The following is a 57,671-nucleotide window of genomic DNA, read 5'->3' as shown; positions in this document are numbered from 1 at the left end:
CATCGATTATTCGGTGCTCGAGCGGCTGAGAAGCGACGGGCCGCTCGGGGGACCGTGTCTCGTCAATGCCGGTCGTGGCCGGCTGCAGCGAGAGGCGGATATTTTGCGCGCGCTCGACGACGGGACGCTGAAGGAGGCGAGCCTCGACGTGTTCGAGCGCGAGCCGCTGGCGCGGGCGAGCCCGCTCTGGGCGCACCCTCGCGTCTTCGTGACGCCGCACGCGGCGGCCACCTCCGACCCGGCACATCTGGTGCAGCCGATGCTCGCCCAGATGGCCGCCTTCGAGCGGGGAGAGAATCTTAAAAACCTGGTGGATCGCAAAGCGGGGTACTGAGCGGCGCCGGCCCGGTATAGTATTTCGGCAGCGCCCCGCAGCCGCTATTGAAACACCGCCGGCGCGCGATTCGCCGTGCATCGTCGAACAGAAAGATTTGAAATGCTCATCGCCTTCGATATCGGCGGGACGACAATCAAGGGGGCGGTGGTGCATTCCCTCGAGGCCATCGAGCCGGTGCGGCGGATGCCGACGCCGACACGGGATTTCGAGGCCTTCGTCGCCAGCCTGAAGAGCGTGATTGCGGCAGCCGGGGGAAGGCCCGATTGCATCGCCATCTCCATCGCCGGCGTCATCGACCCGGAAACCCACGCCGCCATCTGCGCCAATATCCCCTGCATCCATGGGCGCCGGCTTGAAGCCGATCTGCAGCGGGAACTGGGCCTGCCCGTGATCATCGCCAACGATGCCGACTGCTTCACGATGGCCGAGGCGGCGGTCGGCGCCGGGCAGGGGCACAACATCGTCTTCGGCGCCATTCTCGGCACCGGCGTGGGCGGCGGGCTGGTGGCCCGTGGGCAGCTCGTCAACACCGAAGGCGGGTTTGCCGGCGAGTGGGGGCATGGGCCGGTGGCCGCCGCCTTCGCCGGCAATCCGCCGGTCGCCATTCCGGCCTTCAAGTGCGGCTGCGGGCAGGAAGGCTGCATCGACACGGTGGGCGGCGCGCGCGGCATGGAGCGTCTGCACAAGCTCCTGCACGACCAGGATCTGGCCTCGGAGGATATCGTCGCGGCATGGGAAAAGGGCGACGCGCAGGCGGCGCGGACGGTCGACGTCTTCGTCGATCTCCTGAGCGGGCCGCTCGCCATGGTGATCAACGTCACCGGCGCCACCATCGTGCCGGTCGGCGGCGGGCTTGCCAATGCGCAGGCGCTCCTTTCCGAGATCGACATGGCGGTGCGCAAGCGCATCCTGCGCCGCTTCGACCGCCCGCTGGTGGTTCGCGGCGCCTGCCGTGTCGAGCCGGGCCTGATGGGAGCGGCGCTCCTGGGGTTCAAGAAGGTGGAGCGTGAGCGGCATTCTGCTTGAAGTCTGCGTCGACGATCCCGCCGGCCTGGCGGCGGCCATTGCCGGCGGGGCGGATCGCATCGAACTGTGCAGCGCACTGGACCTCGGCGGCCTGACGCCGCCGGCGGGTTTTATGGCGGGCATCGCCTCGCCCGTTCCCGTCTATGCGATGATCCGGCCACGGGCAGGGGATTTCGTCTATGCGCAAGTTGAGCTCGATGCCATGGCACGGGACATCGAGGCGGCCCGGCAGGCGGGGCTTGCCGGGGTCGTCCTCGGTGCCGGCAGGCGCGACGGAAGCCTCGATTACCGCGCATTGAAAAGGCTGGCTGAAATCTCAGGCGGGCTGGGAACCACGCTGCACCGGGCCTTCGATCTTGTTCCGGACCGGGCGGAGGCCGTCGAGATGGCGGTCGAACTCGGTTTCGAGCGCATCTTGACGTCCGGCGGGGCGCCGACCGCGGCGGAAGGCGTAGCGGCACTGGAAGAGACGATCGCCGCCGCGGCAGGCCGCATATCGATCATGCCGGGCGCGGGGATCAACGTCGAGACGATCGGCAGGCTGCTGCCGAGGCTGCCGGTGAGTGAGGTCCATGCCTCGTGTTCGACGGCCGAACCGGTTTCCGATGCCCGGCTCGTCTCGCTCGGCTTTTCACCGGCAAAGCGCCGTCGCACGGACGCAGCGCTTGTGCGGGCGCTGAAGGAGAAAATCTCCGCGGCTGGGTAACACCGCAGGGAAAGAGCGTGGCTCGCTCGCCGTCTTAGTGATTGTCGCGCGGGATGCCCTTTTCCTGCGCGATGCGGCGATAAGCCGTCGCCGGCTTGAGCACCATGCCTTCGGCCAATTGGTCCACCATGGCCCGCTGGATCTCCTGCCAGGGCGTCTGGTGGTCCGGGAAGGCGTAGCCGCCGGCCGCCGCCAGCGCGGTGCGCCGGGTGGCCAGCTCCTCATCGCTCAACAGCATGTCGGCGCTGCCCTTGTTGAGATCGATGCGAATCCGGTCGCCTGTCTTCAAGAGCGCCAGGCCGCCGCCGACCGCCGCCTCCGGAGAGGCGTTGAGGATCGAGGGGGAGGCCGAGGTTCCCGACTGGCGGCCGTCGCCGATGCAGGGGAGCGCGTGGACGCCCTTCTTGATGAGGTAGTCCGGCGGGCGCATGTTGACCACCTCCGCCGCGCCCGGATAGCCGACGGGCCCGGTGCCGCGCATGACGAGGATAGAATGCTCGTCGATGGCGAGCGCGGGGTCGTCGATGCGGTCGTGATAGTCCTCCGGACCGTCGAAGACGACTGCCTTGCCCTCGAAGGCGAGAGGATCGTCCGGGTTCGCCAGGTAGCGCGCGCGGAATTCCTCCGAGATCACGCTGGTCTTCATGATGGCGCTGTCGAAGAGATTGCCCTTCAGGTTGATGAAGCCGGCGTTGGGCTTGAGGGGGTCCGACACCGGACGAATGACCTTGCCGTCGAGATTTTCCGCATCGCGGCAGTTCTCTCCAAAGGTGCGGCCGTTCACCGTCTTGGCGTCCGGGTGCGGCAGCAGACCCGCCTTTATCAGCTCCGCCACCACGGCCGGCACGCCGCCGGCGCGGTGAAAATCCTCGCCCAGATACTCGCCCGCCGGCTGCATGTTGACGAGAAGCGGAACGTGATGGCCAACCTTCTGCCAGTCGTCGTTGTCGAGCGGCACGCCCAGATGCCGGGCGACGGCGTTCAAGTGAATCGGCGCATTGGTGGAGCCGCCGAGCGCCGAGTTGACGACGATGGCATTCTCGAAGGCCTCGCGCGTCATGATGTCGGAAGGTTTCAGGTCCTCGTGTACCATCTCGACGATGCGTCGCCCGGTCTCATAGGCCATCTGGCCACGTTCGCGATAGGGCGCGGGGATCGCCGCGGAGCCGGGAAGCTGCATGCCGAGCGCCTCGGCCAGCGAATTCATGGTGGAGGCCGTGCCCATGGTGTTGCAGAAGCCCACCGACGGCGCGGAAGACGCCGCCAGATCCATGAATTCGTCGTAGTCGATCTCGCCTGCGGCCAGCCGTTCGCGCGCCTCCCAGACGACGGTGCCCGAGCCGGTGCGCTTGCCCCGGTGCCAGCCGTTGAGCATGGGGCCGACGGAGAAGGCGATGGCCGGGATGTTCACCGTGGCCGCGGCCATGAGCAGTGCCGGCGTGGTCTTGTCGCAGCCGATGGTGAGTACGACGCCGTCGAGCGGATAGCCGTAAAGCGCCTCTACCAGCGACAGGTAGGCAAGGTTGCGGTCGAGCGAGGCTGTCGGCCGCTTGCCCGTCTCCTGGATAGGGTGGCAGGGAAACTCGAAAGGGATGCCGCCGGCGGCCTCGATGCCGGCTCGTACGCGCTTGGCAAGCTCGACATGATGCCGGTTGCAGGGCGAAAGGTCGGAGCCGGTCTGGGCGATGCCGATCATCGGCTTGCCCGACTGCAGCTCATCGCGCGTCAGGCCATAATTCAGATAGCGCTCGATGTAGAGCGCGGTCATGCCCGGATTGTCCGGATTGTCGAACCATTGTTGCGAACGAAGCCGGGTCTTGCGGCTGCCTTGGGTCATGATCGAAAGCCTCTACGGGTTGCCGGGCTCACGGATATTGCATCCCGGGCCGGGCGGCAAGAGTGCCGGATGGACAAGAGCCGCCGGCTGCGTTAGCCAAGGACGACACCCAACCGGAGGGACCAGCCATGGCCATGATCATCGAGGGCGAGGAGCGGATCGAAGCGCCGGTGGAGACCGTGTGGCGGGCGCTGAACGATCCGGACGTTCTGAAGGACTGCATCCCCGGATGCGAGGAACTGGAGAAGAACTCGGACACCGAATTCGCTGCTACCGTCTCGCTCAAGATCGGCCCGATCAAGGCTCGGTTCAACGGCGCGGTGGAGCTCACAAATCTCAACCCGCCCCATTCCTATACCATCTCCGGCGAGGGCAAGGGCGGCGTTGCCGGCTTCGCCAAGGGCGGCGCCGACGTTTCGCTCAAGGAGGACGGCCTGGACGCCACCATCCTCACCTATCAGGCCAAGGCCGATGTCGGCGGCAAGATGGCCCAACTCGGCAGCCGGCTGATCCAGTCGACCTCGAAGAAGCTGGCCGGCCAGTTCTTCTCCAACTTCAACGCCCGCGTCAGCGGCGCGGAGGAGGAAGCGCAGAGCGCTTGAGGGGCGGTGCCTAGCGCCCTCGTGGTTCGACCCTTCGACGAGCTCAGGGCTCACCATGAGGGCTACTGGAACGCCTGCGCCCTTCGACATCGGGCCGAGCGCTCAAGCTTCAGTTATCGGTGCACAGAAGCGGTGACATCCCAATAGCCCTCATGGTGAGCTTGTCGAACCACGAGGGCGCTCGGCGCCGTCCATGCTAGTAGATCGGTAGCCCGGCCGGGCACGTTATGAGCCAGGCTTTCCCCTACTCGAATACGATAGCCGGCGCCTCGCCGGCCGCCTCGCGCTCCCGCTTCATCTCTTCCAGCACCTTTTCCGCCACGGCGCGGTAGATCTTCGCCTGCGCCCCGTCGGGGTTCGAGACGACAACCGGCGTGCCGGCGTCCGACGTCTCGCGCACATCCATCGTCAGCGGTACCTCGCCCAGGAACGGCACGCCCAGCCGCTCGGCCTCGTTCCTCGCTCCGCCATGGCCGAAGATGTCGTAGCGCTTGCCGGTGTCGGGGGCGATGAAATAGCTCATGTTCTCGACGATGCCGAGCACCGGCACGTCGACGCGGCGGAACATGTTGAGCCCCTTGCGGGCGTCGATGAGAGCCAGGTCCTGCGGTGTCGAGACGATGACGGCGCCGGCCAGCGGCACCTGCTGGGCCATGGTGAGCTGAGCATCGCCCGTGCCGGGCGGCATATCGACCACCAGGACGTCGAGCGCCCCCCAGGCGACGTCGCGCAGCATCTGGCGCAGCGCCGACATGACCATCGGCCCGCGCCAGATCATCGGCGTCTCCTCTTCGACGAGGAAACCTATGGACATGACCTCGAGCCCGTAGGCCTGCATCGGCTTGAGCGTCTTGCCGTCCACCATCTCCGGCTTGCCCCTGAGCCCCAGAAGGCGGGGCATGGAGGGGCCGTAGATGTCGGCATCCAGAATGCCGGCCTTCAGCCCGAGAGCGCTGAGACCCAGTGCCAGGTTGACGGCGGTGGTGGATTTGCCGACGCCGCCCTTGCCGCTTGCCACGGCGATGATGGCCTCGATCCCCGGCACACCGGCCTTCGCCGGCTGCTGCCCTTGCGGAGCCGCGGGGCTTCTTTGCGGCTGCGGGCGCGGCGTAGGCTGTGGCCGAGGCGTCGGCTGCGGTGTCGCGCCCATGCCCCCGCCCTGCTTTTCCGCTGTCAGCGCCACCATCGCGCCTGCAACGCCGGGAATGGATTTCACCGCGTTCTCGGCCGCCTGCCGCATGGGCTCCAACTCCCGAGCACGCTCGGCGGGAACCGTGATGGAGAAGAAGACCTTGCCGTCGGCAATGAAAATCTCCGACACCAGACCGCGCGAAACGATATCGCCCTCAAGGTCCGGCCCCTTGATGGTGCTGAGCTTGTCGATAACGGCTTGACGGGTGACGGCGCTCATTGCGGCTCACTTTCTTCGCGTACGCCTGCCAGATAGTCATGTTTCGCGGAAATACCAAGCGCACCGGCAGCCGAAGGGTCAAACGGTCACAGGATTGCGGCTGTCGGCAAGGATGCGGCCGCCGATTGCCACGAAGCACACGCCCGCGAAGCGCTCCACCCAATGCCGCGCGTCCGAAAACCGCCTGAGGATGAGCCGCGACGACATGAAGAGGCTGACGAGCGAATACCAGGCAAGCGCGCTCAAGACGACGAGGACGACCATGGCGACAAGCACCCACGCCGGCGTCTGAGCGGTGATCGAGGTCGCGAAAACGCTGGCAAAAAGCACGATCGCCTTGGGGTTCGTCAAGGTGACGAGGAACCCGAAGATGAGCGGGCTGCGCCCGGCACGGCCCTGCGCCTGGTCCACCGCCAGCTCCTGTGGCTTTGCGAACACCAGCCGGACGCCGAGATAGATGAGGTAGCAGCCGCCGAGAACGCGGATCGCCCAGGCGAGCCATTGGAACTCCATCAGGATCGCCGAAAGCCCCAAAAGGCTCAGCGTCGCATAAAGGCCGAGGCAAACGGAAACGCCCACCGTCGTCTTCAATCCCGCGAGCGTGCCGCCGGTCATCGACGAGCGGACCACGGCCACGAAATCCGGCCCCGGCAGCACCAGCGCGGGGATGAAGATGGCGAAGACACTTATGAGGACAAGCACTGCAACTCCTTCCGGTGCATGCAGACCGCGCATGCAATCGAAAAAAGCACGGTGGCGGACGACATGCAACAACGCGCGCCTAGAACGACTTCTTCAATCCCAGCGAGACCGAGAGCACCGGATCGGGGTCGCTGCCGGCCATGAAGTCGGTATTGAGGCCGAACAGCACGTCGAAGTCGCGCTCGGTGCGGTTGCGGTAGACGAAGCCGAGACGCAGCGGCAGATCCGAATTTGCAAGGTCGACGCCGATTTTTTCGTAATGAATGGTGCCGTCCATATCGCGGCCGACCGGCAGACTGAAATCGGCTTTGCCCGCCACGGTCTTGGGCCGCACGCCCGCATAAAGGTCGAGCATGTCGTGCCCGGTGGCGACGCCGCGGCGGCGCGCCGAAAGGCCGCCGCTGGCATAGGCGAAGGCGCCGTAGTCGACCAGCGCCGAGGGATCGTTCCCCACGAAACCGCTGCCGAACTCGGCATAGGCGCCGACCGACCAGGCTGACGACAGCGCGGTACTGATGCTGAAGCCGGCCGCCACGTTGCCCGTGTCTTCCGCCGGCAGGAAAGGCCCGCTTGCCGTATAGCCGAAAAAGCGGTTGGCGCTATGGCCGAAGGAGAAGGAAAGCTCCGTGGCGAAGTTCTGGCGCGCCGTCAGGCGCGACAGGGAGAAGGCCGTGTTGCTGCCGTCCTGCGCCTGGTCCATATGTCCGGCGAGTTGCAGAAACCGCCCCTCTCCAAGGGGGAAGACATGCGAGAAAGCGGTATCGCCGCCGAGGTTGGCGAGCGTCTGGGAGAAGAATAGCTTCGGCACGGCCGCGTCCTCCAGGGCCGCAACGGCGGTGGAGTTGGCCTCCAGGAACGAGAAACTCGTCGCCACCCCCTCCACATTGCGGGCAAGTTGGCCCGCATTCGCCTGTCCCGACGAAAAGCCGCCATTGCCGCCCTCGGTGCCGAGTACGCTGCCCGGCAAGTAAAAATCCGTCCCCAATGCATCGACCGCCATGATACGGCGGCCGGCGAGCGCCTTGGCCACGCTGTTGCCGACGACAGGGCCGGCGGTGGCGATGCTGTCGTCGAGGCTGGTGCGCGGCCCGGAAAAGACATTGTCGCCGCTGGCGATGGACAGTCCGCCGAGGGGCGAAAGCGCCGCCTTGATGTCCGGCACGCCGTGGCCGTAGAGGCTGGAATAGGCGTGCGTGACGCCAGGCGCGAACCTCTGCTCGCCGGCCTTCGAGTTCTGGAAGCCGTCCCAGTCGGTCCGCGCCGTTGCCAAGAGGCGCACCGTCCGCTCTGCCGGCAACAGGTTGGGAAAAGCCTGGGCGAGGAGGGCGATCTGCCCCGAGACCTGCGGCGCGGCGAAGGACGTGCCGGTTGAAACGCGGTAGGACGTGTCGCTCGATGCGGTCGGCACGTAGGCGGTGCCGTCGCTGGTCAGGCAGAACCTGGCGGCGGAGCCGCAGGGTGCCGACAGAAGCTGGGCATCGAGGATTGTGCCGTCGCCCTCATCGACCGTGAAAAGCGCGTTGCTGACGGTAAGCCATGCTCCCTTGAGCTCTGGCACGAAAAGCGGAAGCGCGGCGAGGGTGGAGGCATCAGCTTGACTGCCGTCGTCGGTGCCAAGATTGCGGTCGTTGGAGTTGGCGAAGACGATGACGCCCGTTTCCTGGAAATCGCTGTAGGCGTCAAACAGGCTCTGGAAATCCGCCATCAGGCTGGCATTGCCCCCGGCGACATATTCTGCATAGCTATCCGCACCGGAAGCCTCGAAAGCTGCGATCTCCTCGTCGGCGGCGATCTCCTGGTCAAATCCCCACGAATTGTTCTGCACCACGGCGCCGAGCGATGCCGCGTCGTCAGTGGCCGCGGTCAGATGCTCCAGAAGCCTGCCGGTATCGTTTGCGGTTGCCCAGGAGGTCAGATGCAGGTCGGCCTCCGGCGCCACGCCCATCATCCCCTTGCCGTCTGCGTTGCCGGCGGCGATGCCGGCGACACCCGTGCCATGGTCTTCCGTCACAAACGATAGACCGCCGAAGAAAGTGTGGATCGTTTTGCCGGAAAATTCCTGGTGGCTGCGGCGGAACCCGTCGTCGACAACGGCAATCAGCGTGCCTTTGCCACGCACTCTGGTTCCATCGTCGAGTGTGGCCGTATGCGCGTAATGGACGTTCTGCAGGGCGTAGTTGGATGTGCCGACGCAGCCGGGGTTGGTACTGCCGCCGCAGGAAGGATCGATCCGGTTGAACTCGGCATTCGCGGCGTAGTTGCCAGCGGCCGTCTCGTCCATCTCCGGATAGTTGGAAGATCTGGCTGGCGGCTCATCGTCCGGTGGCGTGGAACCGCCGCCGTCACCGCTGCCGCTACCGCCGCCCCCGCAGCTCGCAACGAGCAAGCACGCCGCCCCGGCGACCAACCACAATGCGGATTCCCTCATGGCTCCTCGTATTGCCTCCCCTTGAAGAGGAGCCACCGGATAGCCCCTGCTGGAATTCGTATCGTGCCCGAGCAATTCGATACTGACGCAGAAAAAATGATGGAAGAGTTAGTAGCTTGCCAAGTTTTTTAGCGAATGCGCACATCTGCATCCTCAGAATTTTTCTCCAGCCCGAGCGAGGCCGATAGCGCCGGGTCGGGTTCCGTGCTGGCCGTGAAGATAGACGAGGCCGAGGCGCAGCGGCATGTCCGCCTGCGCCGGATCCACCGTCAGCTTGACGTACAGGATCACCGGCAAGCAGTCGGCAGATCGCGTTTCTCATGTTTAGCTCTTCTATGCCGCATTTCGTGTCGTCGCCGGGAGCACGGCCGGAAAGCCCCAACTTGGCGCAACTGGAAGTTATAGGGGAGTAAGGTGAGCCTGTCCGCCTTCCGCGCCGGCTGTTGACAGACCTTCACGAAACTGGACGAATATCACGGGGACGATAGCGGCAGCGCCTGGAGGGATGCGATGTGCACGTTACGCGGGCTCTTTTTGATCGTTTTTGCTCTTTTCGCGCTGACGGTCCCCACCGCCGCGCAAGATGCCAGGCGCATCGTCACCACCGAGAACAGCGACTATTTCGGTTTTGATCTGCGCACCGAGCAGAACGTCTCGCTGGACCAGTGCGAGAGCGCCTGTCTCGGCGACCCGCAATGCCGGGCCTTCACCTACAATACGCGTGCCCGCTGGTGCTTCCTGAAGTCGGATTTCAACGTCTTGAACACCTTTGAAGGTGCGGTCGCCGGCAAGGTGGTGACCGCCGGTGCCGAGCCCGATATCGGCGCTCCGCCCGAGCTGCGCTTCGTGCCGGGCCATGTCCTGCAGGAAGCCGAGCAATATAAAAACGCGTTGCTGCGCAGCGCTGGTCCGGGCGATGCCGGTTTCGTCGCGCTCACCACCGCCGCGGCTGAGGCGTTCGAGCGCGGCGACGCGAACCGCGCGATGCGCGACTACACCGCCGCCATCGCCGTCGAGCCTGAAAACGCTACCCTGTGGACCGGGCTTGCCCACGCAGCGACGAATGCCACACCCGCAGGCCAGCAGACCGCCTACCGGCTGCAGCGCGCCGCCACCGGTGCGGCCGTGACCGCCTATCGGCTGTCGCGCACGAGGCTGGCACGTGCCGACGCGCTGGCTGCGCTGGCCGCCGCGCTGGAACTGCGCAGCCTCTTCCGGCCGGCCATCAGCGCCTACGAGGCGAGCCTTGCGCTTCACGCCTCGGCAAGCGTGCAGGCGCGCTACGCCGATCTCAAGCGCCGCAAGGGCTTCCGCGTCGTCGATCACTCGGTCGATGCCGACAGCGCCACGCCGCGCGTCTGCGTCCAGTTCTCCGAGGAACTGGTCAAGAGCGGCGTCGACTACGCGCAATACGTGGCCGTCGACAACACGCCCGCCGCGGCCATCAACCAGAGCGACAAGGAGCTCTGCGTCACCGGTTTGAAGCACGGCGAGCAATACCGCGTCGTCATCCGCCAGGGCCTGCCGGCGGCCATCGGCGAGGTGATCGCCGAGCCGGTTCCGCTGGAAATCTATATTCGCGACCGCGCCCCCGCCTTGCGCTTCACCGGCGACAATTTCGTGCTGCCGGCAAGCGCCCGGCGCGGCATCCCCATGGTCTCGGTCAACGCGTCGAGTGCGAAGCTTTCGCTCTACCGGGTAGGCGACCGCGCCTTGGCACGGCTCATGACGGAATCGAAATTCCTCCAGCAGCTCAACGACTACGAGATCGACGAGGTCGCCGGCGACATGGGCGAGCCCATCTGGCAAGGCACGGTCGACATCGCCTCCGACTTGAACAAGGACGTCGTCACCAGCATCCCCATCGACGAGGCGGTGCCGGAGCGCAAGCCCGGCATCTACATGCTGACCGCCATTCCCGAGGGCGACACCAGCGAGAGCTGGGACAGCCGCGCCACCCAATGGTTCCTGATATCGGATATCGGCCTGTCCACCTTCGCCGGCGAGGACGGACTGTCCGTCTTTGCCCGCTCGCTTGCCACGGCCAAGCCGATGGCCGGCCTCAAGCTGACGCTCATCGCGCGCAACAACGAGGTGCTCGGCGAGGCGAGGACGGACGGCGACGGCCATGCCCGCTTCGCACCGGGCACTGTGCGCGGCGACGCCGGCCTTGCGCCGACCGTCCTCATCGCCGAGGGCGGCGAAGAGGATTTCGTCTTCCTCGACATGACGCGCGGCGGCTTCGATCTGTCGGACCGCGGCGTTGCCGGCCGGCCGGCGCCCGGCCCGCTCGACGTCTTCGCCTGGACCGAGCGCGGCATCTATCGCGCCGGCGAGACGGTGCATGCGGCAGCCCTTGCGCGCAACCCATCCGCCGAGGCGGTAGACGACCTGCCCCTGACCTTCATCTTCCAGCGCCCCGACGGCGTGGAGGACCGCCGCATCGTCTCCCAAGGGGCCGAGCTTGGCGGCCACGCCGTCGATCTGGCGCTGCCTGAAAACGCCATGCGCGGCACATGGTCCCTGCGCGTTCACGCCGACCCCAAGGAGGCGCCGATTGCTGAAAAGATGTTCCTGGTGGAAGATTTCGTCCCGGACCGCACCGAGTTCGAGCTTTCGAGCGCCGCGGACACCATTGCCATCGGCTCGTCCACCGAGATCACCCTCGAAGGCCGCTATCTCTATGGCGCGCCGGCCGCCGGTCTGGCGCTCGAAGGCCAGTTGACGGTCAGTCCGACGCGCGAATGGGCGCGCTTCCCCGGCTATGTCTTCGGTCTTGAGGACGAGGAGGGCGTGGAGGCTACGCGCGTGCCGCTTGCCGGGCTCCCGGACACAGACGCCGACGGCAAGGCCGTCTTCGACGTTTCCGTCGACAGCGCGCCTTCCACCACGCAGCTTCTGACGGCCAAGGTCAGCATGCGGATGCGCGAGGCCGGCGGCCGCGCCGTCGAGCGCTCGCTCGATATCGGCATCGAGCCGGAAACCGCCGTCATCGGCCTGAGGCCCGAATTCTCCGGCGGCCGTGTGCCGGAAGGCGGCACGGCAAGTTTCCGTGTCATCGCCGCCGATCCCTCGGGCGGACGCATCGCCATGCCGAGGCTTAAATGGTCGCTGCTGCGCGTCGAGCGGCATTATCAGTGGTATCGCAACGGCAGCTCCTGGAGCTACGAGCCGATCGACACCACGAGCCTCGTGCAGGAGGGCACCGTCGACGCCGCGCCCGACTCCGAGCCGCAGATCAGCGTTTCCGCCGACTGGGGCCGCTATCGGCTCGAGGTGGAAAGCGCTGAATCCGGCGGCCCCATCTCCAGCGTAGAGTTCGACGCCGGCTGGTACGTCGAGGCAGGTTCGACGGAAACGCCCGACGGCCTGGAAATCGCCCTCGACCGCGAGACCTACGCGCCCGGCGACACGGCACGGCTGAAGATTTCGCCGCGCTTTGCCGGCGAGGCCCTGGTCACGCTCGGCGCGGAAAGCCCGCAGCGCACCTTCACCGTCAGCGTTCCCGAGGAAGGCACGACCGTCGACATCCCGGTGACCGAAGATCTGGGCGCCGGCACTTATGTGACGGCGACCCTGTTCCGGCCGGGCGAGACCACGGAAAACCGTCTGCCCATGCGCGCCATCGGCGTCCGCTGGCTGAAGGTCGATCCGGACGCCCGCTCGCTCGCCGTCGATCTCGACGTCCCCGACAAGGCGCGGCCCAACGGCAGGCTCACGATCCCCGTTTCCCTCGGCGGGCTTGCCGCCGGCGAGGAGGCCTATGTCACCGTCGCCGCGGTCGACGTCGGTATCCTCAATCTCACCCGCTACGAGGCGCCCGACCCGGCCGGCTGGTATTTCGGCCAGCGCATGCTGGGGCTCGAGATGCGCGACATTTTCGGCCGGCTGATCGACGGATCGCTGGGTGCGGCCGGCCGGCTGCGCACCGGCGGCGATGCCGGCGGTATGACGTCGACCGGCAGCCCGCCGACGGAAGAGCTGATCGCCTTCTTCTCCGGCATTGTCCGGCTCGACGATGAGGGAAAGGCCGAAATCGGCTTCGACGTGCCGCAGTTCAACGGCACCGTGCGCGTCATGGCCGTCGCCTGGTCGAAGAGTGCTGTCGGCGGCGCATCGAAGGACGTCGTCATCCGCGATCCCATCGTCGTGACGACGAGCCAGCCGCGCTTCCTCGCACCCGGCGACGAGGCGCGGATGCTGGTCGAAATAGCCAACACCGACGGCCCTGCGGGCGACTATACGCTTTCGATCTCAGCCGACGGCGCGGTCGCCGTCGACACGGGCTCGGCTCCGGCAAGCCTCGACCTCGCCGCCGGCGGCAGGACGAGCCTGTCGCTGCCGCTCTCCGCGCAGGAGGCGGGCACTGGCAGCATCGCCGTTTCGCTCGCCCACGAGTCCGGCCTGACGGTGGAAAAATCCGTCAGCCTGCCGGTGAGGCCCGGGGTGGTGCCGGTGGCCACCCGGCGCACGGTGACGCTCGCCGCCGATGGCGGCAGTCTGAAGATCGATGGCGGGCTTCTTGCGGACAGCTTCACGGAGGGCGCATCCGTCACCGTCAACGTCTCGCAGGCCGAAGCTTTCGACATCCCCGCGCTTCTGATGTCGCTCGACCGCTATCCCTATGGCTGCGCCGAGCAGATCACCAGCCGGGCGCTGCCGCTGCTTTATGTCGGCGAATTGTCGAAGGCCGCCGGCCTCGATGACGACCCGGCGGTCAAGGGTCGCATCGAGAAGGCCATCGCCCGCGTGCTCTCCTATCAGTCCTCGGCAGGCAGCTTCGGCCTGTGGAGCCCCGGCTCCGGGGACCTGTGGCTCGATTCCTACGTCACTGATTTCCTGACGCGGGCGAACGAGCAGGGCTTTGCCGTGCCGGAGCAGGCCATGAATCAAGCGCTGCAGAACCTGCAGAACGCGCTCGCCTACGACACGGACGTCAAGTCGAACGGCGACAAGATCGCCTATGCGCTCTACGTGCTGGCGCGCAACCGCCAGGCCTCGGCCGGCGATCTGCGCTATTATGCCGATACCCGCATCGACGAGTTCGCAAGCCCCCTGGCGCGCGCCCAGATCGCCGCGGCACTGGCGCTCTATGGCGATGCGCAGCGCGCCGAGACCGCGTTCGGTTCGGCCTTCCGCATGGCGCAATCGGCGACGGACGCCGACATGGCCCGCTCCGACTACGGCTCGCGCCTGCGTGACGGGGCGGCGATGCTGGCACTCGCCGCCGAAAGCCGCCCCGAGCAGACGCTGGTGCCGCAGATGATCAGCCTCGTCTCCGACATGCGCGGCCGCACCCGCTACATGAGCACGCAAGACGAGGCGTGGATGCTGCTGGCCGCCCGGGCTCTGGATGAGGCGAGCGAGGACATCGCGCTGACGGTCGACGGCGCGCCGCACGAAGGCGCCTTCGCACGCCGGCTTTCCGGCGGCGAGGTGGCCGAGACCCCCTTCACCATCGCCAATGCGGGTGCCGAGCCGGTCGACGCGGTGCTGACCACCGTAGCCGCGCCCCGGCAGCCCCTGCCGGCCGGCGGTGAAGGCTTCACCATCGAACGCACCTACTACAGCCTCGACGGCACGGCGGTGAACGTTTCGCAGGTGAGCCAGAACGAGCGCTACGTCGTCGTGCTGGAGGTTACCGAGGCCAATGCCTGGCCCTCGCGCGTGCTGGTCTCCGACCTGTTGCCGGCCGGCTTCGAGATCGACAATCCGCGCCTCGTCGACAGCGCGCAGCTCGACAATTTCGGATGGCTGGGCGAGACCGACGCCGTGCACACCGAGTTCCGCGACGACCGCTTCATCGCCGCCTTCGACCGCACCGCCGACGACAACCGCGATTTCAGGCTCGCCTATGTCGTGCGTGCGGTGACGCCGGGCACCTACACCCATCCAGCGGCCAGCGTCGAAGACATGTACCGGCCGCAGCTTTCCGCGCGCAGGGCGACCGGTCTCATGGAGATCGCGGGCGAGGTGAGGTGAAACGCAACCGGACAGAGCGACCGCTTGAAGGGACGGTGCCCGTCGCGTCGACCCCCCTCCGCCTGCCGGCACCTCCCCCGCAAGGGGGGAGGCAGGCCGTCGCCATACTCTTCGCCAATCTCCGACGTTGCAGAAGAGGTACCGGAGCGCGCGGCCGGCCTACCTCCCCCCTTGTGGGGGAGGTGCCGGCAGGCGGAGGGGGGTCGACGCGACGGGCACCGTCCTTTCTAGCAAACACCCTGCGCAACCCAGCAATCTGGGCACGACGAATGGCCATCGGCGCCACCGCCTTGCTCGTCACGCTCGCCATCGGCGTTTTCGCGCTCGACCGTCTAGACAAGGCCTATCCGCCGCCGCTTGCCGATGCCGCCCCACTCTCGCCGGAGGTTGTCGACCGCAACAGTGCGCTTCTGCGCGTCTATGCGGCGGCGGACGGGCGCTGGCGCCTTCAAGCAGACGTCGACACGCTCGACCCGCAGCTCCTCGAAATGCTGGTCGCCTATGAGGACCGGCGCTTCTGGTCGCATTCCGGCGTCGATCCCCTGGCGCTTTTGCGCGCCGCCTTTCAGCTTGCCGCAAACGGCCGCATCGTTTCGGGCGGCTCGACCCTTTCCATGCAGCTCGCCCGCCTGGCCGAGCCGCGGGGAGAGCGCAGCTTCGCCGCCAAGTTCCGCCAGATCGCCCGCGCCCTGCAGATCGAGCGCCGCCTTTCCAAGCGCGAGATCCTCGAGCGCTATCTGACCCTGGCGCCCTATGGCGGCAATCTGGAAGGCGTGCGCGCGGCGAGCCTTGCCTGGTTCGGCAAGGAGCCGCACAAGCTCAGCCTGTCCGAGGCCGCCCTGCTCGTCGCCCTGCCGCAGTCTCCGGAGGCGCGCCGCCCCGACCGCCATCCCGAAGCCGCGAAAGCCGCGCGCGACCGGGTGCTCGCCCGCATGGCCAAGGCAGGCGTGATCGCCGAAGGAGAGGTGGCCCGCGCCGCGCATGCGGCAATCGCGGCCGAACGCCAGCCGATGCCCGCCTATGCCGCGCATCTGGCCGATGCCGTCAGGCGCGCCGACCCCGAAAAGCGCCAACATCGGCTCCTCCTCGACCGCGGCGTTCAAGCCAGGCTGGAAGCGGTGACCCGCGAGGCGGCACGGCGCCAGGGCGCCCGCGTCTCGGTCGCCATGATCCTGGCCGACGCCCACACCGGGGCGGTGCTGGCCCGTGTCGGCTCGGCCGGCTATTTCAACGCCGCCCGCGCCGGCTGGATCGATATGAGTGTCGTCCAGCGCTCGCCCGGCTCGACCCTTAAGCCCCTCATCTACGGCCTCGCCTTCGAGGAAGGGCTGGTCATGCAGGAAACGATGATCGAGGATCGTCGGGGCAATTTTGCCGGCTATCGGCCGAAGAACTTCGACATGGAGTATCAGGGCGACGTCACGGTGCGCGAGGCGCTGCAGATGTCGCTCAATGTGCCGGCGATCCGCCTGCTCGACGCCGTCGGCCCGGCCCGCCTGATGGCGCGGATGCGGCGCGCCGGCGTCCACCCCGTCCTGCCGCCCGGCGAGGCGCCTGGGCTGGCCATCGGCCTCGGCGGCGCCGGGCTGACGCTGGAAGGGCTGGTGCAGCTTTATGCCGGGCTCGCCAATCACGGCAAGGTGCGGCCGCTGCGCCATGTCGCCGGCTCCGAGACCCCGTCCGACCCGGCGACGGTGCTGACCCCGCAGGCTACATGGCAGATCGCCGACATGCTTGCGGGCGTCGTCCCGCCTGGGCGCGCGCCGCGTCTCGGTATCGCTTATAAGACCGGCACCTCCTACGGCTACCGCGATGCCTGGGCCGTCGGCTACGATGGCCGCCACGTGCTCGGCGTGTGGGTGGGCCGCCCCGACGGCGGCTCGGTGCCCGGCCTGACCGGTTATCTTGCCGCCGCGCCCATCCTGTTCGAGGCCTTCTCCCGCTCCGGCGTCGGGCTGACGCCACTGCCGCGCGCGCCGGCGGGCGCCGTGCGTCTTGCCGCCCGGGATTTACCTTTCTCGCTGCGCCGCTTTGCATCCTCCGGCCGGACGGCGGTTGCGGGCGCGCCGACCGAGCCGGCACCGGAGATCGTCTTTCCGCCCGAGGGAGCGCGCGTCGATCTCGGCCTTTCGCAAGGCGCCCGCGTAATGCCGCTGGCGCTCAAGATCAACGGCGGGCGGGCGCCATTCCGTTGGCTCGCCAACGGCGAGCCGTTGCCCGAAACCCACCGCCGCCGCACCGCCTCGTGGACGCCCGACGGCCGCGGCTCCTCCACCCTCACGGTGATCGATGCAGCCGGCCGCAGCGCCACCGTGCGCGTGATCCTAGAGTAAGCGCTATCGTACGGGCAGACCTTCTTCAACGCGCTTCATGATCGCCGGGCTCCAGCTCCAACGCGCATTTCTCCACGGCATCGATAGCCCCTGTCACCAAACCTTCAAACCACCCGGCTAGCAAGGGAAGGAAGTTTGGTGTGTGCCAAACGCAACCCAGCGACATAGCCAGGAGAAGACTATGAAAGACATCGACCCGACCACGGTATCCGCCGACGAGTGGGACGAATTGAACTTCCCACGACCCAAGGAACAGGAGTTCGACCGTGTCGTCGAGCGCGCGATCTCGCGTCGCGGCTTTCTGGGCGGCATGCTCGCGTTCGGGTCCGGCGCGGCGGTGATGGGAACCGGCTTGCTGGACTCCACGTCCGCACGGGCCCAGCAGGCCAGCCGCTTTGCCTTCAAACCGATTCCGGCCGCCACCGACAGCACCGTGCACGTGCCGGAGGGCTATTCCTGGAACATCCTCACACGCTGGGGCGATTCCCTCTTCGCCGAGGCCGAAGGCGATTTCACCGATGAGACCGGCGGCAGCGCCGCCATGTCGGACAAGGTGTTCGGCGAGAACACGGACGGGATGGAACTGTTCGTGATCGGCGGCGCCCAGGTGATCGCCGTCAATCAGGAATACGTCAACAACAAGATCAACCTGCCGCAGGCCACGGACGGCACGCCGGCCAGCGCCGAAGACGTCCGCAAGCTCCAGAACCTTCAAGGCGTGACCGTGATGGAGGTCAGCGAGACTGAGAACGGCTGGGAAGTGGTCAAGGACAGCCCGTTCAACCGCCGCATCACCCATAATACGCCGATGCACATTGCCGGTCCCGCCGCCGGGGATGATCTGATGAAGACCGCGGCTGATCCGACCGGAACGGAAAGCCTGGGCACCTTCAACAACTGCGGCGCGGGCAAGACGCCATGGGACACCTACCTGACCTGCGAAGAGAACTTCAACGGCTACTTCGGCGCCACCGGTGAGATGCCGGCCGACGAAAAGATCGCCGCGGGCTACGCGCGCTACGGCATCGCCGCCGAAGGCCGCTATGCCTATGAGAAGTTCGATGCGCGCTTCGACGTCAGCCAGAACCCGAACGAGCCGCATCGCGCGGGCTGGATCGTCGAGATCGACCCGTCCGATGCCTCCTCGACACCGGTGAAGCGCACTGCGCTCGGCCGGTTCAAGCACGAGAACGCCGCCTGCGTGTTGGCCCCCGACGGCCGCGTGGTGGTCTACATGGGCGATGATGAGCGGGGCGAGTTCCTCTACAAGTGGGTGTCGCGCGACGTCTACGTGCCGGGCGGCGACACCTCGACGCTGCTTGACGAAGGGACGCTCCACGTCGCGAAGTTCAACGAGGACCAGACCGGCACCTGGCTCGCGCTCACGCCCGAGGCGACGGGCATGTCGGCGGCCGAGATCGCAATCTTCACGCGGACCGCGGCATCGAAGGCGGGCGCGACGACGATGGATCGCCCCGAATGGGTGGCCGTCAACCCGACGGCGATCGAAGCTTATTGCTGCCTCACCAACAACAGCCGTCGCGGGGCAATGAACGACGACGGCTCGGTCCGCACCAATGCGGGCGGGGACGCAATGACGGTCAATGCGGTGAACCCGCGCGAGACCAACGGCTATGGCCAGATCGTTCGCTGGCGCCCGGCAGGGGAGAACCATGCTTCCTCGATCTTCGAATGGGACCTCTATGTCATGGCGGGCAACCCCTCCGTCCACACGGAGGGGCCTTATGCCGGCAGTGCCAATGTCAACACCGGGAACATGTTCAACTCGCCGGACGGCATGGTCATGGACTCGACCGGCATGCTCTGGATCCAGACGGACGGTGACGACAGCAACGAGGGCGATTTTGCCGGCCAGGGCAACAACCAGATGCTCGTGGGCGACCCGGTGACCGGCGAGATCCAACGCTTCCTCACCGGCCCCAATGGCAGCGAGGTGACGGGGCTTTGCTGGTCGGCCGACCGCCGCACGATGTTCGTCGGGATCCAGCACCCCGCCGCGCCCTTCCCGGACGGCGAAGGCAAACTGCCGCGCTCCTCGATCATCGCGATCAAGCGCGACGACAACGCCCTTCTGGGCTGACGCTACTGCTCGGTTTGGGCGTGCCTTCTCCGGCACGCCCAACACTCGCTGCTACCAGCAGGTTCCGTGCCGCCCACTACATCGCGTCGGTGTCGACTTGGTGCTATAGTTTCCATGTGGGCAGGGCGTGTAACAAGTATCTGCGTCGGTGCAGCAATGAACCTCGTCTATTGGGCCGCAGCGATATCCATCTTGACGACAGCGCTGCTGGGCATTGCCACCCTGTTCGCCCCCGATGGCGGGGCGCTGATACCGGCAGCGGTCTTCGTCGTCGGGCAAGTTGTTGCATCGCTGCTCTGCCTCCCTCACCTCTTGAACGTCGCGCGCCATCACGACAAAAACTCTCCCTGACCCGCCAATCGCTGCCCTGGAGGGAGCCGGTTGCCCAATTGCGCCACCACCTTTGTAAAAAGTTGATAATTGACATCATGTTTGCTAACGGCAAGCTGGATGCCAGCCACGCCGTTCCAGTGGTGCGATCCTGTCAGATGGTCCCCATCTAACAGGTCGCCCCACCGGACCAATAGCTAGGGGGCTGACTTTCCAAATGGATGCGCACCATCTGTTTGGGTCAGACCGCTAGGGCGAAGCCACGCTGTTTCAGTCGAGGGGTTTCGTCGTGGATTTTCGTCCTATCCGTCATTCGCTGCATGTCGTGCTTCTCAGTGGCTCTGCGCTCTCCAGTCTTCCATCGCACGCGCTTGCGCAGCAGGCGACCCAGCTCGAGCGGCTGGAAGTCGAGGCTGGAACGGAAGGCGTCTTCGACCAGGAAGGCTATGTGGCCAAGAAAGGACGCCTCGGCAGCAAGACCGACACACCGCTGATCGAGACACCGCAGTCCGTTTCCGTCGTCACCGCGGATGAAATCGAAGCCCGGGGAGCGGAAACGCTTGGCACTGCCCTCCGCTACACACCGAGTGTCAATGGCGAACTCTGGGGCGGCGACCTGCGCGGCTACGGCATCCAGATGCGCGGCTTCGAGGTTTCCAGCGACGCGTTCTATGTGGACGGGCTGAAGCTCAGGGGTACGAATTTCGCCGCCTTCATTCCGCTGGACATCTACGGCGCCGAAGGGCTCGAAGTGCTGCGCGGCCCGAGTTCGGTGCTTTACGGCCAGGCGGGCCCCGGCGGCATCGTCAACTATGTCAGCAAGCGCCCGACCGGCGAGACATTCCGCGAGATCGAAGTCGGCGCCGGCAGCTTCGACCGCTACCAGGGCCAGTCCGATATGGGCGGAAAGCTGGACGAGGCGGGGGTGTGGACCTATCGGATGACCGGGCTCTACCGCGACGGCGATACGTTCATCGATCATGTCGAGGACGACCGCATATTCCTGGCGCCGTCGCTGAAGTGGCAGCCGGATGCCGACACCAGCCTGACATTGTTCGCCAAATACCAGAAGGACAATCAGGGCTGGGGTATCCAGTTTCTGCCGGCGAAGGGGACGGTGCTGCCCAATCCCAACGGAACGCTGCCGGCCAGCCACTTTGTCGGCGAGCCTGGCTTTGACCGCTACGACACGTCCATGGCCATGTTGGGCTACGAATTCGAGCACCGGTTCAACGATACGTGGACCGTTCGCCAGAACGCCCGCTACGCCTATCTCCACAACGAGGCGGAAGGCATCTTCGGCGGCGGCGCCAACCCCAATCCAGACCTCGCGCCCGGTCTCGACCCCGATGGCCGCACCTACTACCGCTACGCCGACGGCGGGCTGTCGAGGATAGGCACCTTCGGCATCGACAACCAGGTCGAGGCGGCCTTCGACACCGGCCAACTCTCCCACACGCTGCTCCTGGGCCTCGACTACCAGTATACGGACTTCAGCGACCGCGGCACCACCGGCGACGCTCCGCCGATCGACATCTTCGATCCGGTCTTCGGCCAGCCGCTGCCGCCCTTGAGCGTCTATACCGATGTCGACACGACCCAGAGCCAGGTGGGTGTCTACGCGCAGGACCAGGTCAAGTTCGGCAACTGGGTGCTATCGCTCGGCGGGCGCCACGACTGGGCGAAGACCGACACGCTGGAGAACCTCGATGGCACCACCACCAGCCAGTCCGACAGCGCCTTCAGCGGGCGCGCCGGCCTCGTCTACCTCTCCGACATCGGCCTTGCGCCCTATGTCAGCTATTCGACGTCCTTCCTGCCGGAACTTGCAACCAATCCCGCCGGCGGCGCCTTCGAACCGGAAACCGGCGAGCAATACGAGGTTGGCGTGAAATATCAGCCGGATGGTTGGAACTCCTTCGTCACCGTCTCGGCGTTCGATCTGCGCAAGCAGAACGTGGTCCGCTCATTCGGGAACGTTTCCACCCAGACCGGCGAAATCCGCTCGCGCGGCATCGAGGTGGAGGGCGTGGCGAGCCTCGGCATGGGTCTCGACCTCAAGGCAGCCTATGCCTATCTCGACACGCAGATCACCGACGACGCGGAAGGCACTGGCGGCAATGTGCCCTACGGCGTGCCACATCACCGCGCCTCGCTGTGGGCGGACTACACGTTCCGCAGCGGCCGGCTGGAAGGACTCGGCTTCGGCGCCGGTGTCCGCTACATCGGCTCTAGCTACGGCGACGACGCCAATAGCTTCAAGGTGCCTGCCGCGACGTTGGTCGACGCGGCGGTCCACTACGACTGGAAGGACTTCCAGTTCAAGCTGAACGTCAGCAACCTGTTCGACAAGAAGTATGTCGCGACCTGCTACGCGGAGAGCAACGGCTGCTTCTATGGCGAGAGCCGCAAGATCTCGGGCTCGGTCAAATACCGGTGGTAGATAAAGGCCGAACAGGAAGACGCGCCGGCCCGTGCCGTGCGCCTCGCCTCACGCGGCGGGAATGCCTCGGCGGCCTGGCTGCGGCGTGGCTGGGCGCCGGCCCGCTGCCGGCGCTGGCCGAAGGCCCGGCGCGGATTGCCTGCCTCGAATGGACCTCGGCCGAGATGGTGATCTCCTTCGGCATCGAGCCGGTAGCCGTGGCGGACACCAAGGGCTATCGCGACTGGGTGGTCGGGCCTGCGCTGCCGGCTCAGACGATCGATCTCGGCGCGCGCGGCGAGCCCAATCTCGAGTTGCTTGCCGAATTGAAGCCGGACTTCATCGTCGGCGCCTATGGCTACGGGCTCGACGAGAGCGCCTTCGCCCGCTTCGCGCCGACCTTCAACGTGCCTTTCTACGATGGCACGGGCACACCCTACCGGCAGGCAGAAGATGTGACGCGGGAGCTCGGCCTGAGGCTTGGCCGCAAGGCCGATGCCGAGCGCCTGATCGCGCAAACCGCCGCCACGATCGCAAAGGTGAAACGCGGGCTCTCCGGCCTGGCGAACGAGCCGCTTGCGGTCGTGAGCATGTTCGACGACCGGCATGTGCGGGTCTACGGCAAGGGCAGCCTCCTGCAGGACGTGCTTGACAGGCTGGGGCTCGTCAACGCCTGGACCGGCGAGACGAACGATTGGGGCTTCTCTTCGTTCGGCATAGAGGAGCTGGTGGCGATCGGGGAGGCGCGGCTCATCTCGCTCGACCCCATCCCGCCGCATATCCGCATCAGGATCGACAAGAGCTCGCTCTGGGCCAATCTTCCCTGCGTACGGGCAGGCAAGGTGACCACGATACCGCCGGTCTGGCCCTTTGGCGGGCTGGCCGCCGCCGCCCGTTTCGCAACGCTTCTGGCGGAAATCTCATGACGGCGGGGCCGCTTCCCGCCGCCTTTCCGGCGCCGCCTTCGGCCGGCCGGGCCGCACTCGTTGCGCTGGTCGGCGCGCCGGCCGCCCTTGCGGCCTGCCTCACCGTGATCGGCCTTCTCCAATTGCTGCCCGCAGGGCTGTGGTGGGATGCGCTGCACGCGCCGGATGTCAACGATCCGCGGCAACTGCTCTACCGGCACGCCTTCCTGCCCCGGCTCCTCGTCGCCGTGCAGGCAGGTGCGGCCCTCGGCCTTGCCGGCACCTTGCTCCAGCAGGCCTTGCGCAACCCGCTCGCCGAGCCGACGACCATCGGCACCAATGCCGGCGCCAGCCTCGCCCTGACGATTGCGACGCTCTACGCGCCCTGGCTCCTGGAGACGGGGCGCGAGTGGGTGGCATTTTCGGGCGGCGCCGCCACGACGCTTGTCGTTTTCGCGCTTGCGAGGGGCCGCAGCTTCTCGCCGGTCGCCATCATCATCACCGGCCTCATCGTCAGCCTCACCTGTGGCTCGGCCAGCGCGCTGCTGATGGCGATCAACCGCGAATATTCCGAAGAACTCTTCATCTGGCAGACCGGCTCTCTGGTGCAAAACGGGGATGCGATCGCCCTGGCGCTCGTCCCCTGGATCGCCGTCGCGGCCATCATCGCCTTCCTGCTCGTCCGCCCCTTGCGGCTTCTCGACCTGGGCGAGGAAGGCGCGGCGGGCCTTGGCACAAGGCCAACCCTCACCAGGCTTGCCGCCGTGGCCGTCGCCGTCGCCCTCAGCACCCTCGTGGTCGCAGCCGTCGGCGTGATCGGCTTCGTCGCGCTCGCGGCACCGGCCCTTGCGCGGCTTGCCGGCGCGCGCACATTGGGCCAGCGCATGGTCTGGGCGCCCTTTGTGGGCACCGCGCTCCTGTGGCTCACCGACCGCCTGGTGCAGATCGCGCCTTTCGCAGGCGACATTCCGGCCGGAACCGCGACCGCGTTTCTCGGTGCGCCCCTGCTCCTCCTGCTCCTGCCGAGGATGCAGGCAACGCCGAACCGGTTGCGGGCAATGCCCCTTCTCACGCAGCACCGCGCCCGCTGGCCGTCTCTTCTCCCCATGGTGCTCATCCTCGCCGTTGCGGCGCTTGCAGCCGTCGCCTTCGGGCAAGGCCTTGGCGGCTGGCACTGGGCTTTGCCGTCCGAGCTTGCCGAGTGGCTGCCCTTGCGCGCGCCGCGCGTCATCATCTCGCTTGCCGCCGGGGCCATGCTGGCCGTCGCCGGAACCGCGATGCAGCGCATGACCGGCAATCCGATGGCCGCGCCCGAGGTGCTGGGTGTGACCGGCGGTGCATCCCTGGGTGTCCTTTTGCTCTTCCTCTTCAGCGCGGGGCTCGACCGCGCCGCGATGTTCGCGGCGGCCTCCGCCGGCGCGCTCGTCACCCTCGCCGCAATCGTCCTCCTTGGCCGGCGGCACGCGTTCGCGCCCGACCGTCTGCTGCTTGCCGGCGTCGCGATTGCCACGATGGCCTCGGCATTCTCGGCGATCCTTCTTGCCAGCGGCGACCCGCGCCTCGATTTCCTTCTTGCCTGGTTGTCGGGGTCGACCTACCGCGCGACGGCGGGCGATGCGACCACGGCCGCCATCGCAACGGCTTTCACCCTGGCGCTCGTGCCGCTGACCGCGCGCTGGCTGGATATCCTGCCGCTGGGTGAAGCCGCACCACGGGCGCTCGGCCTCGGGCTCGGCCGCGTCCGCTCCATCCTTCTGCTTCTCATTGCCGTCCCCACGGCCGTCTCAACGCTGGTCATCGGGCCGCTGAGCTTCGTCGGGCTGATGGCGCCGCACATGGCGCGGGCGCTTGGCTTCCAGCGCGCCCTGCCGCAGCTTCTTGCGGCGGCGTGCTTTGGCGCGCTCTCCCTGCTTCTGGCCGACTGGGCCGGCAGGACGCTGATCTTTCCCTGGCAAGTCCCGGCCGGCCTGCTCGCCGCCCTTGCCGGCGGTCCCTTCTTCATGATCCTGATGTGGAAAGGCAGGCGATGACCCACCTTGGCATCCGCGACCCTGGTAAAAAGCTCATCGGCACGGCGAAGACCGCGCCGCCTGCCCAATCGGCGCCAAGCCTGGATAGCGAGGCGCTGTTCGCCCTCGACGAGGTCACGTACAGGGTTCCCGGGCGCATCCTGCTGCAACCGCTTAGCCTCGACATTGCGCCCGGCCAGGTCGTCGGGCTCATCGGGCAGAACGGCTCCGGCAAATCCACGCTGATCAAGCTCCTCGCTCGTCAGCAGCCGCCGTCGGCGGGTACGCTCCGCTTCCGGGGGAGGGCGCTTTCGGCATGGGGGGATCGGCCATTCGCGCGCAAGGTCGCCTACCTCCCGCAGCAAACGCCTCCAGCGTCCGGAATGCTGGTGAAGGAGCTGGTCGCGCTCGGCCGCTACCCCTGGCACGGCGCGCTCGGCCGTTTCGGCATCGCCGACCGGGAGACAGTGAGCGAGGCAATGGCTCTGGCGGGCGTAACCGCCTTTGCCGACCGTCTGGTCGACACTTTGTCCGGCGGCGAGCTTCAGCGGGTCTGGCTGGCCATGTTGGTGGCGCAGGACGCCGAATGCCTGTTGCTCGACGAGCCGACATCCGCCCTTGACGTCCACCATCAGATCGAAGTGCTGTCCCTTGTGCAGCGGCTCAGCCGGACAAAGGGCATCAGCGTGGTGATCGTGCTGCACGACGTGAATATGGCCGCGCGGTTCTGCGACGAGATCGTGGCTCTCCACACCGGCAGATTGATCGCGCGCGGAACGCCCGACAAGATCATGTCGCCCGATCGGCTGCACGAAGTCTACGGAGTGGGGATGGACGTGATGCAGCACCCGGCTACCGGCCGACCGGTGGCGGTGGCGCGGTAAGGAGACAAGCCGGCCTATCGACACATGATCAGGCCGCCTCTGTGATCGGCTTGAACCGCGCGGTCCGGCTCATCAAGAAGACGCTCTTCGTCGGCGTCTTCGCCTACATAATCGGCAACTGGAACACGCTCGCCCGCATCGTCTTCGAAAGCTTCGCCGGCCTGGGGCTCATCGCATCGGGAGGCAGCCTGAGCGCCGGCGAGCTTCTCCAGCCCCGCCGCATCGCCGAAATCGGCTTGGAGGCTGGTCGGCCGATCCTTGCTTCGATCGCCGAACTGATGGGCTTCGTCTCCTTCTTCATTCTGGCAATCCAGCTCTTCTTCACCCTGATCGAATTCAAACTGGCGGCGCTGGCCGGCTTCATCCTCGTGCCGTTCGGACTTTTCAACAAAACCGCCTTTATGGCCGAGCGCGTGCTGGGGCTGGTGATCTCGTCAGGTGGGCGCCGAGAGCGCCGGCGCTACGCGTGCCGTCTCATCCGCGGGCGCGATGGGGCTGATGCAGGTCATGCCCGATACCTGGGATCACCTGCGCGCCCGGTATCACCTCGGCCGCGATCCGTTCGATCCGCGCGACAACATCCTCGCGGGCGCAGCTTATTTGCGCGAGATGTACGACTGCTACGGCGCCATTCCGGCCATGCTGGCGGCCTACAATGCGGGGCCAGCCCGCTATGACGATTACCTCGCAACCGGCCGGCCGCTGCCTGCCGAGACGTGCGCCTATGTCGATTTACTGCGCCAGCGCTTGGCGTCATCGCGCCGTCGCCGAACACTCCGGCCGCACCGCCATCGCCACCGGACTGGCGTGAAGAACCGCTCTTTTTCCCGCGCTCAAACGACCGCCGGAGTGTCGACAACCGTGCCTCCGAGGAGCCGTCGAAAACGTCCCACTCTCCCGTCCCGGAGCAGCGCAAACACACGCCGCAACCACGGTCTGAACCGATATTCGTCGCCGACGGCAGTACAAGGGGCTCGTCATGACTGACGCCATGTGCATTCCTGCCCTGTCGGACTCTGGCGTAGCATGGCGGGCGCCAGCGGGGGCGGCAGGTCCAACAACCGCACGATGGCAGGCTAAAAGGGCGCACATTGCGCGTCGCTCGGTCGGTTGTTTTGCTTGGATTTTCTGGCGCGTTCCGCACCTTGTCAGCCTTTGGCGCAATGTGCGCCGACTGTTCAACCCTCCATACTTGCTGCGTTTTTTGCACATTCCGGAGCGATGCGATGGCCGATGAGTTCCGCATTCGCCGGGCCGCATCCGCTCGTCGCGCCACGCGCCCGTTCATCGCGCAGGCCCTTGCGGCCGCGAAAAAAGCGGGGGCGGCGTCTCGCGATCCGGCCGCGTCACGTCCGGCGCGACGGTTGCGCGAACCGGCGATCTTCATTGAGGTGAAACTTCCGCACGCGATTGGCCGCCGAGCCTTCCTCGCCGCGGAAGCCTTGTAGACGCTGAATCGACTCATTGATCCCTAGGACGTGAAGGAGTCCAAGAATGTGCCGAGAAACGCTCGAACCATGTTCAGTCGATCAAGAACTCGTATGCGCTCGTCTTGGCAAGGAAACTGCCTGCGGGCGGTCAAATATACGGTGCCGCTTGTGCAGGGCCTGTCGATGGCGCCGATGTCCTTGTCTGAGGAATATGAAATGTCTGCCGGAAATAGGCTCGGAAAGCTTCCATGGGACGGTTGAATTTTGCTTTTCGGACCCAGGCCAGTCCGACATTCATCGCCGGTATATGCTCGTGGAGCACAATCGTCTCCAGCCTCTGGCCTTCCAGCGACCAAGGACGGTAGACCATGTCGGAGAGGATAGCCACGCCCTGGCCGCTGGCGACCATGGAGCGCACCGCCTCGACGGAGGATGTGCGCAATTTGACGTTCGGGCGGTAGTGCGTTGCGCTCCAGTAGCCGAGCGAGGTGTTGGCCGCTTCGTCGACAGTGAGCATGATGTAGGGTTCTTTTGCGACGTCTGAGAGGCCGACGCGTGCCTTCTGCAGGAATGGGTGTCGGGAGGGCACCCAGAGCCGGCGGGTCGAGCTGATCATCGTTTCGCTGGCAATCTGCGGATTGCGGACGTTTGAGGTCAAAAGCACGGCAATATCGTAGCGTTCGTCGAGAAGCCCTTCCTCGATTGCCTCACGGTTCAATTCGAACAACTGAATATCGAGACCCGGAAGACTGCGCCGAAGTCTTTGCAGATGATCCGGAAGGAAATAACCCATCACGGTATAGGTCGCGGCTACGGAGAGGCGACCCTCGACATCGCCGGAGGGAATGGTGAGGTGTGTTGCCTCATGCACCTTCTGCAGGATCTCATAGGCATGGAACAGAAACTCGCGCCCGGCTGGCGTCAGGTCCATGCCGTTCGTCGAGCGGTGGAAGAGTTGCAGATTGACGGTGCGTTCCAATTCGCGGATCGCCGTCGTTACCGCCGATTGCGAGATCGAGAGTTCGACGGCGGCCTGGGAGATCTGGCCGAGCTCGGCCGTTGCTACGAAGTAGCGGATCTGACGAAGACTGATCGACATCGCGTTCCTCCCTTGCAATCTTTCACGCGGGTTTCGGGTGCCCGCCACCGATATCTGTTTTTTTGATATTACAGCATTGGAAAATAGAATTTCCAATCTCTAATTTGTTTTCCTAGGCTGCCTGCGAGTGGAACGGAGACCCGTCAAAAGCCGGTAAGGTTGCGGGCAATAGCTGGGAGTGTCGCATGGCCGTACGGGCGATCGACGTCAATTGCGACATGGGCGAAGGTTTCGGCGCCTGGCAGTTGCGCGAAACCGACGACGGCACCCTGATCAAGTTCATCAGTTCCGCGAACATCGCTACCGGCTTCCACGCTGGCGACCCGAGCCTGATGGATCGGACCGTGCGCATGGCTGTCGAGCACGGCGTGGGTGTCGGCGCACATCCCGGCTATCGTGACCTGCAGGGCTTCGGCCGCCGACGTCTCGATGGCAGCGCGTCCGAGCTCGTCAACGACATCATCTACCAAGTCGGCGCGATCCGTGAATTCGCCAAGCGTCATGGAACGTCCCTTCAGCATGTAAAGCCGCACGGCGCGCTTTATATGGAGCTGGCCGTGAACGAGGAATTTTCGGACCTTTTCGTACGCTACATGCGGGCGGTTCAGCCCGACACCGCCATCTTCTGCATGGGGATGTCGGCCACCTACAAGATCGCCAAGGCCGCGGGCCATCCGGTGATCCGCGAATTCTTCGCGGACCGCGATTACGCCGACGATGGCTCCATCGTCTTCACGCGTCGCGTCGAGCGTCTCGATCCTGAGGCCATTGCCGAAAAGGTCGTCAAGGCCTGCCAGACGGGCAAGGTGACGACGGTCACCGGCAATGAAATCGATATCGAATTCGAATCCATCTGCTTCCATTCCGATACGCTCGGCTCGGCAGAGATCGCCACGGCCATGCGTCGTCGCCTGACGGAGAACGGAATCAGAGCCGTTCCGGTCGCGCAACTGCCGGCTCGCTAGAACGCGGACACGAAGGGGAAAGGGGTCATGAGCAAGGTTGAGATCAAGGCGCCGATGCCAGGAGTTTTCTACCGGAAGCCCTCCCCGGAAAGTCCGCCCTTCAAGGCCGATGGCGACGACGTTGCCGCCGGTGACGTGGTGGCGCTGATCGAGGTAATGAAGAGCTTTCACGAAGTCGCCGCCCTGGAGCCGGGCAAGTCCATCCGCTTCCTGCTCGAAGATGCCGACGCGGTCATGGCAGGTCAGGTCATCGCCGAGATGGAAGGGTAGGCGGCATGGCCATCGGCTCTCTCCTCATCGCAAACCGGGGCGAGATCGCGGTCCGCATCGTCCGGGCGGCGCAGGCGCTCGGCATCCGCACCGTTCAAGCATACAGCGCCGCCGATGCGGACTCCCTTGCGGTCAGGATGGCGGATGATGGCGTGCTTATCGGCCCGCCGCCCGCTGCAAAATCCTATCTGGACATCGGGGCCATCATCGCCGCTGCGAAGGAGAAGGGCGTCGATGCTATCCATCCAGGCTATGGCTTTCTGGCGGAGAATGCCGACTTTGCCGAGGCGGTTGCCGATGCGGGCATGATCTTTGTCGGTCCGGACGCCGATGCCATTCGGCTTCTGGGCGACAAGGTGGCCGCGCGCGAGGTGGCGCGCAAGGCGGGGGTGCCGACGGTGCCAGGCAGCGAGGGCCGGGTCGCCGGTCTAGACGAGGCGCGCGCGCTGGTCGAGGAGATCGGCTTTCCCGTTATGATCAAGGCCGCGGCGGGCGGCGGCGGTCGCGGCATCCGTATCGTGCAGGACTTCGAAGCCTTCGAGAAACAGTTCCCGCAAGCCGCCTCTGAAGCTCGGGCCGCGTTTGGCGATGGCGGTCTCTATGTCGAGAAGGTGATCGGGAACGCCCGGCATATCGAGGTTCAGATTCTGGGCGATGGCGAGAACGTCATCCATTGTTTCGAGCGCGAGTGCTCGCTGCAGCGCCGCCGGCAGAAGGTATGGGAGGAGGCTCCAGCCTTCGGACTGTCCCCGTCGGTGCGCAAGGCGCTCACCGAAAGTGCGGTCGCGCTGGCGAAATCCGTGCGCTATCGCGGGGCGGGTACGGTCGAATATCTCTACGATGCCGATGCGCAGGCCTTCTACTTCATCGAGGTAAACACGCGCATTCAGGTGGAGCACCCGGTGACGGAGATGATCACCGGCATCGATCTGGTTGCCGAGATGATCCGCATCGCAGGCGGCGAAAAGCTCTCCATCGCGCAGGAGGATGTGCGCATCAAGGGGCACGCCATAGAGTGCCGCATCAACGCGGAAGATCCGGCACGGAACTTCCTGCCTTCGCCGGGCCAGGTCAGCGGGTTGTCGGTGCCGAACGGCGATGGCATTCGCTTCGACACCATGCTCTATGACGGTTACGTCGTTCCGCCGTTCTACGATTCACTGCTCGGCAAGATGATCGTCCATGGTCCGGATCGGGCGTCCGCCATCTGGCGCATGGAAGAAGTGCTCGGCGCGCTCGCCATAGGCGGCATCAAGACCACCGTGCCCCTGCATCTGGCCATCGCCGCCAATCCCGATGTCATCGCAGGCGCGTTTCACACCAAGTATCTGGAGAACTGGCTCGCAGGCGCTCCCTTGAGCGAAACCGCCACCGAAACGGAGAACGTCCGATGAAGCCGCGCTATACATTCGGCGGCGACGAGCACCTGTTCGTCGAAGTCGATGAGGAAATGTCCCTCGACGCCTTCTTCAAGAGCCTGTCGATGACGCGCATCATTTCCGAACGCGGTATCGATGGCATCACCGAGATCTGCCCGGCCAACGCCTCCTTTCAGGTGAAGTACGATCCCGACGTGATTGCGCCGGAGGCGCTTTTGCAGACCGTTCAGTCGATCGAGGCGGAGGCCGAAGGCGCCGACCCGGTTCTGCAAACCCGGTTGATCGAGATTCCCGTATACTACCGGGATCCCTGGACCCACGAGACGCTGATGCGGTTTCGCGAGCGTCACCAGGATCCCCGGGCCAGCGACCTCGAATATGCCGCGCGCATCAACGGCTATGACGGCGTCGAGGCGTTCATCGCCGCCCATTCGGGCTCGCCCTGGTTCGTCTCCATGGTCGGCTTCGTCGCGGGCCTGCCGTTCATGTATCAGATGGTCGAGCGCGAACGTCAGATTCAGGTGCCGAAATATCTGCGCCCGCGCACCGACACGCCCAAGCACACGGTCGGCTATGGCGGTTGCTTCTCCTGCATCTATTCGGTCCGGGGTGCCGGCGGATATCAGATGTTCGGCATCACGCCCATGCCGATCTTCGATCCGGATCAGAAGACCAACTATCTGAAGGATTTCATGGTCTTTTTCCGGCCCGGCGACATCGTGAAGTTCAGGCCGATCGATCGCTCGGAATATGACCGCACGATGGAAGCGGTGCGGCGCGATGCATTCACCCCGAAAATCCGCGAGGTGGAATTCGATCTGCGCGCCTTCAACGTGGACATCAAGGGTTACAACGCGCGGCTGGAGGGCATGATCAATGACGATTAAGGTGCTCGATCCGGGCCTGCTGACCAGCGTACAGGATCTCGGTCGCCCCGGCTATTTTCATCTCGGAATCCCGGTTTCCGGCGCGATGGACCGTTTCGCGTTGCGCGCGGCCAACCTGCTGGTTGGAAATGACGAGGGCGCGGCGGGGCTCGAGGCGGTCTTCGTCGGTCCGACGCTCGCGTTTCAGACCGATACGGTCGTTGCCGTCACCGGCGCCGAGATGCCGGTCAAGATCGACGGCGAGGTGAAGCCCGATTGGACCGCGCTGCCGGTCAAGGCCGGACAGGTGCTCAGCTTCGACTTCCTGGCGGCCGGAGCGCGCATCTACATCGCCGTCGCCGGCGGCATCGACGTGCCGGCGGCGCTCGGCAGCCGCTCCACCTATCCGATCGGCGCCCTCGGCGGCTTCGAAGGTCGCGCGATTACCGCCGGCGACGAGCTGCCGGTTGGTCAGGACGCCACGAAGCCGGCGGCGGGAAAATCCGTTCCGGAGGGTCTTCGGCGGAAATCGCCGATGCCGGTCGAGCTCCGCATCCTCCCAGGACTGTATGATCACCGCGTCACCAGGGAATCGCTCGACCGGTTCTTCGATGAAGAGTGGAGGGTGGCACCTGAAGCCGACCGCATGGGGTATCGCTTCAAGGGCGGCACGCCGCTGGAGTTCATCGAGCGTGAACAGCCGTTCGGTGCCGGGTCGGATCCCTCCAATATCGTGGGTAGCTGTTATCCGTACGGATCGGTGCAGGTGCCTGGTGGAACCGAGCCGATCATCCTGCATCGAGATGCGGTCTCGGGCGGCGGCTATTTCATGATCGGAACGGTGATTTCCGCCGACATGGACCTGATTGGCCAGTTGCAGCCCAACACCCGCACGCATTTTCGCCGGGCAACGATGGAGGAGGCGCTCGATGCACGCCGCCAGCGCGCGGCCATGCTCGACCGCTTGCGAACGGCGCTCCGATAGTCCGGACGGTAGCGCGGGTCGCGAACCGCGCTTTCAGACGGGAATAAGATAAGGCGCCAAATGCCCCGGCTGGGGCAGGACGGCGACGATCTTGAGTTGCGCGATTGTGCGGTCGCGCGATTTGGAGAGGTGGTTCTCCAAAAGTTCTGCGGCGCTTTGCGTGGCGCCGACGATGAGCAGTTCGCCGATCATCCGGATTTCGCGGATCGACAGGGCGTCGCCCGCGAGCCCGAGATTGAAAAGCGCCTTCTGCGAGGCCTGCAGCGTCTTCCGGTTGTTGGAAATCAGCGAGCGCAGGTCGCGATTGGGAGTGGAAAGGATGGCAAGATCAATGAACGTGTTGACAAGCCCGAACCACCGCTCGGCCTCGATCGGACCACCCTGGCGCTCGGTTTCTTCCATCTGCCTGCACAGACGCTCCAGCGCGATCTTGTCGATGAATGGTGCCGCCGAACGCAGCGCGGCCACCTCCAGGATAATGCGCAACTCGAACTTGTTCTTGATGGATTTTGCCGTCAGCGGGCCGACCAGCCAGCGCGACGTCGAGCTTTTCGTTACAAGGCCGCGCTCCTGCAGGCGTCCCAGAACATCGCGGATCACCGTGCGGCTGACGTCGAAATACGCCGCGAGGTCGCTTTCGACGATCCGGTACTGGCCAAACACGAGGCAGGAGGAAACGTCGCTCTCCACCTGGTCGTGAATGCGTTTCCAGTTGGGCCTGTTGAGGGATTCGTCATGAGCTTCTTCGACCAAGAGATCGAGTGTCTTGATGTCCTTGCGCACCGGCGCGATGTCCGTGCCGGGCGGGCCGACCAGATAGCCGCGGCCATTGAAGCGGGTGACGGCGCCTTCCGTCTCAAGCAATGCAAGCGCGCGCTTCACGGAACTGCGCGAGATTTTCAGGTGCTCCGCAATCGGCCCTTCCAGAAGCACCAGGCCGCGACCGAGTACGCCCGTCCTTATGTTGGCGCGGATCGTCTCGGCCGCCGAAAGGTAAAGCGGCGTTCTGGTGGAAGGCGTGGCGGAATTCATCTCTGTCCGGGTCATTGGGCCCCGCTCCGGTTTTGGCTTTTCTCGCCGCAGGCTTCAATGGCAAAAATACACGCTGCAGGTGAGTCTGGAATACAAAGATCATTTTTTGTGCAGCCTTCTGCTCGCGATCGCGCCCGAATGCCTGAAAACAAGGCTGTCGAAGCGGTCGGGGCAGAGGTCTCCTCGTGCGCTGCCGGACAACGATTTGAGCACTCTTGCCCAAAGACAGGAGCGGGTTTTCGTTTCTACCTTTGGTCCCGGAAGCGAAGAACAAGCGCCGGAACGACGCGGAGGGCACCAGTGCGGTGCGCCGCGAAACGACCGTGCGCCGGCCGGAAGCCGCGGAAAACAAGGATATGCGACCGCCCCGCCTGGCCGCGCGAGAAGAAAAGGCACATGCCGGCTTGCGCGATCCGATAATAACGTGTTTGTATACATACTCATCTTTTGATGATGACACATCGTGGGAGAGGAGGGAAGCTTGCTATCGCTGAATTCGGTCACCAAGCGCTACGGAGCCTTCACGGCTCTCGATCGCCTGAGCGTCACGATTCCTGACGACGCCTATGTCTCGCTCCTCGGCGCGAGCGGCAGCGGCAAGACCAGCCTTCTGCGGGTCATTGCAGGTTTCGAGGAGCCGGACAGCGGCACCGTCAGCTATGACGGCAAGCACCTGAATGGCGTTGCGCCGCACCGGCGCGGCATCGGCTTCGTGTTTCAGAACTTCGCGCTCTTCCCGCATCTGAGTGTCGAGAACAACATCGCCTTCGGCCTGCGATACCGCGAGCAGGAGCCGGTCGTCGACCCGGCGGATGTCCGCCAGCGGGTGGCCGACATCGTTCGTCTCGTGGGTCTGGAGGGGCTGGAGGCGCGCAAGGTTACGGCCATATCCGGTGGCCAACGACAGCGCGTGGCGCTTGCACGCACGCTTGTCACGGAGCCGCGCATGGTGCTGCTCGATGAGCCCTTGGGCGCGCTCGATGCCAATCTGCGCGAACGCATGTGCGACGAGCTGCGCGCCATTCGCGAGCGCTTGAAGGTCACCTTTCTCCATGTGACCGGCAGCGAGACCGAGGCGCTTTTGATGGGCGACACGGTGGCCGTTCTGTCGGCGGGCTCCGTTGCGCAGATCGCGCCGGCATCCTCTCTCTTTTCCGCGCCGCTCAATGCCGATGTCGCCCGGCATCTGAACGCGTACAACGTCCTTTCGGGGAAGGCCGAGGGCGGGCACTTTCACGCCGACGGCGCGCGTTTTCCGCTGCCGGACCATCCGGTTCCGCAGGACGGCGCGCCTGTCGACGTGGCGCTCCGTTTCGATCGGATTTCCGTTGTGGCGGCCGACGCCGCCGAACCCCTGGATGCGGTGATCCCGGCACGTTTCGTCGCAAGCGAATTCAACGGTTCGTCGGTTCTGTCCTTCTTCCGAATGGACGATGGGACGCTGCTTCAGGTGGTCGCTCATTTGAGTGGGCCGCCGCCGCGGAGCTTCGAGAGTGGCGCGCTCTACAAACTCGCCTTCGATCCGCGAGACGTCATCTCGTTCACCGAAAGGGCCGCATGATGGAGTTTGCCGGCGAGCAAGTGCAGGGCGCGGTGCAGGCGCAAGGCGGAGAAAACGGCGCGTCGCCGGCCGAGCGCAGAGCGCGGCAGGAGCGTCGCACCGCGCTGATGCTCATCAGCCCAGGCGTGCTGTGGATGGCGCTGTTCATGGTGCTGCCCCTGGTCATGGTCATCTATGTGTCGTTCTGGACCCAGACCACCTTCACCGTCGAGCCGACGCTGACTGTCGACAGCTGGGTGCGCTTCCTGACGAGCCCCACATATCTGGCATCGACCTGGGCCACGGTGCGCATCTGGGCGGTCGTTCTCGCGGCGACGCTGATCATCGGCTACCCGGTGGCGCTGTTCATCGGTCTGATGGTGCGCAACCAGACCCTGCAGACCGCATTGCTGGTCGTCTGCATCATTCCCTTCTGGACCTCGTTTCTGATCCGCGTGATCGCCTGGCGTCCGATGCTCGGCACCGAAGGCGCCATAAACACGATCCTGCTGAAGCTCGGCATCATCGACACGCCGTTGACGACACTCCTATTCTCGGAGTTCGCGGTGCTGGTCGGCATGACGCAGATTTACTGCGTCTTCATGGTCGGGCCGATCACCTTCATGCTCAGCCGCATCGATCCGAGCGTGATCGAGGCGGCGCGCGATCTCGGTGCCGGCTTCGGGCGCATCTTCTTCAAGATCATCCTGCCGCTGTCGCTGCCGGGGGTGATCGTCGGGGCGATCTTCGTCTCGGTCATGGTGCTCGGCGAGTTTGCCACCGCCGCCTCGCTTTCCGGCCGCAAGGTCAACCTGCTGGGCAACATCATCGTCTCGCAGGTGGGCTCGCTCAAATGGGCCTTCGCTTCCGTCGCTGGCGTCATTCTCACCACCATCATCGCCGCCGTCATCACCGTGCTGCTGCGTATCGTCAATGTCAGGAAGGAGATGTAGCCATGGAAGCACGTGTGCTGAAGCCGATTCTCGGCGTCTACTGCGCCGCCTTCATCCTCTTCCTCTACGGTCCGATGATCGTGCTCGCCATCCTGTCGTTCCAGGGTGCCGGGGGCGGGCCGCAATTCCCGATCATCGAGTGGTCGACCTATTGGTACCGGCATCTGCTCGGGATGACCGAGCCCGGCCGCATCTCCCGCCTGCCCATTGGCGACAGCCTGCTGCGTTCGCTGACGCTGGCGGTGATGACCACCGTCGTCTCCACCGTGCTCGGCGTCGTCACGGCTCAGGGCTTCCGCACCCGCTTCAAGGGATCCGGTGTGGTCTTCTATCTCGTCATCCTCGGCATGATAGTGCCGGGCGTGCTGGTCGGGCTCGGAATGGCGTTGCTCAGCAATCTTCTCGGCATCAACCGGAGCTGGTGGGGCACCGCCTTCGTGCTGCACGTGGTCTACACCTTCCCCTTCGCCTTCCTGGTCATGCTGGCGATCTTCAACCGCTTCGACCGCAGCGTGGAGGAAGCGTCCCTGTCGCTCGGCGTGTCGCCCGCACAGACATTCCGCCGCGTGACCTTCCCGATGATCTTCCCGGGCGTGCTGTCGGCGATGCTGTTCTCCTTCACGCTTTCCTATGACGAGTTCTCGCGCACACTCTTCACCTCGGGTCGTGAGCTCACCCTGCCGCTGACGATCTACGGGACCTTCTCGGTCGAGATCTATCCGAACATCTTCGCCTTCGGCGTGCTTACCACGCTGTTCTCCTTCACGCTTCTGCTGATCTACGCGCTGCTGATGCTGCGCGCGGTGCGCTCGGCGCGGTCCTTCAAGGGACAGGAGGAGGCCGCATGAGCCCGGCAGCGGGCAAGGTCGCGCTCGTCACCGGCGCGGGGTCCGGCATCGGGGCCGCCATAGCGGAGCGCCTGGCGCATGAGGGCTTCCGCGTCGCCGTCAACGATCTGTCGGCTGAAGCGAGCGCGCGCACGGCAGATGCGATCGTCGCCAATGGCGGCGTCGCCGCACCTTTCGCCGCCGACGTGTCCAGCGAGGCGGCGGTGGAGGACATGATCGAGGCCGCCAGCGCGCGTTTCGGCGGCATCGACCTGTTGGTCAACAATGCCGGCCACGGCCACCAGGCCGCGTTTCTCGATATTTCGCTCGCCGAATTCGAGCGCATGTTCGCGGTCCACGTTCGCGGTACTTTCCTCATGATCCGCGCCGTGCTCCCGGCAATGCTCGAGAGGGGCGAGGGCGTCATCGTCAATATCGCCTCGCAGCTCGGGCAGGTCGGCGGCGTGGAGCTTGTCCACTATGCCGGTGCCAAGGGCGCGATCATTGCCATGACGAAATCGCTGGCCCGCGAGGTGAGCACACGCGGTGTGCGCGTGAACGCCATCGCGCCCGGACCCATCAACACGCCGCTGGTCGAAGCACTCTCGGATGACTGGAAGAAGGCAAAGGCGGCCGCGCTTCCGCTTGGCCGCTTCGGCGAGCCGCGGGAGGTCGCGGGCGCGGTCGCCTTTCTCGCCTCGCCGGACGGTGCGCTGTTCGTCGGCCAGACGCTCGGGCCGAATTCCGGCGACGTGATGCTTTGAAGATTGGAGAAGAGCTCGTCATGGCCGACACGAAACCAAGGAAACGTATCGTTCTCGTCACCGGTGGCGGCATCGGCATCGGCCGCGCCGCTTGCGAGACCTTCGCGCGTGCCGGTGATCATGTCGTGGTCACGGACATACTGGATGCGGAGGGCAGGGCGCTCGCGCAGAAGATCGCCGAAAACGGAGGGTCGGCGGAATTCGCACCGCTCGACGTGCGCTCGACGGAAGCCGCCGATGCGCTCGTCGCGCGGCTCAACGAGGAGCACGGCCATATCGATGTGATCGTAGCCAATGCCGGCATCGCCCATCGCGTCCCGCTCGGTGAGCTCTCGGACGAGAAATGGGACTACACCTTCGACATCGACCTGAAGGGCATGGTGCGTGTCATCCGGCCGGCGGTGCCGGCCATGCGCGCGGCAGGCGCGGGATCGATCGTGTGCCTGTCCTCCATCATGGGCGTGGCCTATGGCTGGGGTGAGCATGTGCATTATTCCGCCGCCAAGTCCGGTGTGGTCGGGCTGGTGCGCGGGTTGGCGGTGGAGCTTGCCGCCGACGGCGTTCGCGTCAACGGGGTGGCCCCCGGCTACATCCGTACCGCGCAGCTCCTTTCCGAGAAGCATTCCCTTGGGCCGGAAGGCGCAGAAAAGGCTGCCGCCTTCATCCCCATGGGCCGGCTCGGCGAGCCGGAGGACATCGCCGACGTCATCCATTTTCTGGCTTCGCCTGCGGCACGTTACCTGACAGGGCAGGTGCTGACGGTGGATGGAGGCCTGCTGGTGGGCCGCTACTGAGGAAACTGGGCAAACAAAGATGGGGAACTGAAAGATGAGAAGATATCCGATGCTGAATAGACGCACCATGTTGAAGGGAGGCGGCGCAGGCGCCGCTGCGCTGGCAATGGGCGGTTTGTCGCCGTTCCTGCGTTCACAGGCTGCCTTCGCGCAATCGCTCGCAGACCAGCAGTTGCGCACCATCGGCCTTTCGGTCACGGTGCAGGACCGCATTCTGGACATGTTCAAGAACGAGAGCGGTGTCGGTTCCGTGTCCGGCACGGCATCCACCTATCCCGACAGCCAGACGCGCATTCTCTCCGGTGCCGCCGACTACGATTGCTGGGAAGTGATCGCCGAACGCCTGCCGGCCGTCATAGCAACCAACAATGTGGAGCCGATCGCCACCACTGACCTTCCCAACTGGAGCAGCATTCGTGACACCTTCACCAAGGAGAGCGACAAGTGGGAGCGTCGTGCGCAGATCGTCGGCCAGATCTGGGCCGATGAGGAACAGACCAAGCTCTACATGGTGCCGGCCGTCTACAACTACGATTCGATCGGCTACAATCCCGACGTCGTAAGCGATGAGGAAGCCAACAGCTGGACCGCGCTCTTCGACGAGAAATGGCGCGGCCGCTCGGGCCTCAATGTCGATCCGCTGATCGCCATCGGCCAGGCCATCATTGCCATGAACACGCTCGGCCATCTCGACGCGAAGAACCCCGGCAACCCGACCGTCGAGGAAATCGACGAGGCGACCTCGTTCCTGATCTCCAAGAAGAAGGACGGGCAATTCCGTGCCCTGTGGGGTGATTTCGGCGAGCTGGTGAACCTGATGGCATCGGGCGAAATGGTCGTTTCCGATGCCTGGCAGCCGGCGGTCATGGCCGTCAAGGCACAGGGGCGTCCGGCGAAATACGCCACGCCGGTGGAAGGCACGCGCGGTTGGACCATCGGACCCTCGATGATCGCGGGCACGCCCAATCGCGAGGCGGTCATCGCCTACGCCAATTTCTGGCTCTCCGGCCCGCCGGCCATCGCCGTCACGGAGCAGGGCTACTACTCGCCCAGCACCAATATCAAGGACGTGATGGACCCGGACAAATATGCCTTCTGGTATGAGGGCAAGCCCTGGGTCGGCGAACCCGAGCGCGGCATCAAGGAGGGCGATCTGCGCGATGGCGGCTCGCTGGAGGAGCGCGCGGCCAACGTTGCCTACTGGCATCAGTGGCCGGACGAGTACGACCACCTGATCCAGCGCTGGGACGAGTTCCTCAACGCGTGACGCAGTGAATGCCGCACCGGGCCGCGCGGGCGGTCCTGGTGCGGTTCCCGAACCACCCGGCAGGAGCATTGGACGGAAGCATGTACGATCTTCAACTCATAGGCGTCGGCAAGACCTACCCGGACGGAACGGTTGCCGTATCCGACTTCGATCTGGCGGTGGAGCCCGGCGAGTTCGTTGCCTTCCTTGGCCCTTCAGGCTGCGGCAAATCGACGACGTTGCGCATGATCGCCGGTTTCGAGGACATCTCCAACGGCGACATTCTCATCAAGGGCAAGAACGTGTCGGCGACGCCACCGGAAAAGCGGCCGACCTCGATGATCTTCCAGAACTACGCGCTGTTCCCGCATATGACGGTGCGCCAGAACATCGGCTTCGGTCTGGACGTGAAGGGGCTCTCCACAGCCGAGAAGAACGCCAAGGTCGATCGCATCATGGATATGTTCGGCCTGAACGAGTTTGCCGACCGCAAGGCTGACAGGCTGTCGGGCGGCCAGCGCCAGCGTATCGCGCTTGCCCGCGGCCTCGTCGTCGAACCGGACATTCTTTTGCTGGACGAACCGCTGGGCGCGCTCGATGCAAACTTGCGTCGCGTGATCCAGAACGAATTGAAACTGCTGCAGCGCGAGCTTGGCATCACCTTCGTCTTCGTCACCCACGCCCAGTCCGAAGCTCTGGGCCTGTCGGATCGCATCGTCGTGATGAATCGGGGGCGGGTCGAGCAGATTGGCACGCCGCATGAAGTTTACGCCGCACCGGCAACCGAGTTTGTGGCCCGCTTCATCGGCTCCAACGCCATCATCGAAGGGGCGAACCTGAGGATCGAGGGCGATATGGCGTCCGTCGAGACGGCATTCGGGCGACTGCGGGGGCGTTGTGCCTCTTCCATCACCCCCGGCGCATCGGTCCTCGTCGCCATCCCGGCCGAGGCCATGCGCATTCAACGCACCGGTACCGCCGGCGGGAGTGAAAACCGGCTTCACGGCAAGGTGTCGATGAAGCACGCCGTCGGAAGCGTAGGCCATTTCAAGGTGGATCTCGACGGAAAGCAAAGCGTCGATGTTCAGACCAGCACAGACAATGAGGCGCTCATGCAGCTAGCCATCGGCGACGCCGTCATCGTCGATTGCCCTTCCGACCGCGTGACGCTGGTCGGGCAGGGGTGACCTATCGGGCCGAAAGGCTCCGAACGGATCTCAACAAGGGAGTTTATGGATATGGCAAAGGAAATTCTGGTTGGCTTCGGCATTGATGTCGATGCCGTCGCGGGCTGGCTCGGTTCTTATGGCGGTGAGGATTCTCCCGATGATATTTCGCGCGGCATGTTCGCCGGTGAGGTCGGATCTCCCCGTCTGCTGAAGCTGTTCGACCGACTGGGCATCCGCACCACATGGTTCATACCGGGCCATTCCGTCGAGACTTTCCCGGACCAGATGAAGGCCGTGGCGGATGCGGGGCATGAGATCGGGGTTCACGGCTACAGCCATGAAAATCCCATCGCCATGACGCCTGAACAGGAAGAAGAGGTGCTCGACAAGTCGATCGATCTCATCACCAGCCTTTCGGGCAAGCGGCCCACCGGCTATGTTGCGCCCTGGTGGGAGTTCTCCAACGTTACCAACGAATTGCTTCTGAAGAAGGGCATCAAGTACGACCATTCCCTGATGCACAATGACTTCACGCCCTATTACGTGCGTGTCGGCGACAAGTGGACGAAGATCGACTACTCTGCCAAGCCTTCCGACTGGATGAAGCCGCTGGAGCGCGGCGGGGAAACGGATCTGATTGAGATCCCGGCCAACTGGTATCTCGACGACCTGCCGCCGATGATGTTCATCAAGAAGTCCCCGAACAGCCACGGCTTCGTCAATCCGCGGGACATCGAGCAGATGTGGCGCGACCAGTTCGACTGGGTTTACCGTGAAATGGACTACGCGGTGTTCCCGATCACGATCCATCCGGATGTTTCGGGCCGCCCGCAGGTGCTGTTGATGCTCGAGCGTCTGTTCGAGCATATGAAGGGGCATGAAGGCGTCCGCTTCGTGACCATGGACGAAATGGCCGACGACTTCGCCAAGCGCCACCCGCGCAAGAAGTGATCGCGAGCGGGGCGGTTCATGCCGCCCCGCGCATACCGTGGGAGAGAGAGCATGTGTTCGCTGTGCGGTGTTCTGGGATGCGACGATCACTGGACCAGCGCCATTGCGCGGTCCGGGGTCTATACGCGCAACACGGACCGGCTGAGCCGGCGCCGCGAGGCGGCCAACCGAAAGAAGCTTGCCAACGCTCTGCTTGAGCCGTGGCGGCTCAAGCTCGCCGAATGGCAGGGCACCTCCTATGTGCTTTCAAGTCCGACGGGCAACACGCGGGTTTTCGAAAGCCTTGCGCATCTCTGGCCCGAAGCCGAAGCGATGAGCGGTCGTTCGTTCGACCCGCTCGATCCGGATTTCCTTGGCCGCTTGCGGGATCGCCCATGAGCGTCGAGACACGGGCCGCCAGTCCCACGCCGATCAACCTGCTCACCGGTTTCCTGGGATCGGGCAAGACCACGCTTCTCCAGCGCCTTCTGGCGGACCCGGCGATGGGCAATGCGGCGGTTCTGGTGAACGAATTCGGCGAAGTGGGGCTGGATCATCACCTGCTCGACCGCATTGACGACAATGTGGTGCTTCTCAAGTCCGGGTGCCTCTGCTGCACGGTGCGCGGCGAAGTCGCCGACGCACTTCAAAGGCTGCATTCCCAGCGTGCTCGCAACGAAATCCCCTGGTTCGACCGGGTGGTGATCGAGACCACGGGGTTGGCGGACCCGTTTCCGGCCCTGTCGACGATCCAGTCGCACCCGGTCCTGCGCAGCCACTTTTCCATCGCCAATGTCGTGGTGACGGTCGACGCCGTGAACGGCGGCCGGCAAATCCAGGAACGGATGGAAGCGGTGCGGCAGGTCGGCGCCGCCGATGTGGTGGTCATCACCAAGACCGATATGGACGAGGCGGAAGACACCGAAAATCTCGTAGCACGTCTGCACCGGCTCAACCCGGCGGCCCGTCACGTGATCGCTCAGGAAGCGCGGGCCGAGGACTTTCTGGTGGATGCGAGCGCCGGGCGAAGCGAGGACTGGCTGCGCGACGCGCTGCAGGCGGTCGAGGCTTCGGAAGCGGCCACCGGGCATCACGAGTACGCTCACGCACACCACGATCACGCCCACGCATCGGTGCAATCCTTCTCCCTTGCCATTGAGGACCGGATCGATTGGACTGCGTTCGGCATGTGGCTCACCATGCTGCTCAACCGCCATGGCGATCGGGTCTTCCGCGTCAAGGGTATCCTTGATATCGAGGGCGAGGATCGGCCGGTGGCGGTTCATGGCGTGCAGCGCCTCGTTCACCCGCCTGTTCACATGTCTGCCTGGCCGGACGCGCGCCGCCAGTCGCGCATCGTGTTCATCGTCGACGGGCTCGATCCCGCGCGCATCGAAGAGTCGTTCCATGTCTTCAATCGCTTGTCCGAAAAAGTACTTGGACCAAACCAGACGCCACTTCGCCGAGCAGGGTAGGGCGCGTGAGTAGGGTTCGAGGCAGGCCGGCCGCTCCGGCGATCCATGTGCGCAAGCCTGCCCCCCTGCGGATTCTATGCACCGAGATCACGCCCTATCGCCAGCTCCAGGAACGCGCCGAGCGCGACCTCGGTTTCGAACTCGTCTTCGAGCAGCATGATTTCGTCACGGCCCAGCGCATCGCAGCCACCGAGCCCGGGTGCTACGACGTCTATGACCAGTGCTTTCACAATCTGGATATTGTCTGGCACTGGCGCGCCGTCCAAAGGATCGACCTGGAGCGCATAGACCTTTGGAGCGAAGTGACCGATCTGACCAAGAAGGGCTGTATCAACGCCTCGGCGCCTCTGGGCTTCGGCGATGCGCCGGCAACCCGGCTTTATGTCCAGCAGGACAACACGCTGTCTTCGGTGCAGACGCCCCACATCTCCATGCTTCCCACGGTCCACAATTTCGATTCCTTCGGCGTCAACGAGACGGCGACCGGCGTCGATGTGGACACGGAAGTGCGTTCCTGGGCCGAACTGCTGCATCCCCGCTGGCGCGGGCATGTCTCCATCGTCGATGAACCGGCCATCGGCATTTTCGACATCGCTCTTGCGGCGCGCGCTGCAAAGAAGATGAGCTTCAATGATCTTGGCAATATGAGCATCGAGGAGATCGACGCGCTCATCGACCTGGCGCTTGGCCTCAAGGCCAAGGGGCATTTCACATCCTTCTGGCGCACCACGCAGGAAGCCACGACGCTGATGGAGCGCGGCGATGCCTGGATCTCCAGCATGTGGTCGCCGAGCGCCGTGCAGCTCAAAAGCCGGCATCTGCGCACCCGTCAGGCCGTACCGGTGGAAGGCTACCGCGCCTGGCATGGCGGGCTTTGTCTGGCTCGTCATCTCGAAGGTCACAAGCTCGACCAGGGCTATGCCTATCTCAACTGGTTCATTTCCGGTTGGCCGGGCTCTGTCGTCGCGCGCCAGGGCTATTACATGTCGGTGCCGGAGCGTGTCCGCGAGCATCTGCTGCCCGAGGAATGGGATTATTGGTACGACGGCAAAGAAGCGCGCACGACGCTGAGCGATCCGGAGGGAAATCCGGCGATCCAGCCCGGCGCACTGAGATCCGGCGGATCCTACTGGAACCGCGCCTCGCACATCGCCCTTTGGAACACCACCATGGACGAGCACAACTATCTGGTGCGCCGCTGGGCGGAGCTGGTGAAGGAACCGGTGGAGAAGAACAGCCTCATGCGCAAAGCGTCCTGACATGAGCAAGGTCAGACTGATCACCACCGGCGGCACCATCGCCTCCAGCCGCCAGAAGGGTACCGACCGCGTGGTCGCCAATGTCAGCGGTGCCGAACTGCGTTCACGCCTGCACGACCCGCTCGACGGGATCGACATCGAGGTGGACGATTTTTGCTCGGTGGGCAGTTTCGCCTTCGACCTGCCGCTTGCGTTTTCGCTAGCCCGTCACATCGACATGGTTCTTGCCGATGAAAGTTGCGACGGCGTCGTCGTCACGCATGGCACCGACACGATGGAGGAAAGCTGCTATATGGCCGACCTTCTCGTGAGGAGCGACAAGCCGGTAGTCTTCACCGGCGCGCAGCGCCATGCCGGCGACCCGGACACGGACGGGCCGCGCAATATTGCCGAGGCCATACGCGTTGCCGCAGCGCCGCAGGCGCGCGGACTTGGCGCCGTCGTCGTGTTCGAGCAGGACATTCATGCCGGCCGCGACGTGACCAAGGCCCATACCTCGCGGGTCGATACCTTCCGCTCGAACGCCTATGGCAAGCTCGGCGAAGTGGATGGCGAAGATGTCGTCATCCACCGCAGGCCCGCGCAGCGCTTTCACGTGGATGCGCAAAAGGTCGTGCCCGAGGTGGAACTGATGAAGCTCGCCATGGGCAATTCGCCGGCCTTCCTGGAGTTTGCCGTCGCGCAAGGCGCCCGCGCCATCGTCATCGAGGCCTTCGGGCGCGGCAATGCGCCCAACGGGTTTGCCGAAGCGATTGCACCGATCGTTGACGGCGGCACACCGGTTATCGTCGCCTCGCGCTGCCACGAGGGGCGCACCCGCGCCATCTATGGCGGTGGCAGCGGCGGCAAGGACCTTGCTGATGCGGGCGTCATCTTCTCGGGAGACCTGAGCGGCCTGAAAGCCCGCATCCTGGCCTCGGTCCTTCTGGGGCGGGAGGCCGGGACCGAGCGATTTCGGCGTGATTTCGAACGCGCGGCGAGCGTGCCGGCGAGCTGAAAGCCCGCTGGCGATCGGTCATCTGGAAGCGGTGATCACGTAGGATGCGCTTTCATGCAGTTCGGCGGTCCAGCCGGGCTCCACCACGATCGTCGTCGTCTCCTCCTCGATGATCGCTGGTCCCTCGACGCGGTCGCCGGCGCCGAGCTTGGTGCCGTCATAGACACCATCTCGCCTGCAACGAGCAGGTCTATTTCGCCCAATCCGGGCGCGAGGTCTATTGCAAGCACGGCGGCTATATCATTGAGCGCAGCCATGAGCCGTATGAATTCAGCTATAACGAGCGTGCGGACCTGTGGGTCATGAAAGTAGAGGCATCAGCGCTGGGCGGACGTATCCGCGCTCCTGACCGCTTCTGCGGCATGCAGTTCAACGCGCATGGCGGTATTTCAGGTCTCTTCGTCGATATGCTCCACCATATCCCGCAGCGCTTCGAAGCGATGAGTGAGGAGGCTCGCGAGGCGGTCGGCCTTCAACTGGTCGATCTTCTCGCCCTGTCGATCCATTCGGATGACCGCACGCTTACATCGGGCACATCATCCGTAAGGGCCGCGCATCTGAGCCGTGTCGAGCACTTCGTCCGCGCCAATTTCCACCGGCGCGAACTGGATCCCGATCTTGCCGCCCGTTGCTGCGGAATCTCTGTGCGCTACCTGCACGAACTGTTCCGTGATACGGAGCGCACGTTCGGGCAATGGGTGCGTGATCTGCGTATCGAAGCGGTGAAAGCAGACCTTCGCGCAAAGGGAACAAAGCTCTCCATCGCAGAGATCTGCTTCCGCCGCGGTTTTGGCGACGTGGCCCATTTTTCCCGATTGTTCAAACAGCAGGTTGGGTATTCGCCAGGCGAATACCGGCGGCAATCGGTGCTTCCTTAAAAGGCTTGGTGACCGTATCGTTGAAGCAGGAACAATCCTGCGTCGCACTCAGCGCTTCATCAGATCGATGGTTACTGCCGCGAGTGTTTGGACGGCTTTCCGAATGCAAGTTTCATCCACTGATGTGGCTGCGGAGCGGTCAAATGTTCACCTGGAACGGTTGTTGGGTCGATGTCGCAGCCATCACATCCAGCATGATCAACTGCCACGTCGGCTTTCGGGCGGCGCGAAAGACCGCTCCCACGACCGATGTGCATGAGGCGCAAGCAGTCGTCCAACGACGAATATGCCAGTTCTGCCTTGCTCGAGAATAGGTCATTTGACGGGAAGAGATTCGAACTTCTTCACCGCCGAGAACCGCCGTTACTACGCTTTTTCGCCTTCTGGCTACTCCCGTCTTTCGCGCCGGCGTAGTACTGGCGGCGTTTGGCGGCAATTTTCGGTGTTGGCGTGTGAAATGGCGCACCGTCTCAGGTGGAGATGAGAACTACGTTTACGCTATAGCCCTATGAAATGAGACCGGAAGATCGGTCGGAACTCGCTGAGACAATAGCAGGATTCCGGTCTTGGTGTGTTGGTTTGCCATCATGCTGTGCTTTTGTCCGATTGAGCCTCGCTATAGCATTTCGCAGTCAGGTGGAATCACCTGACGTCCACATAAAAGCGGAAAAACAAAGAGATAGAGCGTACGATGATGCACTCGGTCCCTCTACCCGATCAAGAGACTGCGCCGGTCGATTATTGCTCATGGATCCCCGCAAGAGGTCTCGAATAGCCATCCGAGCCAATGGCATTAAAAGACCAATGAGGGGCCATCAGCGGAACGGCGGCTTGCTGATAACTCGAACCAAAAGCTGACCGTCAACTTTCAGCCCGACATTTAGATGTTTAGTCCCAGGCTGGGATGTGCAGGGCCGTTCGAAAACCGAACGGCCCGAAAATCGTAAAGCACGTAAGCTATCACGGCTTCTCTGGCAACCAGCCGCCGTCTGGTGTCGCTGCCAGGGCAGGCGTCCGGAAAACGGCGATGACCTGGTCGGGAAGGGTGGAGCCCTCCGCTTCGAGCACGCTGCGCCAGCGTGTCGTCTGAAGCATCGCCGCACCGATGGCGACCGGCTCGACGCCACACAGCTTCAAAAGCCGCAGGCCGGAGAGAATGGAGCTGCCGGTGCTGATCACGTCGTCCACCAGGAGAACGCGCTTGCTCTTGATGAGCGGCAGCATGCGCGGGTCGGCATAAAGGCGCTTCTGCTGCTCGGGGCTGGTCACCGAGCGCAGAGCGACGGATTGATTCTCACTGTACCAAAACTTGCGTGACGTGCTGAGCGGCACGTAGCGGCTGTGGCCGATCGCGCGGGCGACCTGGGCGGCAAGTGTCAGGCCAAGCGTCGGCAGGCCGACGACGATGTCCGGCCTGAAAGCGGCCGCCTTTTCGGCCAGCGCCGCCGCAAGCGCATCGACCACGTCGAAACTCGCCTGGTTGACGATCAGCGAGGCCAGCGCCTTCTCGCCGCCCGAAAGCATCCGGATCGGCAGGGCAAGCTGGCGCCCGTCGGGCAGTTCCGCCGGGTAGAAACCCCGGTGCCCGCCCTGCGGCGCGGTCTCGTAGGTGCCGGCGGGCGCGATCTCCTGCCAAAAAACATGCGGTTGGTGCCGGAAGTCGGCCTGTGTCATTGTTTGCAAGATGCGCTCACGTTAAATGTGCTTGATTTCTTTGGGCTTCCGTTTCCGGACAGGGTGGCTTCAGTTCCGGCGGCAGGCGCATTATCCGGGTTGGGACGACGATGGGAAGGGTGTTTGGATGACGAGTGTGGATGACGCGCAGGCGGACATGGATTTTCTCATCGCCTTGCGGCGCGATCTGCATGCTCATCCCGAACTTGGTTTCGAGGAGGAGCGAACCAGCCGGATCGTCGCCGGTCATCTTGCCGAGGCCGGCATGAAGGTGCATCGCGGACTGGGCGGCACAGGCGTTGTGGGAACGCTGAGCGTCGGCAACGGCACGCGCGCGATCGGGCTGCGTGCCGACATGGACGCGCTTGCCATGCCGGAGACCGCCGAGCGGCCTTACAAATCCACCGTGCCGGGAAAGATGCATGCCTGTGGCCATGACGGCCATACGACGCTGCTGCTTGGCGCAGCCCGCCAATTGGCGAGGACGCGGAATTTCTCGGGCACCGTCCACTTCATCTTCCAGCCGGCCGAGGAAGGGCGCGGCGGCGCAAAACGCATGGTTGATGAAGGCTTGTTCGAGCTTTTCCCGTGCGATGCCGTCTACGGCCTTCACAACATGCCGGGACTGGCGACGGACGAAATGGCCGTCGTCGCCGGGCCGCAGCTCGCCTCCTCCGACAGTTGGCATGTGACGTTCAGGGGCGTCGGCACCCATGGCGCCAAGCCGCATCTGGGCAAGGATCCGGTGACGGCGGCCGGTTACTTCCTGTCGAGCCTGCAGACGATCGTCGGCCGGGTTGTCGATCCTCTTCAGCCGGCGGTGGTCAGCGCCTGTTCCGTTCAGGCGGGTGATCCCAAGGCCCTCAACGTCATTCCCGATTTTATCGAGATCGGCGGTACGGCACGCGCCTATACACCACAGGTGCGCGATCAGATCGAAGAGGAGATCGGACGATTGGCGCGGGGCGTGGCGTCGATGTTCGCAATCGCCGCCGAATATCGCTTCATACGCCGCATCCCGCCCGTGGTGAACGACCCCGATGCCACGATGCGCGCGCTGAACGCTGCCCGTGCGGTATGCGGCGAGAAGGTACGCACAGCCTTTCCTCCGTCGACGGCGGGCGACGATTTCGCCTTCTTCTCGCAGAAGGTGCCCGGCGCCTATGTCTGGCTCGGCAACGGCCCTGCGGTCGAGGGCGCGCTGCATCACAACAGCGCCTATGATTTCAACGACCATGCCATTCCAACCGGCATGACCTTCTGGACGCGTCTGGTCGAGCAGGAACTCGCTGCGTAAGCCGCATCCTTATTCGAGAGTCTCCAGAACCGGCGTTTCCATGACGGCTGGCCGCGTGATGTCGGCGATGCCGAGATCGGTCTGGTGCGGGCCGGCATTGCAGGCGAGCGTTGCGCCGAAGCAGGCTTTGAAGACCAGATAGGGCGGCTCCCAGTCGACGATCTCGTCCATCGCCTTGCGCAGGGCGGTGAAATCACCCGCGATTTCGGCAAGCGGGGCTTCGGAAACGAGGCCGGACAGCGGCAGAGACAGCGATGCCACCACCTTGCCGTCCCGGGCCACGGCCATGCCGCCGCCGGCCTCGATCACCCAACTCGCCGCGACGGCCATGTCGGCCTCATTCCCGCCGAAGACGGTGATGTTATGGCTGTCGTGGGAGACCGTCGTGCAGAACGCGCCGCGCCATTTGCCCCAACCGGTCAGATAGCCCGTCCGGGGAACGGTCGGTGCGCGGCCATGGCGATGGATGACGCTGATCAGTGTCGCGCCATCGGGCGGGACGACGAAGCCATCCTCCACACGGGTTTCCGCCTCGCCCCATTCGGTAAAGCGCGGGCGGTGGATCGTCGCCACCTTGACGCGCCGGCCTCCGGAACGCACCTTGAAATCGCTGGCCGAAAAGGTCGGGCAATGGATGGAGTTCTTGAGGGACGCCGTGGAGGTGGCTTTTGCCTTCCCGATCAGTGTTCCGTCGCGCGCAACGAGCGCGCCATTGGCAACAACCGCCGCCGCCCTGAATGCCGACAAATCCTCGAACAGGGCAATGTCGGCCCGCCGCCCGGCAGCGATAAGCCCCAGGTCGGGACGCGCCAGCCGGTGAGACGCGTTCAGCGTTGCGGCCTGCAGGGCCCAGGCGGGCGGCATGCCGTAGCGCACCAGGCGGCGCACGACGTCGTCGAGCCCGCCGGCCTGTGCCAGATCGTCGGGGAAAACATCGTCCGTGCACAGCGTCACGGTGGAGGGGAGGTGGCCGAGCGCGTTCAGCGTGGCGACGAATTCCGGCAACAGGTGATCGTGCGAGCCGCGCAGCTCTATCGTCAGGCCCGCGCTAAGCTTGGCCATCAGGTCGTCGCCCGAGGTCAGCTCGTGGTCTGAAGTGATGCCGGCGGCCATGAAGGCGTTTAGATCGGCTCCGACCAGGCCTCGCGCATGGCCGCACACAAGCTTGCCGCTTTCAAGCCCCGCCTGCACGACATCGCTGATGGTCCGTGCACGCTCGATGACGCCGCGCATGTTCATGACCTCGGCCACACCGCCGATGCCGGGTCGGGCGAGCATGTCGGCGAGCTCGGCACCGCCAAAACCCGCGCCCGAACATTCGAGGCCGGGCGCCGCAGGCACGCATGAGGGGGCGAGCATGACGACCCGCAAGGGCAGATCCGCGCAGGCCTCCAGCGCCCAGGAAACGCCGGAAAGCCCATGCACATTGGCGAATTCGTGTGGATCCCAGACGATCGTCGTGACACCGCGCGGCAGGACGGCCTCCGTATAGGCGGCCGGCGTGATCATCGAGCTTTCGATGTGCATGTGTGTGTCGATCAGGCCGGGGGTCAGGATCAGGCCGTCAGCATCGACGATTTCGTTGCCGTCTGTGCGACTTGCCGGCGCGTGGACACTGGCGATCAGCCTGCCCGTGATGCCGACATCGGCGGCGCGCAGCCGGCCTGTTGCCGCATCGAAAACCCGGCCACCGCGGATGAGCAGGTCGAACGGGGCATCGCCGCGTGCTGCTGCCACGGCGCGGTCGCGCAAGGTCCGGTCGGCGAGGTCGTGGGGTTCCCTGTAGCGCGCGCTCATGCCCGTGCGGCCTCCATCAATGCATCGAGCGCCAGCGCGCGGACCCGCGCGGCATCTGCCTTCATGCCCCATTCGGCATTCGGTGCCGCTTGTGGCCGCTGATCGACCACGGTCCGGCCCCGTGTGTGCGTGCCGGCGAGTTCCATCGTGACGCGGGCCGGCTCAAAGACGAAGGCGTCGGGGGCGACAAGTGCCGCCGCCGCTGTCGGATCATACAGAGCCATGCCCGGCCTGCCCCGATGGAGAGCAATGTCGACATAGGCCCCGAGCAGGTCGGCAAGAAGGGGCGCCTTCGGCGAGGCGACAGCCTGCAACGCGTCGACATCCTCCGGTCCGACCTGCACCTGACGGCAAAGATCGAGATCGACCACCCGCAGCGGCAGACCGCTGGCAAGAACGATGGCGACGGCTTCAGGATCCGCATAGGCGTTGAATTCGGCCGAAGCCGTGTGATTGCCGCGCGTTGCGCCGCCGCCCATCCAGGTCACGCGGCTGATCTTCGGCTTGAGATCGGGGCGTGCGAGCGCGAGGATGGCGATATTCGTCAGGGGGCCGAGCGCGAGGATCTCACCGGGCGCGTCGAGGCCTTCCAGCCAGGAAGTGAGTGCCACAAATGCACTGGAAAGTGGCGCCGGTGGTACCTTGGGGAGGGATTTCCCGCGCGTAGGAATGCCGGTCGGGCCTAGCACATGGGCGGGCGTCTCGACGCTGCCGAGGATAGCTGCGTCCGCGCCGCCGAAGAAGGGGAAACGCCAGCCAAGCAACCCCGCCGCGCCTGCCGCGTTGCCGCGCACCTCTTCAAGCGGGGCGTTGCCGAAGACCAGCGAGACGCCGGCGATGTCCCGCGACGATGCCGTCACCATCATGATGGCAAGCATGTCGTCGAAGCCCATATCGGTATCGATCCAGACCACAATCGGCTCCCTCACATGCGATCGAGGACGGCGGCGCGTTCCGTCGGCAGGTCGAAGGCGAGCCTGCTGCCTGGGGCGAAAGCGGGGGCAGTGGCGTCCATCTCGGCCTTGATCGGGCCGAGCGGTGTCTTCAACAGATATTCGCGTGTGCCGCCTGCAAACGCCACGCCTAAGACCTCTCCCTCGAAACGCCCTTCGCCGAGTCGGACCATGTTCGGCCGCCAGGCGAGGCCGGTCGTTTGCGCGGAGAGCGGTATGGGAAGTTCGGTGAGGCCGTTTTCCGTTTGCAGCTGGCCGTCTTTGACCGGGAAGATGTTCTCGAAGCCGACGAAATCCGCCACGAAACGAGAGACTGGGCTGTTATAGACTTCCTCCGGCGTGCCGAGCTGTTCGATGCGCCCGTCCCTCATCACCACGATCCGGTCGGCCAACGCCAGCGCCTCGTTCTGATCGTGGGTAACGAACACCATGGTGACACCGCTTTCGCGCTGTACGCGCTGCAATTCTGTGCGCATTTCGAGCCGCAGCCGGGCGTCGAGATTGGACAGCGGCTCATCGAGCAGCAGAACCTTGGGCTGCATCACCAGCGAGCGGGCGAGCGCCACACGCTGCTGCTGGCCGCCGGAGAGTTCGGCCGGCTTGCGGCCCTGGAACTGGCCAAGCCCAACCATGGCAAGTCCATCTTCCACCTTCTTTACAATCTCAGTAGAGGGCAGCCTTTTCAGGCGCAGGCCGAAGGCGACATTTTCGAAGACGGAAAGATGCGGAAACAGCGCATAGGACTGGAAAACCAGCCCCACCTCGCGTTTGTTGGCGGGCAGGCGCGTGATGTCCTTGCCGTCGAGCGTGATGATGCCGGAGGCTGGTTTCAGGAGCCCAGTGATGGCGCGCATAGTGGTGGTCTTGCCGCAACCGGACGGACCCAGAAGTGCGATCAGCTCTCCCTTGCGGATCGGCAGGTCCAGCCGCTCGACCGCGACGGTCTTGCCATAGGCGAGCGTCAGATCGCTCAGATCGAGGTAGGCAGCATCAGACATAGCGTGAAAAACCCAGAAAACGTTCGGCGAGGAAAACGATGGAGATCGACAGGAAGGCAAGCAGTGCGGCAAGTGCGGCGACCGAGGGGTCGTAGGTGATTTCCATGTACCAGATCATGTCGATGGGCAGCGTGCGCACGCCCGGACCCGAGAGGAACAATGACACGGGAACCTGATTGAAGCTGGTGACAAAGCCGAGGATGAAGGCCGCGAGGATGCCGCTTTGAATGTTCGGCAGGACGATGCGGAAGAAGGTTGCCACCCGCGAGGAGCCTAGAAGCACCGCCGCCTCCTCGATGTCGCTGCGCAGATTGTCGAGCGAGGCGGAAACGACGCGTACCGCGTAGGGCAGGATCAGCGCCGTGTGAGCGATAAACAGCGCCAGGCCGACGCTGACATCGAGCGGGATCACCAGATAGCGCAAAAGCGCCAGGCCGACGATGATGCCGGGCACGATGATGGGCGCTGAGACGATGGTGCGGATCGTTTCGCCGAAGGGCAGGCGGTAGCGCGACGCGGCGTAGGCCACCGGTACGCCGAGCACCAACGCGGCCAGTGTGCCGAAGATGGCGAGGAACATCGAGAGCGCGAAGCTCTCCCGGAAACTCTCCACTTCGAAGACCTTGGCAATCCATTTCAGGGATAGGCCCTGCGGCGGAAAGGCCAGCGTCTCGCCGCCCGAAAGCGCGGCTGCGACGATGATGACGAAGGGCCCGATGAGGAACAGGAAGACGAGGGCAAGCGTCAGATAGGAATAGAGACGGGAGGTCATCGCTTGCTCCTCGCAGTGGCCAGTCGTTTGAGAAGCATGTTGGCGGAAAAGCTCATCACCATCAGGATCATGGCGATGATGCTGGCGGCGGCGAAATCGTTGGCGACGGTCACGCGCTGGTAAAGGAGCGTCTCAAGCATCAGCACCTTGGACCCTCCGAGGATGGCGGGAGTGATGTAGGCGGTGAGCGATCCGGTGAAGACCAGCGTGCCGCCGATCACCAGCCCTTCCTTCGTTAGCGGCAGAATGACCTTGAGGAAGACCTGCAGCCAGTTGGCGCCGAGAACGCGCGCGGCCGGCACCGCATCCTTCGGCATGTTTTCCAGCGCGCTGATGAGCGACAGGATCATGAGCGGCAGGAAGAGTTGCAAGAGGCCGATGAAGACGGCTGTTTCGGTGAACAGAAACCGGAGCGGTTCGTCCGAAAGGCCGAGGCCGACAATCGCCTTGTTGACAATGCCTGTGCGCCCCAGGATGACGATCCAGGCATAGGTGCGTGCCACCGGCGAGATCATCAGCGGCATGACGACGAGACCGATCATCCGACCGCGCGCGGTCGGCGGCAGGGTGACGATGGCGTAGGCCGTGGCATAGCCGATCACCGCCGAGGCGGCCGTGACAAGTGCCCCTAGCTTCAGCGTGCGCCAGAAGACAACGCGGTTGAGTTCGTTGTCGAAAAAGCCGGTGTAGGCCGAGAGCGTCCAACTGTCGGCGGCCCGAAAGCCTTCCGACAGGAGGATGCCGACGGGGACGAGAAAAACGATCGCCGCGAAGATGGCCGCGGGCATGGCCAGCGCCAGCGCTTCCGTCCGGTTGTGGAACATGGTGCGGGACCCTTGTGTTCACCCGGGAAACGCGCAGGCGCGCGGCTCCCCTTTTTTCGTCTCAGGCGGACGGTGTCCTATTGGCCGACCTTGGCGTTCCACTCGGAAAGCCACGCTTCGCGATTATCCAGGATGACGTCCGGCGGCAGAAGCTTGAGGTTCTTCACCGTTTCTGCACCATAGGTGAGGTTTTCGGCGATCTCGTCCGAGACGACGACCTCCGAATTGGCCGGGCTATCGACCAGCGCTTCGGCGAGCTTGGTCTGGATCTCGGTGGAGAGCCAGAAATCCATGAACTGATACGCGAGGTCCTCGTTCTTTGCGCCTTTCGTCAGGATCATGACATTCATGCCGCCTGTCTCGCCTTCCTTGGGTGTGGCCCAGGCCATGTCCATATCCATCTTGGAGTAGGGGCCCCAGGAGAAGCGGCCGATGGGGGCGGCGAGGATCTCCTCCTGCTGCATGAGCTGCGCCACCTGCGAGGAACGCTCATAGAAGGTGACGATATCGTCTTTGTTGCTGGCGACCTCATCTATGGGTGCCTTGAGGTCGGCGGCATCGTTGCCCATCGCCATGCCGAGCATGTAGAGCGCGGGCGGGCCCTGATTGGTGGTCACATTCGGGAAGGCAACGCGGCCCTTCAGCTCGTCCTGGAACAGATCGGCCCAGCTCTCGATCTTCACCTTGTCGGCACGGTAAGCGATAGAGGTTGCATAGAAGGTGTAGCCGACGCCCAGATGGCCGCCGAGCGGATCCTTGGCGATGTCGTAGAGCTTGTCGTAGTTGGTAAGCCTGGAAATATCGATTGGCTGGGTGATGCCCTTGCGGGCGGCGGCCAGCGCATCGTGGGTAGACATCACGGCCATGTCGATCTCGGGATCGTCCTTGCGGGCCTCCAGCTTGGCCAGCCGCTCGACGCTGTTGCCGGTCTCCACAACGAGATCGCAGTCGCAGATGGTCTTGAACGGGTCGTAGACGATCTCCTTGAATTCGTCCTGGGCAAAGCCATAGACGGAGATGACGAGTTTCTTGTCGGCCGCATTCGCGGCGGCGGCAAGCGCCGCGAGGGCGACGCTGGAGGCTAAGAGGGTCTTCAGCATGTCTGGTCGCTTCCTTCTCTGGTGGTGTTTTCCAAAATCGGCCCGTTCGTTTTGTTGGTGGCCGGGCGGGGACCGCCGCCCGACCTATTGCCTGCGGGGCCGGATGGAGCCGGCCCGCTGGATTGGCGGATGATGAGCTGCATAGGTACGCCCTGGCCGTCCGATTGGGCGGGCGCTCCCTCGACCTGGCGGATGAGATCGGCGACGGCGATCTCGGCGATGCGGGCCATGTTCATGCGCACCGTGGTGAGCGTCGGTGCAATGACCCCGGCCCATATCAGGTCGTCGAAGCCGGTGACGCTGACATCGCCCGGAATGGAGACCCCACGGCGCTGCAGCTCGGTGACGGCGCGTAGAGCATGCAGATCAGAAACGGCGGCAAAGGCCGTGACGCCTTTTTCAACGAAGGGCAGGAGGCCCAGTTCGCAGCCGGGACCATGCTTGTCCTCCAACTCGTCAATCCAAAGAAGCTCGACATGCGCCTCCTCCGGGAGGGCTGATTTGATGCCGCCAACACGATCATTCTGGACATTGGAATCGGGATGCAGGCCGATGATCGCGATTGACCGGTGGTCGAGCGAAGACAGATGCGCGCCGATCTGCGCGCCGCCGTTCCAGTGATCGGCCGAAACCGTGTTGCCCGGCGTCGACGGGGAATCGATGACAGCGATCGGATGGCCGATGTCGGCGATCCGTGTGCCGTGGCGCGGCACAACCACGATACCGTCGGCCCCGCGCTCGACCAGCCGGTTAATGGCGCGGGTCTGGGCTTGAATGTCGCCCCGGCTGTCGCCGATCAGGACACCGTAGCCGGCGGTTGATGCGGCATGCTCGATAGCCTGGGCAAATTGCGGGAAAAGAGGATGCCCGATATCGGCCAGCACCAGCCCCAGAACGTGGCTCCGCCCCGTGCTCAGGGCACGGCCGGCGAGGCTGGGAATATAGCCGAGCTCCTTCGCCTTATCGCGGATCACCCGCGCCATCTCTTCCGAGACCCGCCCCTTGCCGGACAGCGCGTTGGAGACCGTGGCGACGGAAACGCCAAGTGCCTTCGCGATGTGGGTCAGATTGGGTCGAGGGGTCATACAAGCCCAGTTTCGAGGAGATTAAACGTTTAACCAGCATGCCCGCACGGCACGCCGATGTCGACTCCAAATTTTCCCGGTGTTGATTTTCACTGAGACCTGACCCGGTATTCCACCGAGATTTTGACCCGCCTGGCATTCACGCTGACCGAGAAAACGCGCCGTGAGAAACATATTCCCACAGAAAAGGAACAGGAACGCTTCATGCCGCTGGCCTGCCCCCTGGAAAGTGGTCCTCCCTGAAGTAGGCTATTGAGCCGTAGAGAGGACGTTGGAATGCCCCAGAAGAAGCACAAGC

General features: G+C 64.7%; 48 protein-coding genes and 2 pseudogenes (1 of these 50 running past the window's edge). 34 read left to right on the top strand and 16 right to left on the bottom strand.

The window, feature by feature from the left end; translation table 11 throughout:
- The 3 genes from GM910_RS14485 to GM910_RS14475 form a co-directional block, all read left to right on the top strand.
- Positions 1–334, top strand: the 3' portion of a protein-coding gene (locus tag GM910_RS14485; RefSeq protein ID WP_159588413.1) for a 2-hydroxyacid dehydrogenase. Its footprint begins 581 nt before the window's first position; the window shows 334 of its 915 coding nt (coding positions 582–915); its start codon lies off the left edge, out of view; it ends in the stop codon at positions 332–334.
- Positions 335–436: 102 nt separating this feature from the next.
- Positions 437–1,363: an ROK family protein gene (locus GM910_RS14480; protein WP_159588379.1), complete on the top strand. Its 927-nt coding sequence runs from the start codon at positions 437–439 to the stop codon at positions 1,361–1,363.
- Entirely contained in the window at positions 1,344–2,069 is a 726-nt protein-coding gene (locus GM910_RS14475) for a copper homeostasis protein CutC (protein ID WP_159588377.1), read from the top strand. The genes GM910_RS14480 and GM910_RS14475 overlap by 20 nt, the downstream gene beginning before the upstream one ends.
- Before the next feature lie 34 nt (positions 2,070–2,103).
- Here GM910_RS14475 and GM910_RS14470 read toward each other — a convergent pair whose 3' ends face one another.
- Complete coding sequence (locus GM910_RS14470) at positions 2,104–3,906, bottom strand: IlvD/Edd family dehydratase (protein ID WP_159588375.1); 1,803 nt, start codon at positions 3,904–3,906, stop codon at positions 2,104–2,106.
- 128 nt (positions 3,907–4,034) lie between these two features.
- Between GM910_RS14470 and GM910_RS14465 the strand changes: the two genes are divergently transcribed.
- Entirely contained in the window at positions 4,035–4,508 is a 474-nt protein-coding gene (locus GM910_RS14465) for an SRPBCC family protein (protein WP_159588373.1), read from the top strand.
- A gap of 244 nt (positions 4,509–4,752) precedes the next feature.
- On the opposite strand, the gene GM910_RS14460 is transcribed toward GM910_RS14465, so the two are convergent.
- The 4 genes from GM910_RS14460 to GM910_RS14445 all read right to left on the bottom strand — a co-directional run bounded on the left by GM910_RS14460 (position 4,753) and on the right by GM910_RS14445 (position 9,346).
- On the bottom strand, positions 4,753–5,919 hold the full coding sequence (locus tag GM910_RS14460; RefSeq protein ID WP_159588371.1) for an Mrp/NBP35 family ATP-binding protein: 1,167 nt from the start codon (positions 5,917–5,919) through the stop codon (positions 4,753–4,755).
- A gap of 78 nt (positions 5,920–5,997) precedes the next feature.
- A complete protein-coding gene (locus GM910_RS14455) occupies positions 5,998–6,621 on the bottom strand; it encodes a LysE family translocator (RefSeq protein ID WP_246226138.1) in 624 nt (207 codons plus the stop codon).
- Between the two features lie 79 nt (positions 6,622–6,700).
- Positions 6,701–9,049, bottom strand: coding sequence for a S8 family peptidase (locus GM910_RS14450; RefSeq protein WP_159588367.1), 2,349 nt, complete (start codon positions 9,047–9,049; stop codon positions 6,701–6,703).
- Positions 9,050–9,202: 153 nt separating this feature from the next.
- Entirely contained in the window at positions 9,203–9,346 is a 144-nt protein-coding gene (locus GM910_RS14445) for a hypothetical protein (protein WP_159588365.1), read from the bottom strand.
- 213 nt (positions 9,347–9,559) lie between these two features.
- On the opposite strand from GM910_RS14445, the gene GM910_RS14440 reads away from it, so the two are divergent.
- From GM910_RS14440 to GM910_RS14390, 11 genes and pseudogenes are all read left to right on the top strand, one after another.
- The gene (locus GM910_RS14440) at positions 9,560–15,031 is read left to right on the top strand and encodes an alpha-2-macroglobulin family protein (protein ID WP_159588363.1); all 5,472 of its coding nucleotides are present in this window, start codon (positions 9,560–9,562) and stop codon (positions 15,029–15,031) included.
- Between the two features lie 269 nt (positions 15,032–15,300).
- Entirely contained in the window at positions 15,301–17,364 is a 2,064-nt protein-coding gene (pbpC, locus tag GM910_RS14435; protein WP_159588361.1) for a penicillin-binding protein 1C, read from the top strand.
- A gap of 181 nt (positions 17,365–17,545) precedes the next feature.
- Positions 17,546–19,465, top strand: a complete 1,920-nt coding sequence (locus tag GM910_RS14430; RefSeq protein ID WP_159588359.1) for a PhoX family protein — start codon at positions 17,546–17,548, stop codon at positions 19,463–19,465.
- Between the two features lie 156 nt (positions 19,466–19,621).
- The gene (locus GM910_RS14425) at positions 19,622–19,816 is read left to right on the top strand and encodes a hypothetical protein (protein ID WP_159588357.1); all 195 of its coding nucleotides are present in this window, start codon (positions 19,622–19,624) and stop codon (positions 19,814–19,816) included.
- A 268-nt stretch (positions 19,817–20,084) separates the two neighbouring features.
- On the top strand, positions 20,085–22,238 hold the full coding sequence (locus tag GM910_RS14420; protein ID WP_159588355.1) for a TonB-dependent siderophore receptor: 2,154 nt from the start codon (positions 20,085–20,087) through the stop codon (positions 22,236–22,238).
- Complete coding sequence (locus GM910_RS14415; protein WP_159588353.1) at positions 22,232–23,143, top strand: ABC transporter substrate-binding protein; 912 nt, start codon at positions 22,232–22,234, stop codon at positions 23,141–23,143. Before GM910_RS14420 ends, GM910_RS14415 begins: the two co-directional genes overlap by 7 nt.
- Positions 23,140–25,152: a Fe(3+)-hydroxamate ABC transporter permease FhuB gene (gene fhuB / locus GM910_RS14410; RefSeq protein WP_159588351.1), complete on the top strand. Its 2,013-nt coding sequence runs from the start codon at positions 23,140–23,142 to the stop codon at positions 25,150–25,152. Before GM910_RS14415 ends, fhuB begins: the two co-directional genes overlap by 4 nt.
- On the top strand, positions 25,149–26,015 hold the full coding sequence (locus tag GM910_RS14405) for an ATP-binding cassette domain-containing protein (protein ID WP_159588349.1): 867 nt from the start codon (positions 25,149–25,151) through the stop codon (positions 26,013–26,015). Before fhuB ends, GM910_RS14405 begins: the two co-directional genes overlap by 4 nt.
- A 65-nt stretch (positions 26,016–26,080) precedes the next feature.
- Positions 26,081–26,455: pseudogene (locus tag GM910_RS14400) on the top strand (type IV secretion system protein); the annotation flags it as partial.
- 4 nt (positions 26,456–26,459) lie between these two features.
- A pseudogene (locus GM910_RS14395) lies at positions 26,460–26,998 on the top strand (lytic transglycosylase domain-containing protein); the annotation flags it as partial.
- 243 nt (positions 26,999–27,241) lie between these two features.
- Positions 27,242–27,463: a hypothetical protein gene (locus tag GM910_RS14390; protein ID WP_159588347.1), complete on the top strand. Its 222-nt coding sequence runs from the start codon at positions 27,242–27,244 to the stop codon at positions 27,461–27,463.
- Between the two features lie 130 nt (positions 27,464–27,593).
- Here GM910_RS14390 and GM910_RS14385 read toward each other — a convergent pair whose 3' ends face one another.
- Positions 27,594–28,544, bottom strand: coding sequence for a LysR family transcriptional regulator (locus GM910_RS14385; protein ID WP_159588411.1), 951 nt, complete (start codon positions 28,542–28,544; stop codon positions 27,594–27,596).
- 185 nt (positions 28,545–28,729) lie between these two features.
- On the opposite strand from GM910_RS14385, the gene GM910_RS14380 reads away from it, so the two are divergent.
- The 5 genes from GM910_RS14380 to GM910_RS14360 are packed head-to-tail and all read left to right on the top strand — an operon-like array spanning position 28,730 to position 33,009.
- On the top strand, positions 28,730–29,509 hold the full coding sequence (locus GM910_RS14380) for a 5-oxoprolinase subunit PxpA (protein WP_159588345.1): 780 nt from the start codon (positions 28,730–28,732) through the stop codon (positions 29,507–29,509).
- A 27-nt stretch (positions 29,510–29,536) separates the two neighbouring features.
- Positions 29,537–29,779 carry an acetyl-CoA carboxylase gene (locus GM910_RS14375; RefSeq protein ID WP_159588343.1) on the top strand — a complete coding sequence of 81 codons (243 nt, stop codon included), beginning with the start codon at positions 29,537–29,539 and terminating at the stop codon, positions 29,777–29,779.
- 5 nt (positions 29,780–29,784) lie between these two features.
- On the top strand, positions 29,785–31,173 hold the full coding sequence (locus GM910_RS14370; RefSeq protein ID WP_159588341.1) for an acetyl-CoA carboxylase biotin carboxylase subunit: 1,389 nt from the start codon (positions 29,785–29,787) through the stop codon (positions 31,171–31,173).
- Positions 31,170–32,045: a 5-oxoprolinase subunit B family protein gene (locus GM910_RS14365; RefSeq protein WP_159588339.1), complete on the top strand. Its 876-nt coding sequence runs from the start codon at positions 31,170–31,172 to the stop codon at positions 32,043–32,045. The genes GM910_RS14370 and GM910_RS14365 overlap by 4 nt, the downstream gene beginning before the upstream one ends.
- Positions 32,035–33,009, top strand: coding sequence for a 5-oxoprolinase subunit C family protein (locus GM910_RS14360; protein ID WP_159588337.1), 975 nt, complete (start codon positions 32,035–32,037; stop codon positions 33,007–33,009). Before GM910_RS14365 ends, GM910_RS14360 begins: the two co-directional genes overlap by 11 nt.
- A 33-nt stretch (positions 33,010–33,042) precedes the next feature.
- Here GM910_RS14360 and GM910_RS14355 read toward each other — a convergent pair whose 3' ends face one another.
- Positions 33,043–34,056, bottom strand: a complete 1,014-nt coding sequence (locus GM910_RS14355; RefSeq protein WP_246226136.1) for a GntR family transcriptional regulator — start codon at positions 34,054–34,056, stop codon at positions 33,043–33,045.
- 466 nt (positions 34,057–34,522) lie between these two features.
- Between GM910_RS14355 and GM910_RS14350 the strand changes: the two genes are divergently transcribed.
- The 12 genes from GM910_RS14350 to GM910_RS14295 all read left to right on the top strand — a co-directional run bounded on the left by GM910_RS14350 (position 34,523) and on the right by GM910_RS14295 (position 45,995).
- Positions 34,523–35,602 carry an ABC transporter ATP-binding protein gene (locus GM910_RS14350; RefSeq protein ID WP_159588335.1) on the top strand — a complete coding sequence of 360 codons (1,080 nt, stop codon included), beginning with the start codon at positions 34,523–34,525 and terminating at the stop codon, positions 35,600–35,602.
- Positions 35,602–36,534, top strand: coding sequence for an ABC transporter permease (locus GM910_RS14345; protein WP_159588407.1), 933 nt, complete (start codon positions 35,602–35,604; stop codon positions 36,532–36,534). The genes GM910_RS14350 and GM910_RS14345 overlap by 1 nt, the downstream gene beginning before the upstream one ends.
- 2 nt (positions 36,535–36,536) lie before the next feature.
- Positions 36,537–37,382: an ABC transporter permease gene (locus GM910_RS14340; RefSeq protein WP_159588333.1), complete on the top strand. Its 846-nt coding sequence runs from the start codon at positions 36,537–36,539 to the stop codon at positions 37,380–37,382.
- Complete coding sequence (locus GM910_RS14335; protein ID WP_159588331.1) at positions 37,379–38,125, top strand: SDR family NAD(P)-dependent oxidoreductase; 747 nt, start codon at positions 37,379–37,381, stop codon at positions 38,123–38,125. The genes GM910_RS14340 and GM910_RS14335 overlap by 4 nt, the downstream gene beginning before the upstream one ends.
- Before the next feature lie 20 nt (positions 38,126–38,145).
- Positions 38,146–38,919, top strand: coding sequence for an SDR family NAD(P)-dependent oxidoreductase (locus GM910_RS14330; RefSeq protein WP_159588329.1), 774 nt, complete (start codon positions 38,146–38,148; stop codon positions 38,917–38,919).
- 49 nt (positions 38,920–38,968) lie between these two features.
- Positions 38,969–40,186 (top strand): ABC transporter substrate-binding protein, encoded by a 1,218-nt coding sequence (locus tag GM910_RS14325; protein ID WP_425482684.1) that lies wholly within the window; start codon positions 38,969–38,971, stop codon positions 40,184–40,186.
- A gap of 80 nt (positions 40,187–40,266) precedes the next feature.
- The gene (locus GM910_RS14320) at positions 40,267–41,352 is read left to right on the top strand and encodes an ABC transporter ATP-binding protein (RefSeq protein ID WP_159588325.1); all 1,086 of its coding nucleotides are present in this window, start codon (positions 40,267–40,269) and stop codon (positions 41,350–41,352) included.
- A 51-nt stretch (positions 41,353–41,403) separates the two neighbouring features.
- Complete coding sequence (locus tag GM910_RS14315) at positions 41,404–42,285, top strand: polysaccharide deacetylase family protein (protein WP_159588323.1); 882 nt, start codon at positions 41,404–41,406, stop codon at positions 42,283–42,285.
- 51 nt (positions 42,286–42,336) lie between these two features.
- Positions 42,337–42,663 carry a hypothetical protein gene (locus tag GM910_RS14310; RefSeq protein ID WP_159588321.1) on the top strand — a complete coding sequence of 109 codons (327 nt, stop codon included), beginning with the start codon at positions 42,337–42,339 and terminating at the stop codon, positions 42,661–42,663.
- Positions 42,660–43,739 carry a CobW family GTP-binding protein gene (locus GM910_RS14305; RefSeq protein WP_159588319.1) on the top strand — a complete coding sequence of 360 codons (1,080 nt, stop codon included), beginning with the start codon at positions 42,660–42,662 and terminating at the stop codon, positions 43,737–43,739. Before GM910_RS14310 ends, GM910_RS14305 begins: the two co-directional genes overlap by 4 nt.
- A 5-nt stretch (positions 43,740–43,744) precedes the next feature.
- Complete coding sequence (locus GM910_RS14300) at positions 43,745–44,998, top strand: ABC transporter substrate-binding protein (protein ID WP_159588317.1); 1,254 nt, start codon at positions 43,745–43,747, stop codon at positions 44,996–44,998.
- A gap of 1 nt (position 44,999) precedes the next feature.
- Positions 45,000–45,995 carry an asparaginase gene (locus tag GM910_RS14295; protein WP_159588315.1) on the top strand — a complete coding sequence of 332 codons (996 nt, stop codon included), beginning with the start codon at positions 45,000–45,002 and terminating at the stop codon, positions 45,993–45,995.
- A gap of 18 nt (positions 45,996–46,013) precedes the next feature.
- Here the strand turns inward: GM910_RS14295 and GM910_RS27830 are convergent, their stop codons facing one another.
- Entirely contained in the window at positions 46,014–46,109 is a 96-nt protein-coding gene (locus GM910_RS27830) for a hypothetical protein (protein ID WP_246226143.1), read from the bottom strand.
- A 2-nt stretch (positions 46,110–46,111) separates the two neighbouring features.
- On the opposite strand from GM910_RS27830, the gene GM910_RS14290 reads away from it, so the two are divergent.
- Positions 46,112–46,873: a helix-turn-helix transcriptional regulator gene (locus GM910_RS14290; RefSeq protein WP_281354901.1), complete on the top strand. Its 762-nt coding sequence runs from the start codon at positions 46,112–46,114 to the stop codon at positions 46,871–46,873.
- 960 nt (positions 46,874–47,833) lie between these two features.
- Here the strand turns inward: GM910_RS14290 and GM910_RS14285 are convergent.
- Positions 47,834–48,547 (bottom strand): phosphoribosyltransferase, encoded by a 714-nt coding sequence (locus GM910_RS14285; RefSeq protein ID WP_159588405.1) that lies wholly within the window; start codon positions 48,545–48,547, stop codon positions 47,834–47,836.
- A 127-nt stretch (positions 48,548–48,674) separates the two neighbouring features.
- Here GM910_RS14285 and GM910_RS14280 point away from each other — a divergent pair, with 127 nt between their 5' ends.
- Positions 48,675–49,844, top strand: coding sequence for a M20 aminoacylase family protein (locus GM910_RS14280; protein WP_159588313.1), 1,170 nt, complete (start codon positions 48,675–48,677; stop codon positions 49,842–49,844).
- A gap of 9 nt (positions 49,845–49,853) precedes the next feature.
- Here GM910_RS14280 and GM910_RS14275 read toward each other — a convergent pair whose 3' ends face one another.
- The 7 genes from GM910_RS14275 to GM910_RS14245 all read right to left on the bottom strand — a co-directional run bounded on the left by GM910_RS14275 (position 49,854) and on the right by GM910_RS14245 (position 57,373).
- Positions 49,854–51,641, bottom strand: coding sequence for an adenine deaminase (locus GM910_RS14275; RefSeq protein WP_159588311.1), 1,788 nt, complete (start codon positions 51,639–51,641; stop codon positions 49,854–49,856).
- Positions 51,638–52,558 carry a nucleoside hydrolase gene (locus GM910_RS14270; RefSeq protein WP_159588403.1) on the bottom strand — a complete coding sequence of 307 codons (921 nt, stop codon included), beginning with the start codon at positions 52,556–52,558 and terminating at the stop codon, positions 51,638–51,640. Before GM910_RS14270 ends, GM910_RS14275 begins: the two co-directional genes overlap by 4 nt.
- 8 nt (positions 52,559–52,566) lie before the next feature.
- Positions 52,567–53,592, bottom strand: coding sequence for an ABC transporter ATP-binding protein (locus tag GM910_RS14265; protein ID WP_159588309.1), 1,026 nt, complete (start codon positions 53,590–53,592; stop codon positions 52,567–52,569).
- A complete protein-coding gene (locus tag GM910_RS14260) occupies positions 53,585–54,364 on the bottom strand; it encodes an ABC transporter permease (protein ID WP_159588307.1) in 780 nt (259 codons plus the stop codon). The genes GM910_RS14265 and GM910_RS14260 overlap by 8 nt, the downstream gene beginning before the upstream one ends.
- Positions 54,361–55,188: an ABC transporter permease gene (locus GM910_RS14255; protein ID WP_159588305.1), complete on the bottom strand. Its 828-nt coding sequence runs from the start codon at positions 55,186–55,188 to the stop codon at positions 54,361–54,363. The genes GM910_RS14260 and GM910_RS14255 overlap by 4 nt, the downstream gene beginning before the upstream one ends.
- Positions 55,189–55,265: 77 nt before the next feature.
- Positions 55,266–56,288 carry an ABC transporter substrate-binding protein gene (locus GM910_RS14250; RefSeq protein ID WP_159588303.1) on the bottom strand — a complete coding sequence of 341 codons (1,023 nt, stop codon included), beginning with the start codon at positions 56,286–56,288 and terminating at the stop codon, positions 55,266–55,268.
- Complete coding sequence (locus GM910_RS14245; RefSeq protein ID WP_159588301.1) at positions 56,282–57,373, bottom strand: LacI family DNA-binding transcriptional regulator; 1,092 nt, start codon at positions 57,371–57,373, stop codon at positions 56,282–56,284. Before GM910_RS14245 ends, GM910_RS14250 begins: the two co-directional genes overlap by 7 nt.
- Positions 57,374–57,671 lie beyond the last annotated feature (298 nt).

The organism is Chelativorans xinjiangensis (assembly GCF_009812055.1).
GTDB classification, from domain to species: domain Bacteria; phylum Pseudomonadota; class Alphaproteobacteria; order Rhizobiales; family Rhizobiaceae; genus Chelativorans; species Chelativorans xinjiangense.
The sequence above is the reverse complement of the archived record's forward strand: the minus strand, read 5'-3'. Positions and strand labels throughout refer to the sequence as shown.

Bases quoted from the DNA above. Each gene is read 5' to 3' on its own strand.
- GM910_RS14480 (WP_159588379.1), top strand. From the start codon at position 437: ATGCTCATCGCCTTCGATATCGGCGGGACGACAATCAAGGGGGCGGTG.
- GM910_RS14470 (WP_159588375.1), bottom strand. From the start codon at position 3,906: ATGACCCAAGGCAGCCGCAAGACCCGGCTTCGTTCGCAACAATGGTTC.
- GM910_RS14465 (WP_159588373.1), top strand. From the start codon at position 4,035: ATGGCCATGATCATCGAGGGCGAGGAGCGGATCGAAGCGCCGGTGGAG.
- GM910_RS14460 (WP_159588371.1), bottom strand. From the start codon at position 5,919: ATGAGCGCCGTCACCCGTCAAGCCGTTATCGACAAGCTCAGCACCATC.
- GM910_RS14450 (WP_159588367.1), bottom strand. From the start codon at position 9,049: ATGAGGGAATCCGCATTGTGGTTGGTCGCCGGGGCGGCGTGCTTGCTC.
- GM910_RS14440 (WP_159588363.1), top strand. From the start codon at position 9,560: ATGTGCACGTTACGCGGGCTCTTTTTGATCGTTTTTGCTCTTTTCGCG.
- pbpC (WP_159588361.1), top strand. From the start codon at position 15,301: ATGGCCATCGGCGCCACCGCCTTGCTCGTCACGCTCGCCATCGGCGTT.
- GM910_RS14430 (WP_159588359.1), top strand. From the start codon at position 17,546: ATGAAAGACATCGACCCGACCACGGTATCCGCCGACGAGTGGGACGAA.
- GM910_RS14425 (WP_159588357.1), top strand. From the start codon at position 19,622: ATGAACCTCGTCTATTGGGCCGCAGCGATATCCATCTTGACGACAGCG.
- fhuB (WP_159588351.1), top strand. From the start codon at position 23,140: ATGACGGCGGGGCCGCTTCCCGCCGCCTTTCCGGCGCCGCCTTCGGCC.
- GM910_RS14405 (WP_159588349.1), top strand. From the start codon at position 25,149: ATGACCCACCTTGGCATCCGCGACCCTGGTAAAAAGCTCATCGGCACG.
- GM910_RS14390 (WP_159588347.1), top strand. From the start codon at position 27,242: ATGGCCGATGAGTTCCGCATTCGCCGGGCCGCATCCGCTCGTCGCGCC.
- GM910_RS14385 (WP_159588411.1), bottom strand. From the start codon at position 28,544: ATGTCGATCAGTCTTCGTCAGATCCGCTACTTCGTAGCAACGGCCGAG.
- GM910_RS14380 (WP_159588345.1), top strand. From the start codon at position 28,730: ATGGCCGTACGGGCGATCGACGTCAATTGCGACATGGGCGAAGGTTTC.
- GM910_RS14375 (WP_159588343.1), top strand. From the start codon at position 29,537: ATGAGCAAGGTTGAGATCAAGGCGCCGATGCCAGGAGTTTTCTACCGG.
- GM910_RS14370 (WP_159588341.1), top strand. From the start codon at position 29,785: ATGGCCATCGGCTCTCTCCTCATCGCAAACCGGGGCGAGATCGCGGTC.
- GM910_RS14365 (WP_159588339.1), top strand. From the start codon at position 31,170: ATGAAGCCGCGCTATACATTCGGCGGCGACGAGCACCTGTTCGTCGAA.
- GM910_RS14360 (WP_159588337.1), top strand. From the start codon at position 32,035: ATGACGATTAAGGTGCTCGATCCGGGCCTGCTGACCAGCGTACAGGAT.
- GM910_RS14355 (WP_246226136.1), bottom strand. From the start codon at position 34,056: ATGACCCGGACAGAGATGAATTCCGCCACGCCTTCCACCAGAACGCCG.
- GM910_RS14345 (WP_159588407.1), top strand. From the start codon at position 35,602: ATGGAGTTTGCCGGCGAGCAAGTGCAGGGCGCGGTGCAGGCGCAAGGC.
- GM910_RS14340 (WP_159588333.1), top strand. From the start codon at position 36,537: ATGGAAGCACGTGTGCTGAAGCCGATTCTCGGCGTCTACTGCGCCGCC.
- GM910_RS14335 (WP_159588331.1), top strand. From the start codon at position 37,379: ATGAGCCCGGCAGCGGGCAAGGTCGCGCTCGTCACCGGCGCGGGGTCC.
- GM910_RS14330 (WP_159588329.1), top strand. From the start codon at position 38,146: ATGGCCGACACGAAACCAAGGAAACGTATCGTTCTCGTCACCGGTGGC.
- GM910_RS14325 (WP_425482684.1), top strand. From the start codon at position 38,969: ATGCTGAATAGACGCACCATGTTGAAGGGAGGCGGCGCAGGCGCCGCT.
- GM910_RS14320 (WP_159588325.1), top strand. From the start codon at position 40,267: ATGTACGATCTTCAACTCATAGGCGTCGGCAAGACCTACCCGGACGGA.
- GM910_RS14315 (WP_159588323.1), top strand. From the start codon at position 41,404: ATGGCAAAGGAAATTCTGGTTGGCTTCGGCATTGATGTCGATGCCGTC.
- GM910_RS14310 (WP_159588321.1), top strand. From the start codon at position 42,337: ATGTGTTCGCTGTGCGGTGTTCTGGGATGCGACGATCACTGGACCAGC.
- GM910_RS14305 (WP_159588319.1), top strand. From the start codon at position 42,660: ATGAGCGTCGAGACACGGGCCGCCAGTCCCACGCCGATCAACCTGCTC.
- GM910_RS14295 (WP_159588315.1), top strand. From the start codon at position 45,000: ATGAGCAAGGTCAGACTGATCACCACCGGCGGCACCATCGCCTCCAGC.
- GM910_RS14285 (WP_159588405.1), bottom strand. From the start codon at position 48,547: ATGACACAGGCCGACTTCCGGCACCAACCGCATGTTTTTTGGCAGGAG.
- GM910_RS14280 (WP_159588313.1), top strand. From the start codon at position 48,675: ATGACGAGTGTGGATGACGCGCAGGCGGACATGGATTTTCTCATCGCC.
- GM910_RS14275 (WP_159588311.1), bottom strand. From the start codon at position 51,641: ATGAGCGCGCGCTACAGGGAACCCCACGACCTCGCCGACCGGACCTTG.
- GM910_RS14265 (WP_159588309.1), bottom strand. From the start codon at position 53,592: ATGTCTGATGCTGCCTACCTCGATCTGAGCGATCTGACGCTCGCCTAT.
- GM910_RS14260 (WP_159588307.1), bottom strand. From the start codon at position 54,364: ATGACCTCCCGTCTCTATTCCTATCTGACGCTTGCCCTCGTCTTCCTG.
- GM910_RS14255 (WP_159588305.1), bottom strand. From the start codon at position 55,188: ATGTTCCACAACCGGACGGAAGCGCTGGCGCTGGCCATGCCCGCGGCC.
- GM910_RS14250 (WP_159588303.1), bottom strand. From the start codon at position 56,288: ATGCTGAAGACCCTCTTAGCCTCCAGCGTCGCCCTCGCGGCGCTTGCC.
- GM910_RS14245 (WP_159588301.1), bottom strand. From the start codon at position 57,373: ATGACCCCTCGACCCAATCTGACCCACATCGCGAAGGCACTTGGCGTT.